At 36.3% G+C, this 57671-nt stretch carries 54 protein-coding genes and 2 other annotated features (2 of these 56 only partly in view); of the genes, 34 read left to right on the forward strand and 20 right to left on the reverse strand.

Going from position 1 to position 57671, the window contains the following annotated elements; translation table 11 throughout:
- The 11 genes from sat to NSS71_RS23235 all read left to right on the forward strand — a co-directional run.
- Positions 1-277, forward strand: partial view of a sulfate adenylyltransferase gene (gene sat, locus NSS71_RS23185; protein ID WP_328283647.1) — the 3' portion only. Its footprint begins 872 nt before the window's first position; only the last 277 of its 1149 coding nucleotides appear in the window; its start codon lies off the left edge, out of view; it ends in the stop codon at positions 275-277.
- Between the two features lie 14 nt (positions 278-291).
- Entirely contained in the window at positions 292-897 is a 606-nt protein-coding gene (gene cysC, locus NSS71_RS23190) for an adenylyl-sulfate kinase (RefSeq protein WP_328283648.1), read from the forward strand.
- A 108-nt stretch (positions 898-1005) separates the two neighbouring features.
- Positions 1006-1776, forward strand: coding sequence for a uroporphyrinogen-III C-methyltransferase (gene cobA / locus NSS71_RS23195; RefSeq protein WP_047944978.1), 771 nt, complete (start codon positions 1006-1008; stop codon positions 1774-1776).
- 2 nt (positions 1777-1778) lie between these two features.
- The gene (locus NSS71_RS23200) at positions 1779-2546 is read left to right on the forward strand and encodes a sirohydrochlorin chelatase (RefSeq protein ID WP_047944979.1); all 768 of its coding nucleotides are present in this window, start codon (positions 1779-1781) and stop codon (positions 2544-2546) included.
- Positions 2527-3132: a precorrin-2 dehydrogenase/sirohydrochlorin ferrochelatase family protein gene (locus NSS71_RS23205; protein ID WP_161798422.1), complete on the forward strand. Its 606-nt coding sequence runs from the start codon at positions 2527-2529 to the stop codon at positions 3130-3132. Before NSS71_RS23200 ends, NSS71_RS23205 begins: the two co-directional genes overlap by 20 nt.
- Before the next feature lie 310 nt (positions 3133-3442).
- Positions 3443-6145, forward strand: a complete 2703-nt coding sequence (locus tag NSS71_RS23210) for a response regulator (RefSeq protein WP_328283650.1) — start codon at positions 3443-3445, stop codon at positions 6143-6145.
- A gap of 69 nt (positions 6146-6214) precedes the next feature.
- Positions 6215-8272 (forward strand): response regulator, encoded by a 2058-nt coding sequence (locus tag NSS71_RS23215; protein ID WP_095257942.1) that lies wholly within the window; start codon positions 6215-6217, stop codon positions 8270-8272.
- A 122-nt stretch (positions 8273-8394) separates the two neighbouring features.
- Positions 8395-8826 carry a VOC family protein gene (locus NSS71_RS23220; protein ID WP_047944983.1) on the forward strand — a complete coding sequence of 144 codons (432 nt, stop codon included), beginning with the start codon at positions 8395-8397 and terminating at the stop codon, positions 8824-8826.
- A 339-nt stretch (positions 8827-9165) separates the two neighbouring features.
- Positions 9166-9462 carry a hypothetical protein gene (locus NSS71_RS23225; RefSeq protein WP_047944984.1) on the forward strand — a complete coding sequence of 99 codons (297 nt, stop codon included), beginning with the start codon at positions 9166-9168 and terminating at the stop codon, positions 9460-9462.
- A gap of 288 nt (positions 9463-9750) precedes the next feature.
- Positions 9751-10422 (forward strand): 5'-methylthioadenosine/S-adenosylhomocysteine nucleosidase family protein, encoded by a 672-nt coding sequence (locus NSS71_RS23230; protein WP_047944985.1) that lies wholly within the window; start codon positions 9751-9753, stop codon positions 10420-10422.
- 224 nt (positions 10423-10646) lie between these two features.
- Positions 10647-10952: a hypothetical protein gene (locus NSS71_RS23235; protein WP_144545946.1), complete on the forward strand. Its 306-nt coding sequence runs from the start codon at positions 10647-10649 to the stop codon at positions 10950-10952.
- 190 nt (positions 10953-11142) lie between these two features.
- Here NSS71_RS23235 and NSS71_RS23240 read toward each other — a convergent pair whose 3' ends face one another.
- From NSS71_RS23240 to ileS, 4 genes are all read right to left on the reverse strand, one after another.
- Positions 11143-12102, reverse strand: coding sequence for a DUF4179 domain-containing protein (locus NSS71_RS23240; protein ID WP_047944675.1), 960 nt, complete (start codon positions 12100-12102; stop codon positions 11143-11145).
- Positions 12083-12619, reverse strand: coding sequence for a sigma-70 family RNA polymerase sigma factor (locus tag NSS71_RS23245; protein WP_047944676.1), 537 nt, complete (start codon positions 12617-12619; stop codon positions 12083-12085). Before NSS71_RS23245 ends, NSS71_RS23240 begins: the two co-directional genes overlap by 20 nt.
- 646 nt (positions 12620-13265) lie before the next feature.
- The gene (locus tag NSS71_RS23250; protein ID WP_061801186.1) at positions 13266-14444 is read right to left on the reverse strand and encodes a DHH family phosphoesterase; all 1179 of its coding nucleotides are present in this window, start codon (positions 14442-14444) and stop codon (positions 13266-13268) included.
- A 148-nt stretch (positions 14445-14592) separates the two neighbouring features.
- On the reverse strand, positions 14593-17685 hold the full coding sequence (gene ileS, locus NSS71_RS23255) for an isoleucine--tRNA ligase (RefSeq protein ID WP_341133269.1): 3093 nt from the start codon (positions 17683-17685) through the stop codon (positions 14593-14595).
- 78 nt (positions 17686-17763) lie between these two features.
- Positions 17764-18018 (reverse strand) — a binding site (T-box leader).
- 191 nt (positions 18019-18209) lie between these two features.
- Here ileS and NSS71_RS23260 point away from each other — a divergent pair.
- Complete coding sequence (locus NSS71_RS23260; RefSeq protein WP_047944678.1) at positions 18210-18638, forward strand: DUF2871 domain-containing protein; 429 nt, start codon at positions 18210-18212, stop codon at positions 18636-18638.
- Positions 18639-18699: 61 nt separating this feature from the next.
- Here NSS71_RS23260 and shc read toward each other — a convergent pair whose 3' ends face one another.
- A complete protein-coding gene (shc, locus tag NSS71_RS23265; protein WP_144545949.1) occupies positions 18700-20598 on the reverse strand; it encodes a squalene--hopene cyclase in 1899 nt (632 codons plus the stop codon).
- Positions 20599-20739: 141 nt separating this feature from the next.
- Positions 20740-20961 (forward strand) — a binding site (T-box leader).
- A 199-nt stretch (positions 20962-21160) separates the two neighbouring features.
- Between shc and aspS the strand changes: the two genes are divergently transcribed.
- Both aspS and NSS71_RS23275 read left to right on the forward strand, forming a co-directional pair.
- Positions 21161-22456, forward strand: coding sequence for an aspartate--tRNA(Asn) ligase (aspS, locus tag NSS71_RS23270; protein ID WP_328283670.1), 1296 nt, complete (start codon positions 21161-21163; stop codon positions 22454-22456).
- 262 nt (positions 22457-22718) lie between these two features.
- Positions 22719-23600 carry an SMP-30/gluconolactonase/LRE family protein gene (locus tag NSS71_RS23275; RefSeq protein ID WP_047944681.1) on the forward strand — a complete coding sequence of 294 codons (882 nt, stop codon included), beginning with the start codon at positions 22719-22721 and terminating at the stop codon, positions 23598-23600.
- A 111-nt stretch (positions 23601-23711) separates the two neighbouring features.
- On the opposite strand, the gene NSS71_RS23280 is transcribed toward NSS71_RS23275, so the two are convergent.
- Both NSS71_RS23280 and NSS71_RS23285 read right to left on the reverse strand, forming a co-directional pair.
- Entirely contained in the window at positions 23712-23795 is an 84-nt protein-coding gene (locus NSS71_RS23280; RefSeq protein WP_321198323.1) for a universal stress protein, read from the reverse strand.
- Between the two features lie 18 nt (positions 23796-23813).
- Positions 23814-25277, reverse strand: coding sequence for a SulP family inorganic anion transporter (locus NSS71_RS23285; RefSeq protein ID WP_341152071.1), 1464 nt, complete (start codon positions 25275-25277; stop codon positions 23814-23816).
- Positions 25278-25422: 145 nt separating this feature from the next.
- Between NSS71_RS23285 and NSS71_RS23290 the strand changes: the two genes are divergently transcribed.
- On the forward strand, positions 25423-25962 hold the full coding sequence (locus tag NSS71_RS23290; RefSeq protein WP_061801191.1) for a recombinase family protein: 540 nt from the start codon (positions 25423-25425) through the stop codon (positions 25960-25962).
- A 136-nt stretch (positions 25963-26098) separates the two neighbouring features.
- Here the strand turns inward: NSS71_RS23290 and NSS71_RS23295 are convergent, their stop codons facing one another.
- The 4 genes from NSS71_RS23295 to NSS71_RS23310 form a co-directional block, all read right to left on the reverse strand.
- Positions 26099-27187 carry a helix-turn-helix domain-containing protein gene (locus tag NSS71_RS23295; protein ID WP_061801192.1) on the reverse strand — a complete coding sequence of 363 codons (1089 nt, stop codon included), beginning with the start codon at positions 27185-27187 and terminating at the stop codon, positions 26099-26101.
- A gap of 247 nt (positions 27188-27434) precedes the next feature.
- Positions 27435-28790: a 6-phospho-alpha-glucosidase gene (locus tag NSS71_RS23300; RefSeq protein WP_047944684.1), complete on the reverse strand. Its 1356-nt coding sequence runs from the start codon at positions 28788-28790 to the stop codon at positions 27435-27437.
- Position 28791: 1 nt separating this feature from the next.
- Positions 28792-30357: a PTS transporter subunit EIIC gene (locus NSS71_RS23305; RefSeq protein ID WP_061801193.1), complete on the reverse strand. Its 1566-nt coding sequence runs from the start codon at positions 30355-30357 to the stop codon at positions 28792-28794.
- Positions 30358-30570: 213 nt separating this feature from the next.
- Positions 30571-31371, reverse strand: coding sequence for a MurR/RpiR family transcriptional regulator (locus NSS71_RS23310; RefSeq protein ID WP_061801194.1), 801 nt, complete (start codon positions 31369-31371; stop codon positions 30571-30573).
- A 154-nt stretch (positions 31372-31525) separates the two neighbouring features.
- On the opposite strand from NSS71_RS23310, the gene NSS71_RS23315 reads away from it, so the two are divergent.
- Positions 31526-32536: a DUF3231 family protein gene (locus tag NSS71_RS23315; protein WP_047944688.1), complete on the forward strand. Its 1011-nt coding sequence runs from the start codon at positions 31526-31528 to the stop codon at positions 32534-32536.
- Between the two features lie 271 nt (positions 32537-32807).
- Here the strand turns inward: NSS71_RS23315 and NSS71_RS23320 are convergent, their stop codons facing one another.
- Entirely contained in the window at positions 32808-33554 is a 747-nt protein-coding gene (locus NSS71_RS23320; RefSeq protein ID WP_047944689.1) for a MurR/RpiR family transcriptional regulator, read from the reverse strand.
- A gap of 430 nt (positions 33555-33984) precedes the next feature.
- Here NSS71_RS23320 and NSS71_RS23325 point away from each other — a divergent pair, with 430 nt between their 5' ends.
- From NSS71_RS23325 to trhO, 4 genes are all read left to right on the forward strand, one after another.
- On the forward strand, positions 33985-34287 hold the full coding sequence (locus NSS71_RS23325) for a PTS sugar transporter subunit IIB (RefSeq protein WP_047944695.1): 303 nt from the start codon (positions 33985-33987) through the stop codon (positions 34285-34287).
- 84 nt (positions 34288-34371) lie between these two features.
- Positions 34372-35700: a PTS sugar transporter subunit IIC gene (locus tag NSS71_RS23330; RefSeq protein WP_047944690.1), complete on the forward strand. Its 1329-nt coding sequence runs from the start codon at positions 34372-34374 to the stop codon at positions 35698-35700.
- A 31-nt stretch (positions 35701-35731) separates the two neighbouring features.
- The gene (locus NSS71_RS23335) at positions 35732-35971 is read left to right on the forward strand and encodes a hypothetical protein (protein ID WP_047944691.1); all 240 of its coding nucleotides are present in this window, start codon (positions 35732-35734) and stop codon (positions 35969-35971) included.
- Between the two features lie 326 nt (positions 35972-36297).
- A complete protein-coding gene (gene trhO, locus NSS71_RS23340; protein ID WP_047944692.1) occupies positions 36298-37266 on the forward strand; it encodes an oxygen-dependent tRNA uridine(34) hydroxylase TrhO in 969 nt (322 codons plus the stop codon).
- 351 nt (positions 37267-37617) lie between these two features.
- Here the strand turns inward: trhO and NSS71_RS23345 are convergent, their stop codons facing one another.
- From NSS71_RS23345 to NSS71_RS23365, 5 genes are all read right to left on the reverse strand, one after another.
- Positions 37618-37863: a hypothetical protein gene (locus NSS71_RS23345; RefSeq protein WP_328283230.1), complete on the reverse strand. Its 246-nt coding sequence runs from the start codon at positions 37861-37863 to the stop codon at positions 37618-37620.
- Positions 37864-38023: 160 nt separating this feature from the next.
- On the reverse strand, positions 38024-38713 hold the full coding sequence (locus NSS71_RS23350) for a metal-dependent hydrolase (RefSeq protein ID WP_047944283.1): 690 nt from the start codon (positions 38711-38713) through the stop codon (positions 38024-38026).
- Between the two features lie 151 nt (positions 38714-38864).
- The gene (gene modB / locus NSS71_RS23355) at positions 38865-39545 is read right to left on the reverse strand and encodes a molybdate ABC transporter permease subunit (protein ID WP_061801195.1); all 681 of its coding nucleotides are present in this window, start codon (positions 39543-39545) and stop codon (positions 38865-38867) included.
- A complete protein-coding gene (modA, locus tag NSS71_RS23360; protein WP_061801196.1) occupies positions 39526-40317 on the reverse strand; it encodes a molybdate ABC transporter substrate-binding protein in 792 nt (263 codons plus the stop codon). Before modA ends, modB begins: the two co-directional genes overlap by 20 nt.
- Complete coding sequence (locus NSS71_RS23365) at positions 40317-41204, reverse strand: dihydrodipicolinate synthase family protein (protein WP_061801197.1); 888 nt, start codon at positions 41202-41204, stop codon at positions 40317-40319. The genes modA and NSS71_RS23365 overlap by 1 nt, the downstream gene beginning before the upstream one ends.
- A gap of 140 nt (positions 41205-41344) precedes the next feature.
- Between NSS71_RS23365 and NSS71_RS23370 the strand changes: the two genes are divergently transcribed.
- From NSS71_RS23370 to NSS71_RS23385, 4 genes are all read left to right on the forward strand, one after another.
- A complete protein-coding gene (locus NSS71_RS23370) occupies positions 41345-41782 on the forward strand; it encodes a hypothetical protein (protein ID WP_061801198.1) in 438 nt (145 codons plus the stop codon).
- Between the two features lie 158 nt (positions 41783-41940).
- On the forward strand, positions 41941-42555 hold the full coding sequence (locus NSS71_RS23375) for a sigma factor-like helix-turn-helix DNA-binding protein (RefSeq protein ID WP_061801199.1): 615 nt from the start codon (positions 41941-41943) through the stop codon (positions 42553-42555).
- Positions 42546-42710, forward strand: coding sequence for a YvrJ family protein (locus NSS71_RS23380; protein ID WP_095257964.1), 165 nt, complete (start codon positions 42546-42548; stop codon positions 42708-42710). The genes NSS71_RS23375 and NSS71_RS23380 overlap by 10 nt, the downstream gene beginning before the upstream one ends.
- Positions 42707-42940, forward strand: a complete 234-nt coding sequence (locus NSS71_RS23385; protein WP_047944277.1) for a hypothetical protein — start codon at positions 42707-42709, stop codon at positions 42938-42940. Before NSS71_RS23380 ends, NSS71_RS23385 begins: the two co-directional genes overlap by 4 nt.
- A gap of 73 nt (positions 42941-43013) precedes the next feature.
- Here NSS71_RS23385 and NSS71_RS23390 read toward each other — a convergent pair whose 3' ends face one another.
- From NSS71_RS23390 to NSS71_RS23400, 3 genes are all read right to left on the reverse strand, one after another.
- Positions 43014-43994, reverse strand: a complete 981-nt coding sequence (locus tag NSS71_RS23390) for a polyprenyl synthetase family protein (protein ID WP_061801200.1) — start codon at positions 43992-43994, stop codon at positions 43014-43016.
- Between the two features lie 15 nt (positions 43995-44009).
- Entirely contained in the window at positions 44010-44549 is a 540-nt protein-coding gene (locus NSS71_RS23395) for a Gx transporter family protein (protein WP_047944275.1), read from the reverse strand.
- Positions 44550-44869: 320 nt separating this feature from the next.
- Positions 44870-46741 (reverse strand): FAD-dependent oxidoreductase, encoded by a 1872-nt coding sequence (locus NSS71_RS23400; protein ID WP_047944274.1) that lies wholly within the window; start codon positions 46739-46741, stop codon positions 44870-44872.
- Between the two features lie 411 nt (positions 46742-47152).
- Here NSS71_RS23400 and NSS71_RS23405 point away from each other — a divergent pair, with 411 nt between their 5' ends.
- The 10 genes from NSS71_RS23405 to NSS71_RS23450 form a co-directional block, all read left to right on the forward strand.
- The gene (locus tag NSS71_RS23405; RefSeq protein WP_061801201.1) at positions 47153-48202 is read left to right on the forward strand and encodes an FAD:protein FMN transferase; all 1050 of its coding nucleotides are present in this window, start codon (positions 47153-47155) and stop codon (positions 48200-48202) included.
- Positions 48203-48225: 23 nt separating this feature from the next.
- Positions 48226-49170 (forward strand): 1,4-dihydroxy-2-naphthoate polyprenyltransferase, encoded by a 945-nt coding sequence (gene menA, locus NSS71_RS23410; RefSeq protein WP_061801202.1) that lies wholly within the window; start codon positions 48226-48228, stop codon positions 49168-49170.
- Between the two features lie 45 nt (positions 49171-49215).
- Positions 49216-50019 (forward strand): energy-coupling factor transporter ATPase, encoded by an 804-nt coding sequence (locus NSS71_RS23415; RefSeq protein ID WP_172885213.1) that lies wholly within the window; start codon positions 49216-49218, stop codon positions 50017-50019.
- Entirely contained in the window at positions 50004-50861 is an 858-nt protein-coding gene (locus NSS71_RS23420; protein ID WP_061801204.1) for an energy-coupling factor transporter ATPase, read from the forward strand. The genes NSS71_RS23415 and NSS71_RS23420 overlap by 16 nt, the downstream gene beginning before the upstream one ends.
- Positions 50858-51652: an energy-coupling factor transporter transmembrane component T family protein gene (locus NSS71_RS23425; RefSeq protein ID WP_095257965.1), complete on the forward strand. Its 795-nt coding sequence runs from the start codon at positions 50858-50860 to the stop codon at positions 51650-51652. The genes NSS71_RS23420 and NSS71_RS23425 overlap by 4 nt, the downstream gene beginning before the upstream one ends.
- A 788-nt stretch (positions 51653-52440) precedes the next feature.
- Complete coding sequence (locus NSS71_RS23430; protein ID WP_251689101.1) at positions 52441-53100, forward strand: sugar transferase; 660 nt, start codon at positions 52441-52443, stop codon at positions 53098-53100.
- On the forward strand, positions 53101-54543 hold the full coding sequence (gene tuaB, locus NSS71_RS23435; protein WP_047944268.1) for a teichuronic acid biosynthesis protein TuaB: 1443 nt from the start codon (positions 53101-53103) through the stop codon (positions 54541-54543).
- Positions 54544-54573: 30 nt separating this feature from the next.
- Positions 54574-55803 carry a teichuronic acid biosynthesis protein TuaC gene (tuaC, locus tag NSS71_RS23440; RefSeq protein WP_341152072.1) on the forward strand — a complete coding sequence of 410 codons (1230 nt, stop codon included), beginning with the start codon at positions 54574-54576 and terminating at the stop codon, positions 55801-55803.
- The gene (locus NSS71_RS23445; RefSeq protein WP_341152073.1) at positions 55800-56729 is read left to right on the forward strand and encodes an NAD-dependent epimerase/dehydratase family protein; all 930 of its coding nucleotides are present in this window, start codon (positions 55800-55802) and stop codon (positions 56727-56729) included. The genes tuaC and NSS71_RS23445 overlap by 4 nt, the downstream gene beginning before the upstream one ends.
- A 19-nt stretch (positions 56730-56748) precedes the next feature.
- Positions 56749-57671, forward strand: the 5' portion of a protein-coding gene (locus tag NSS71_RS23450; protein ID WP_341152074.1) for an O-antigen ligase family protein. The gene runs 517 nt beyond the window's last position; 923 of the gene's 1440 nt are visible here — the first part of the coding sequence; it begins with the start codon at positions 56749-56751; its stop codon lies beyond the right edge, outside the window.

Here is a 57671-nt window from a genome sequence, read left to right on the forward strand (position 1 = left end):
CGGTACCTATGATGCCCAAAGAATTTTTGACCAATTTACACTAGAAGAGTTAGGTATTAATCTATTATTCTTTGAACATAGTTTCTATTGTAAAAAATGTGAGAACATGGCTTCTACAAAAACTTGTCCACATGGCAAGGAACATCATGAAATTTTATCTGGGACGAAGGTTCGTGAGCTTTTAAGAAATGGAGAGATTCCACCAAGTACATTTAGTCGGAAAGAAGTAGTGGAAGTGTTAATAAAAGGATTACAAAAACAAGAAATCCATTCTTAAAGGAGAGAGAACTTTTGATCCAAAGTACAAATATTACATGGCATGACCATGCAGTAACAAAGAAGGATAGAAGAGAAAAAAATAAGCATCATAGCTATGTTCTATGGTTTACAGGGTTATCTGGTTCCGGAAAATCAACGGTTGCAAATGCTGTTGCAAAAAGATTATTTGAAGACCAGACAAATAGCTATGTCCTAGATGGAGATAATATTCGTTTTGGAATTAATAAAGATTTAGGATTTTCGGATGAGGACCGCAAAGAAAACATTAGAAGAATTGGTGAGGTCAGTAAGCTATTTGTTGATAGTGGGCAAGTCGTTCTAACTGCCTTCATTTCTCCGTTTCGAGAAGACCGTGATCGAGTAAGAGCTTTATTAGAAGAAAACGAGTTTGTGGAAATATATATAAAGTGTTCTATAGAGGCATGTGAAGCAAGGGATCCGAAAGGCTTATATGAGAAGGCAAGAAAAGGAGTTATAAAAGACTTTACAGGGATTAGTTCCCCATATGAGGAGCCGCTTCAGCCAGAATTAATCGTGGATACAGAAAAACATTCTATTGAAGAATGTGTAGAACAAATCGTACAATATTTAAAAGAAAAAGAATATTATATCTCTTAATATTGGGAAAGGGAAAAACGGAGCATGGTCCTTGCAAATACCATTCGTTCATCGTCAATTCCTTTCCCCGCTTTTTAATGGATCCGAACAACAAGAAGGGTGGATAAAATGGGGAGAGTATATCTAGTTGGTGCAGGGCCAGGAGATCCGGACTTAATAACGGTAAAAGGATTAAAATGCATCAAAAATGCCGATGTAATTTTATATGATCGTTTAGTGAATCGTGAGTTATTAGAATATGCGAAACCGAAGGCTGAACTGATTTATTGCGGCAAACTTCCGCATCATCATGCCATGAAACAGGAATTGATCAATCAAACCCTAGTAAAACATGCGAAAAAAGGGAAAATTGTCACAAGGCTAAAAGGTGGTGATCCCTTTGTATTTGGAAGGGGCGGGGAAGAAGCAGAGGAATTAGCTAAGAATCAAATCCCCTTTGAAATAGTACCAGGAATTACTGCAGGCATTGCTGCTCCCAGTTATGCCGGTATCCCAGTGACCCACCGCGATTATGGCTCTTCTTTTGCCTTTGTAACAGGCCATATAAAAAATGGCGAGGAAGACCATATTAAATGGGAAGCACTTTCTCAAATTGATACACTTGCCATCTATATGGGAGTGAAAAATCTACCCTATATTCAGTCGAAGCTTTTGTCCTTTGGAAAAAAAAGTACAATACCAGTTGCACTCATCAATTGGGGAACAACCTTTAAACAAAAGACAATTATTACTGATCTTAACCATGTAATAGAGGATGCTGAAAAAGGAGGAATTGAAAATCCTTGTATGATTGTGATTGGTGAAGTAGTAAAAATGAGAGAGAAAATTAAATGGTTTGAGGAAAACTTCGGTGAAACCATTCCGAAAGAGGTTGTTTGATAATGGAAGCAATATTATATATATGTCATGGAAGCAGGGTAAAGGAAGCAAGCGAGCAGGCTGTCTCCTTTATTGAAAAGTGTATGAAGATAAATGGTTTCAAAGGCATACAAGAATATTCTTTCTTAGAATTATCTGATCCCTCCATTGAAGAAGGTTTTCAAAAATGTGTAGAAAAGGGTGCTTCCACTATTTATATCATACCCGTTTTGCTTCTTACAGCAGCCCATGCCAAAAAAGATATTCCAGAAGTATTAGAAAAGCTCTCACTGAAATATCCGCATGTCCAGATGAAATATGGAAAACCGATTGGAGTTCATCCTCAAATGGTTAAAATTGCTGCAGACAAAATTCGTAGTGCTTCTCTTTATAAAGAAAGTGATGAAACAATGCTTGTTATACTTGTTGGAAGAGGAAGCAGTGATCCCGATGTAAAACGAGATTTAGGAAAAATGGCAGCTTTAATTGAACAACAAGTGGAGCAAATCGTTGTACAGGATTGTTATTTAACTGCTGCAGAACCAAGCTTTGAAGAAGCGCTGCAAATGGCAGAACATTCTTCCTATCGCCATGTGTTGGTAATTCCCTATCTTCTTTTTACGGGGATTTTGATGAAGTCAATGGAAAAAACTATTAATAAAATAAAAAGTGACCATAAAGAATACGAACTCGCCCCTTATTTGGGTTATAATCCATTGATAGCTGGAATATTAAAAGAAAGAATAGACGAAATGATGGTAGGGAATGAATATGCTTTCATTACTAGTTGATATAAAAGATAAACATTGTGTAGTAGTTGGTGGAGGCAAGATTGCCTATCGAAAGGTGTTGATGCTTCTAGAAGAAGAAGCAAGTGTAACAGTAATCAGTCCCGAAGTTTGTACTGAAATAGAAGATCTTTCAGAGGACAGGAAAATAAAGCTGCTGCGACGAAAAGGGAAAGAGGAAGATTTCACCCATGCCTTTCTAACTATTACAGCAACCAATGATTCACAAGAAAATCATCGTATCGCCAAACAAATTAAATCGTTTTGCTTAGTGAATGATGCTTCTTCTTTTGAAGAAGGAAACTGTCAGATTCCAGCTAGCTTTAAAAAAGGGCGACTTCACTTAAGTGTTTCCACTAATGGCGCAAGCCCGAAACTGGCAAAAAAGCTGAAAGAGGAATGGCAGCAAATGTATGATGATAATTATATTGCGTATATTGATTTTTTATATGAAGTTCGGACTCTTATCAAACAAAGATCGCTTTCTTCTGATGTGTCTAATGCTATATTAACGGAAATATTGGATGATGCATATAAAGACTCAGCTAGTTTACGCCATATTTATTATGAAAAGCTCCTAAACCTTTAAGCTTGTACCAGGTTTAGGAGTTTTCATTATGTCCTAATTAAGGGGAATCCACTTTATACCAATAATCTTTAAATAAAAGAGTTTTTTACGCTCCGGACATGTTAGTTCCCCTTCCCGGCTGCTCCTAGTTTCATCCAATTATCATATTGTATCATTTCCATATTTAACATATAATTTTTGTAGAATGGAATTATTTTCATAACGTAAAAAAGTCATCTTTGTTTATAAATATTCATGCTTGTTTATCAAAAATAATCTTCCGAGTTTCCTTATTTTATGCTTTTAAACTGGTAGATTGATAGGAGGATACATGAGATTTAGTACAAAGCTTTATGTTGGTTTAGGCATTATTTTTGTATTCATTACGATTTTAATTATTGTACTTATGAGTATGCTTCGACAGCAAAATGACAAAATGCATGTTCTTGCACATGATAAAACAGAAAGAATTAATGCAGCCTATACGTTAAAGAATGAAGTTACTAACTTAAGCAGACAAATATATGAATTATCCTCACAATCCTCTAAAACACTCAATGAAATAACAATGAGACAAATGGAAGAAACAAGAAAAGAAATAAACAAAGCGTATAATTTCTTAACAGAGAATGATAAAAGGGATGAAACGCAGGACTTATTAATAAAATTTTCGACATTATATAAACCCTTTGAAGAAAAGGGCCAACAAATAGTGGAAGCCGAAAATAAAAAAATGAACACCAATTTTTGGGCGAGAGAAAGTGATGAAAAAAATAGATTGTTACAAATCGCGAGCTCGCTTTATAGTGCCCAGATTAAAGAGATGCAAGAAGAACTAGAAGGTTCAAAAAAAACATATGATATTGTCGTATTAATGACCTATGTCTATATTATAGTCGGAGTAATATGCAGTATTGCATTGGCCATTTATTTAATAAGGGGATTAACAAAAAATCTACATAAAGTTACGAAAGTGATGTCCGGTGCTTCTTTTAGTAGAGGAATAAAGTTTCCAAGGCTGGAGATTAATTCGAAGGATGAAATAGGAGAAATTTCTCGTGCCTTTAATGAAATGGTAACAACTTTAGAAAAGTACTCTCGAGATGAAATTGAAAGCCGTGCAAAGGCAGAGGAGCAAAGTTGGCTTGACTCACGGTTGGCAGAAATAACAACTAGTTTTTCAATGGTAGAAACGATGGAATCTCTTGCAGATTACTTCATTAGTCAAATAACTCCTGCTGTAGGTGCGCAATATGGTGTTTTTTATCTGTTAAGCGAGAAGGGTAATGCCCGTTTCCTCAAGGAAATAGCAAATTATGCTTTTGATAACGAAGACAGACAATCTATCATTCAGCTTGGAGAAGGTTTAGTGGGACAAGCTGCAAAGGAGAATAAAAGCATCAGTCTTATTGATATTCCCAATGGATACATAAAGATTAAATCTGGATCAGGAGAGGCAGAACCAAAGCAGGTGCTTATTCAGCCCATTTCTTATGAAGGGGAAGTGTTAGCGATTGTAGAATTAGCCTCTTTGCAATATTTCCGACCGGTGCAGCAAAGCTTACTTAAAGAAGTGGGGGAATACTTAGGTATATCCATTCACGGTATTTTTAATCGACTCGAAGTAAAGAGATTGCTAGAGGATGAGCAGCGTTTGACGGAGGAGCTGCAAAGCCAGTCGGAGGAACTACAAGCTCAGCAGCAGGAATTAATGGCTATTAATGAAGAATTACAGGCACAATATAGAGTGTCAGAAGAAAAGAATGCAGAGCTAGAAAAGATAGGAAAGAAGTTAGAGGAACAAGCCCAGCAGTTAATCTATAGCTCCCAGTATAAATCGGAGTTTTTGGCGAATATGTCCCATGAGCTTAGAACACCTTTAAATAGTATGCTAATCCTATCACAAATGCTCGTTGAAAAGGAAAATGAGAATTTAACTACAAAACAAATCCAGTATTTGCAGACCATTTATTATTCTGGTAATGAATTACTAAGGTTAATAAATGAGATATTAGATTTGGAGAAGATTGAGACTGGGATGATGGAAATAATAGAGGAACCAGTAAAATTAGAAGGGATACAAAACTGCTTGAAAAGCCAGTTTTCTCCTATCGCTAATCAGAAGAAACTTGATTTTTGTGTGAAAATTAATAAAGAGGTGCCTGCTTTTATAGAGACAGACACACATCGTTTAAATCAAGTATTAAAAAATTTATTGTCCAATGCTTTTAAATTTACAGAAAAGGGAAGTGTGGAGCTGATTATTCGGATGGAGGAGACAGCCAAGTTCAAGTTTGCCATGGCGGAAGAATCTATCGTATCCTTCACTGTGAAGGATACAGGGATTGGGATTCCTAAAGATAAAATGAATATTATTTTTGAACCATTTAAGCAAGCGGATGGAACCATCAGCAGGAAATATGGGGGAACGGGTCTTGGGTTATCTATCTGTAAAGAGATTTCCCGCTTACTTGGGGGAGAATTGGAAGCAACAAGTATCGAAGGAATGGGCAGTTCATTTTCTCTCTATTTACCTGTGAAACGCCAAAAGCAACAGGGAGCTGTCGAACAGTCACCTATTGAAGAAAGTTATCGACAAATTGCAGTAACAAATAATGAGTTAATCGATACTACGGAACTATATAAGAGTGCTAATTTAATAGGGAAGAAAGTGCTGATTATAGATGATGATATACGGAATATTTTTTCCATCCATGCAGCATTGGAAGAGTACAATATTGAAATTCTTTATGCAGAGAATGCGAAGGATGGGATCAGCCTTCTAGAGGAAAACGCGGATATTGATCTTGTGTTGATGGATATTATGATGCCAGAAATGAGTGGTTTAGAGGCTATTTCCATCATACGGAAAAAGGATAAATTTAAAACGCTGCCAATTATCGCCCTAACAGCAAAGGCGATGAAACATAATCGAGAACAGTGCATGGAAGCGGGAGCATCTGATTATATTAGTAAACCAGTAAATTTAGAGCAATTATATTCGCTTATCAGAGTTTGGCTTTATAAAGAATAATAGAGCGCAACTAGCATCTAGGTAACATTGGTAAATGGCTTGTTAATAGATAGGAGGCTTTATAAATTTATGCAGTATTCGGCTCAATCTATAGAACAAAAGAAAAAGCTATCTCCTTCCGTATCAGAACCAATCTATATTTTAATGGTAGATGATTTACAAGAAAATCTGATGGCCTTAGAAGCAGTATTAAATTCTCCTCGTTATCATTTGATTTTTGCTAAATCCGGTGAAGAAGCTTTAAAATGCATTTTGAAATATGACTTTGCCGTAATTCTACTCGATGTTCAAATGCCAGGCTTAAATGGGTTTGAAACAGCAAAATTAATAAAAGAACGAAAAAAATCACGACATATTCCCATTATTTTTATTACTGCCATCAGTCAAGATATACATCATATTACACAAGGCTATCAAGCAGGGGCGATTGATTATATTGTTAAACCATTTAATCCAGATGCATTAAGAAGTAAGGTGGCTCAGTTTGTGCAAATTTTTGAAAGTCATACGACAAGCCTCCATGAAATGAATTGGCAAACAACGTCAGAATTAGAAAAAATGAATAAAGAATTAAGAATAACGAAAATGGATTTAACCAAAAATGCGGTATTCTCTTCGGTATTACAGAAGGCGTTACAAGACACCATTGTGACCTTTGATGAAGAAGGAATAATAATCAGTGTCAATCCAAGTGTGAAAAGAATGTTTGGCTATGTAGAAGAAGAACTTATAGGAGCTTCGATTGAAGTACTCTTACATTCTGTTGAATCAGAAACATCTGGAGAAACACCTATTACATTTGAGATGATGGTTCCTAAGTTAATCGGCAGAATGATAGAAGCGAAGGCGAAGCGGAAGAATCATATTATTTTTCCAGTAGATATATATATTGGAGATGCCATGGTAGAGGATTATCAATTATTCATTTGTACGATTCGTGATATCTCTGAACGAAAAGAAGTGGAATTATTAAGAAAGCAGCAACTTGATCGCTTAGAGCATGCTGTAGAAGAAAGAACGCTGGAGTTATTATCCATGAATCATCAGCTGCATAGGGAAAGAGAAGAAAAATCTAAAGTAACAGATGATTTAATGCTTTCGGAAGGACGCTTTCGACAAATATTTGAGGCGAGTCCATGTATGATGGCAATCCGCACCTTACAAAATCCTAGTTTTATTGCTGTAAATAATAACTGGGTAACAAGCACAGGTTATACAATCGAGGAATTGAAGGATGAGTGTTATCAGTGGGAAATATCGAAGGAAATTAATGGTATAGAAGAGAGCTTTCAGGAAGAAGAATGGCTGACTCCTTTTAAAAATCAAAGAGTCAACTTCATGCTGAAAAATGGAGAGCAGAAGCAAGGATTATTATCCACTGAAATTATAACGATCGAAAAGAAGAATTGTGTGTTAATTGTGTTAAATGACATAACAGAACGATTAGCATTTGAAAAAGAAATGGCAAGACTTGATCAATTAAATTTAGTTGGTGAAATGGCAGCTGGAATAGCCCATGAAATTCGTAATCCGATGACAACCGTTCATGGATTCCTGCAAATTGGAAAATCAAATCCTTCTAACCTTTCGCTAGAACATATGGAGCTCATGATTGATGAGTTAGATCGAGCAAATAAAATCATCAAGGAATTTCTAACATTAGCTAAAAATAAGACGAGCGATAAACGATTATATTCGTTAAATAGAATTATTGAAATTATTTTTCCTTTAATTAATGCAGAAGCTTTATTGACAGGAAAGAAGGTGAACCTTCAATTAGAGGAATGTCCAGAACTGTTTTTGGATGAGAAAGAGATAAGGCAGCTTTTATTAAACCTTGCTCTAAACGGTTTAGAGGCTATGGAGCCAGAAGGAATTCTTACGATAAAAACATTCTGTAAAGGAAAGTATCTTGTGTTGGAAATCATTGATAGCGGCAATGGAATCGATGAAGAAATATTAAAAAAGCTAGGAACCCCCTTCTTTACAACAAAGGATAATGGGACAGGACTAGGACTGGCGGTTTGTTATCGAATTGCTGAGCGTCATATGGCAAGAATAAAAGTGCATACAAGTGAGAGTGGTACAAAATTCTCCGTGTATTTTGAGATAGAGGAAGGAAAATAGAGATTTGCTCAGCTAGCAGTTCTTTATTTTTCTTTTTTATGACAAAAAATTGACTATAAGAGGGTTTTTCTAAAGGGAAACAGAATGTAGAGGAGAAAAATAATAAGAGAGGGTTTTTGCAAATGGTTCCACAAAGAGTTTCATTGCTTACCATAGGAGCATTACGGTTACCGGAATTGCGAAGGTTCTATCAGCGGCTTGGCTGGCTGGAAAAGGAATCAAGCTCTGATCAATATGCTATTTTTAAGACAGCAGGTGTTTTGCTAACATTGTTTCCATTAGAGGAATTAGCGAAGGATGCAGGAGTAGAACTGCAAAATCCTATGGAGGGTTATCGAGGGGCTACCTTTGCTATTAATGTAAATACCCTTGAGGATGTAGACGCAGTGATGGAAAAAGTCAAAGAAGCAGGCGGGAAGATTATTAGAGAGGCAAGCGATGCCTTTTGGGGCGGAAGAACAGCTTATTTTGCCGATCCAGAAAATAATCTCTGGGAAGTTGCTTGGAATCCTGATTCTGTATTTGATGAAAGAGGAGCAATGATTGATTTTTAAAAGGAAATGGCGTTTTAAAATAAAGACTGATTATTTAAAGGAAAGTTGGATTAAAAGACATTTAATATTTAAATTAAATTAGGATAGAGTTTTTTTCAGTAAATGTAGGTGATTAAGAGAATCTATAATTATTTGATTATGTTAACTTGTTTATTCTATAGTTATGGAAGAAACGGGGCAGTTTAGTGAAAGAAGGATTTACATATTTTTTGGTGAATATTTAAATGAACTTACTAAATTTATCAGAAGATGATGTAATCCATATGGCTAGTAAATCAGATTTATAATGAAAATTTCGCTTTTTAGAAATTATGTAGATATATGCGAAGGGGGATATACATGACTGAAATAAAAACACTTTCAATTCCAGACCCAATAACTGCCCTGCTAAATAACTATGAGATGACTATTGAAAGGTTATATATATTTAATAGGTTACTACCAGAAAGGGATACCAAAGAGAATGATTTATATCAACTAGCTGAAGAGTACTATAAAGTTTTAAAGCATGTTTCTAAAGAGCTATATAAGGATTTTTCAGTGGAGTTATTACCGGTTGGAGAGTTCTTAGAAGAAATGTCCGAGAGATTGGATGACGATGAAATTCAGAAATTAATTAAACCATTCTTAGAATAAATCTTGAGTAGCAAGCCCTAAATAGTGTTTCCCTAAGTTTATTATTTTTGCTCTAGTGGTGTTTTTAACATTTATCAATAAAACCTAATGAAAAATTCTTTAGAAAGATCGTGCTACATTCCTATAATAAATAAGATGCTTCTTTTGTCGCTATAGGGGCAGGTTAGCGGAAGAAGGATATTTACATATTAATAACGAATTAACGATGAACATAAACATAGTAAAGAAGATTCAGACCGTTTATATGAATTCAATAGTGACAATTTAAATTTGTAGGGTGATAAGTCAATGATAGGAATAAGCATTGCAACAAAGTGGGAATATGAAGCGACATTAGAATACTTTAGCATAGAAGATAACGAATGTTTCGGTTATCCTTATGGCGAGTATTTTACAACAACAATAAATGATACTGAACTTGTTTTTTATAGCACAGGTGTAAGAAAAGTAAATGGTGTCGGTGGAAATCAGTATATGATTTCTAAATTTAACTTAACTAAAGTAATCGTTGCTGGAACGTGTGCAGGAATAGATGATAAATTCAGTAATTTGGATATTTTTATACCTGATAAAGCCGTTCAATATGATTGTACAGTAAAAGAAATTGAACCTCTTATTAAACAATCCTTCATAGTCGATATTGATCTATCGAAATACGGAAATGATTTTTATACTGGAACAATTGCCACCGCTGATAAAGCAGTAGTTATGTGGAAGGACTATTTAGAACTAAAAGAAAACAAAATAACAATAGCAGATACAGAAGCGGGTGCTATTGCTTATATTTGTAAGAAGAATGATGTTGAATGCATTATCATTAAAGGAATATCTGATTTCCCAACAGATGAAAGAAACTGTAATAAATTCGAATCAAACATTGAACAAATTAATGTATATTTAGAAAACACACCAAAAGTTATGAACAAAATATTTGGGGAATATCTAAAGAGATTTATTTAAATTGATTTAAAGTCAATAGAAAGATGATGTTGATGGATTAATGCCCGCTTCTGTTGAAATCCTTATTGTAGAAACGGGGCAGGTTAGCGCAACAAGGAACATCGTAGATTTACAACGCTAAGTAAAAAACCTACCAAACGACGCTTTGGGAACCTAAAATACATAATTACATTTATGGTAATATTATTCTGTAAATCCATTACATAAAAAGGTGGGCATGGAACATGATTGTTAAAGTCGGACTTGATTATGATGATGATATAGAGTATATGATTTGTCCTGCAAAAGTCGGGAGAAATATTAAGCGATTACAAAGAGATTTTTGGATTTGGCTATTTGACCGAGAGAACCAGCATCCTTATTGGGAAATACATTATCAAGATGAAGAAGGAAATCCTGTTTATGGAGTTAGTTACCGTACAGATGCTTTTGTCTATTGGTTGAATAATGTCAGATTTATTAAAGGGAAAAAAGTCGCACGGTTAATAGAAGTTCCAAAGACATTACCTAAAAAAGCAATCCGATTTTAAGGATGTTGAAGTGTAGTAAAATTTATATAATATGCAGTTTCAATTATAATAACATTCCCAAATGACACTTTGGTAACTAACCTAGACATCCAATTAAGTGGTGGCATTATTAGCCACCTCTGAATGGAATGTTACTCAATAAGAATTTATAAAACCCGTTCAAAACATTCTGAACGGGTTTTACTATTCGTTAATTTAAATCAATTATAACAGGCTTCAATTGCTCTGTTTCAGCACTACTAATTTTTAATACAGGAACGACTTTTATAGAAGTTGTGTCTCTAGGTAGCTCTAATAAAAGAGTGCTATCACTAATATGATTAAAGCTTATTTTTTTTCCATCCATACTATATGCTTCAAAAGTATAAGTTTGCCCTTCAAAAGCTTGTGCAAAGTTAACTGAATAAGAAATTGTTGCATTCGTTTGGCCAATTCGAATATCCTCAAATGTAATGTTAAGTTCCTTATTTTGAGAAATAACCTGTTGATTAATGAGTTGTTGCTTGGACGGCAGCTTTTCGGCAGCTAAATCAAATGACCATTCTCCTCGAATGCCCGCCATATGCGTAAATGTAATAGGTAACGAGATGACATTTTCAGTAAAATCAGAAGGAACATCTAAAATAAGTGCACCTGTATAACCACCTTCAGTTTTTGTCAATGCCCCCAGTGAACCACCCCATGTAGACACGTCTTTGCCATCAAACATTTCGTAGGTAAAACCAGCTTCTGGTCCCTGATTGCCACCTATTGTATTCTTCACTGCACCAGTTGCTTTAAATGTGATGCCAACATATGCTGCATCATAAAAAACAGATGTGATTTCTACCTGAACATCTTGATCGTTTGCAATGAGTGACGTTTCAGTAAGTAGTTGCTCTTCGGCAAGTTGTTCACCAATCGACATTTGATATTTTTCATAAATGCCACCTATTAACGGGACTTGTGCCAATACATTCGAAACAGGTATAAAAATAAAGCCTGAAGCAAGGAGCATAGCTGCTGCTGCAGACGTAAAATACGTCATGCGCTTTGTCATCTTTTTACGTTTCGTTTTCTTCTCCACCAGTTGCGCTTGCTCAATGCCTAAACGAATTGCTTGGAAAACTTCTTCTTTTGGTACTTCAATGTTATGTAAATCTTTGTGCATAGTAGTCATCTCCTAACTTTTGTTTTAATACTAGTTTTGCTCTTCGCAAATACGTTTTTATTGTCGATGGAGGCTTGCCCATCGAATTGGCAATGGTGTGAATCGGTAAATCATAATAATAAAACAATAAAATGGCATTCTTATATTCTGACTTTAATGTAGAAAGAGGTTCTGATAAATCAAGGGTAGGCTCTTCCTTTTGGTTCGATTCTAGAATGTAGGTGATTGTTTCTTCTGGTAAGGCAATCGATTTCTTTTTACGTTCTAATTCTCTGTAAGCTGTACGAATTAAAATTTTTACAAGCCACGTGCTAAAGTAGGCTGGTTCCTTCAGTTGAGTGATTGATAAATAAGCTTTGCAGGTAGCTTCTTGAATTACGTCTAATGCATCTTCTTTATTTTGCATATGGAGAAAGGAGATTTTATATAATTTCTCACTTTCAATTTTTAATAACTCCTCAAACGCGAGCTGATCTCCATGAATAGCTTTAAAAGCTAGATGAGCTTTATTAGTCATGAGCTGACCTCCTTTCACTTATTAGAGCAAATAACTGTATGATAAAGTTTCAAAATCTAAAAAGATTTTAGAAACCTGTAATTTGGAATTGTTTTAATACTTTAGTTTACACTACTTTAAAATGCAATTAGAGGCGTTATTTAGTACAACAAGGATTTCAACACTAGTATAAAGTATACAAGTTAAGCTTAATAAACGTTCCCAAATAAAAGTTTGGGAGTATATTAAAAAGCCACAAGTAATCGTTAAATCAACATTTTGTGGCTTTTTCTATGAACATTATTTATACACGGTTTTATGCAAGTTCTTTGAACGTCAGTTACAACAACGTTTTGGAAGTATATTGAACAATGCTGTACAATCTCAGTTATTGCATAAGACTTTGCATATTACTAGTTGTAAATCCACAAAAATTTGGCGAGAACGCCAAAAAAGGTGGCGTAATTTTTGCATTGATAACGCATTTAAGGAATTAAGTTCATAAAGTCATAGAAAAGATTGTGAAGTATTGTACTTAAACTAACGTGGGCGTTAGTTGAATAAAAAAGTATAGAAATAATCAAACTTTATTATAAAAAATCTAACAAAGTTATTAATAGAAAAACCATTTTGAACAATCTTTATTCAAAATGGTTTTTTGGCAATATTATTTATGTTTAACAAAGTCCATTACGTAGCGAATGTATTTATCATCTCTTGCAAGCCATACGCCATAATTTCGGCGCAGGAAGATTTCTCCTTGTAGGAAGGTAGAGAAGGTTTGTGGAAGCTTTGTTTTTTTATGGTTTATTGCCCACTGGTTTTTGCTCACTTGATAAAGGAAGAATACCTCATCTTGTTTATTTTCAAATAAAGTCCCAAGAGGAGAGTCTTTTTTATTGTATTCATTCTTTTTCGGGTCTTCCCTTAAAGGCTCTAAGGCAAAGGTTTCTAAGCAGTAATTTTGGTATGCTTTATCGGTTAAGTTGCAGCCAGATGCCTTTACATGACCTCCCCCGCCGTATACGCCCGCCACTTTTGATACATCTACATGATCATGAATCGTGCGGAATCCAAGTTTTTTTCCACCGATATTAACAATTGCTATGTAATCTAAATGAGGATATTCCTTGCCAAGTTCATTCCCCAATTCAGAATGGTATTGCTCTGCATATACAATGCCTGCATACAAACCGTCTATTTCCTTTTGGACAAGTTCACGACGTTTCCGACGGATGTAACGGTCAATTTTCTTTTCTTCCATATCTAGAATCTGTGTTTCTAGCTCATCGAAGTAGAAATGATCACTTTCCTTTAATCGTGTAACCATTTTTTCCACAAATTCATCAAATGAAATAAGATAGAAAAGTGCATTTAAACGTTGTGCTTCTAAATTATTGTTTCTTTCCCAATCCCATGTATCATATTGTCTTACCAACTCCACGAATTCTGATATTGCTGGAGAGGGAGTCATGTATTCATGTTTTACAAGGTATTCATATAATAAAGACGTGGCACTAGTCAAAGTTCCATCCTCATCTTGAACAGACACAAATCCCCATTCAAAATCATTTAAATGAAGAGCTGTTTTATGATGGTCGATTAGTTGTACCTTGCCACCCTTTTTATAATAGTCATCTAATCGAATCGTATTTTCTTCATTGACAGAAAGATCGGTAATAAAGAGAAAAGTGTCTTCCGTTTTTTGATCTAAGAACTTTTCTACTTCTTGGTTGAGAAAAGATACGGAATTATAACGCACCTCTACGTCTTCTCCGAATGCGAGTTTTGCAATAATGCCGCAGCCAACTCCATCTAGGTCATTATGCGATAATAGTTTGTACATTTTTTTCACCCCTGCCCAATAGTATAATCTAATATGAAAAAAATAGAACCGATTACGGCTAATTTCTTTTTGAAAAACACATTCTTACAAAGAAAAAAGGTGTCTCAGATAGGTTGTGCACCATATGTGAGACAGCCTTTTTGAATGGTTATTTCAATCCAATGGATACTTTTTCGCCGTCTATTTGAAGCTCTTTCATTTCTGTTATTCTTTCGAATAGAAGCTCATGGAGAATAACTCCTTTATGAATAAGAGAATGATATTCCATAATCGTTTGTTGGAAAGTGACTGGACAGTCGATATATAAATCAATTTTCTTATCGACTGGCAAGTTCTTTTCTTTCCGCAAATCTTGGACAGAACGAATCAGTTCTCTGATGTTCCCTTCCTTTTTTAATGCCTCTGATATGGTAGTATCAAGCATTACGGTGAAATTTTTATTGGAAGCCTCATGATATCCAGGTAGATTTGTCTTTCTTTGGAGAAGTATTTCTTCCCCTGTTAAGGTAATACATTCTTTACTTTCTAGTTGGAAAGTTAAATATCCTTTATTTCTAAATAAATTTATCTCTTCTTCTGTTGCAGCTTGTAATTTATCCTTTATAAATTTAACACTTTTTCCTAGTTTTGGACCTGCCTTTTTAAAATCAAGTTTTAAAGAATATTGAACATAATCTTCTTGTGAATCTAGCCAGTTAATCCTTTTTACATTTAGTTCTTCTTTTATGATAGATTCAAACTGTAAAAAATCAGTATTCTGGTTACTGTTGTTCGAGAACATCAATAATGTAGCCAACGGTTGTTTTGTTTTTATTTGAAACCGATGACGAAGACTTCTTCCGAGCTCAACCACTTCTTTTACTTTTTCCATTTGTTCTTCTAATTGTTTATTTACCCTTTCAGAGTTTCTGGAAGGGAAATTAGTTAAATGAACGCTTTTCCCTGTTAAGGCAAGATGAATACTTTCAGATGTAAAGGGAATAAACGAAGCTAATAATTGTGATAAATGGATTAAAACACTATATAAGGTTTGAAAAGCAGAAAGTTTGTCTTCTGACATTCCCCTACTCCAAAATCGCTCGCGATTTCTGCGAATATACCAATTACTTATATCATCCATTAATGCAGCGATTTTTCTGGCGGCATTGGTCAATTGATATTGTTCCATCTCCGTTTGGACAACTATCGATGTCGTTTCTAAGCGAGAAAGAATCCAGCGATCCATAATTGGGAGGTTATTAGCTCTTGGTAAATTCGGATCAAAATGATCTATTTCAGCGTATAGGGAATAGAAATGAAATAAACTTAAGAATGTATCAATAATCTTTGATTTTGCCTCTTGGACATTTTTTTCTGAGAATCTCTTTTGATTCCATGGAGCACTGTCTGCCACAAGCGCCCACCGTAGTGCATCTGCGCCATATGTTTGGATAAGCTTTACAGGGTCTAATGCATTGCCTTTGCTTTTAGACATTTTTTGTCCTTGTTCATCTAGTACATGCCCTGTTGCTACCACATTTTTATATGGTGCTTTGCCAGAATAAAGGACGGAAACAGCTAACAGTGAATAAAACCATCCTCTTGTTTGATCGATTCCTTCCACAACTACATCTGCAGGGAACTGCTGTTGAAGTATGCCGCTATTCTCAAAAGGTGTATGATATTGGGCAAATGGCATGGAGCCACTATCAAACCATACGTCGATCACTTCTGGTGTTCGATGCATTTCCCCACTGCATGAGGGACAAGTTAAGATTAGTTCATCTACATACGGTTTGTGCAATTCTAAATGGTCAAAAGGATTCTTCGTATATTTTTTTAGCTGTGCTATGCTTTTAGGAGCTATTTCTGTTTGGCAGCAAGTACATTGCCATACGTTTAGTGGAGTTCCCCAATAACGGTTTCGGCTTATATTCCAATCGACTAATCCATTAAGGAAATTTCCAAAACGGCCATCTTTTATATGTTCAGGGTACCAGTTTACCTCTTGATTTTTCGCGATCAGCATTTCCTTTGCTGCGGTTGTTTTGATAAACCAGCTTTCGGTTGCATAATACAAAAGAGCTGTGTCACAGCGCCAGCAATGTGGGTAGGAATGTTCATATTTTTCTTTATGGAATAACAGTCCCTTTTGATGAAGCATTTTGATTATCTCGACATCCGCTTTTCCATCTTTTACAAAGGTGCCTGCTAAAGGGGTAATGGCTTCTTTATATCTTCCCCTTTCATCAACTACATGGACAAAAGAAAGGTCGTTCGCTTGCACAAGATGATAATCATCTTCGCCATAAGCTGGGGCAATATGGACAATTCCAGTTCCACTGTCACTTGTGACGAAATCACCATGATGAATAGTATGACCTTTCTCCACTTGCACGTAAGAAAATGGTGCTATATAGGAAAGTCCGAGTAAGTCTTCCCCTTTTAATTGTTCGATCACCTCTCCCTCTGTACCAAATACTGCCTGTAATCTATTTTTAGCGATGATAAATACATCGTCCTCCATTTTAATCTTTACATAGTCCAAGTCTTTATGAACTGCTAATGCAACATTTGCTGGTAATGTCCACGGGGTCGTTGTCCAGCCTAGTACATATTCATTCTCCTTTGAAGCAAGCTTGAATTTGACAGTAGCACTTAAATCTTTTACATCTTTATAACCTTGAGCCACCTCATGTGAGCTTAAGGAGGTCTGACAGCTAGGGCAATATGGAGAAACACGATGCCCTTTATACAGCCAGCCCTTCTCATGAATGCTACCAAGGATATTCCAAACAGATTCAATATAATCATTACTCATGGTCATATAAGGATCATCCATATCAACCCAATAGCCTAGTTCTTTTGTAAATGTGCGCCATTGTTGTTCATAGGAGAATACGCTAGCTTTACATTGTTCAATAAAAGGAATCACGCCATATTTTTCGATTTCTTGTTTTCCGGAAATACCGAGTGCCCTTTCTACGCCTAATTCCACCGGAAGCCCGTGCGTATCCCAGCCCGCTTTGCGAATGACTTGTTTGCCGTTCATTGTTTGAAACCTGGCAATGATATCCTTGATCGTTCTACCTAACGCATGCCCGACGTGCGGAAGCCCATTGGCTGTTGGCGGTCCTTCATAAAATACAAAGGGTTCTTTATTTTTGCGCTGTTCAATTGATTTTTGAAAAATTTGCTCTTCTTCCCAAAAAGCGAGAATTCTTTCTTCGCGGCCTCTGTCTGTTTCTTTTGGTGTTTCCATCCATATCCCTCCATAATAATCAATAAACATTCCAGTATAGAAAGATATTTTTCGGAAATAAAAAAACACCCGTCCCTATGTAGGGACGAGTGTATTATTTATAACCCGCGTTACCACCCAAATTCTGCTTGGCAAAAAGCAAACAGCGCTTAGTCAACGTACTATCATACGTGTTCCTTTTAACGGTGGAAATCCGTCAAGACTTACTAACTGCTCGGGTTCTGCCTTGCATCTCAGAGATGATTTTTCCGGTTTGCTTTCCTTACTGGCTTCCACCATACCCAGCTCGCTAAAAGGGACACAAAACGTACTTTTTCTCTTCATCGATTTCTATGAATTGGAATGTTTTGTATAGGATAGCACTTTTAAATGGTAAACTCAAGAGACATTAACCTAATTTAAGATAAAAAAATAAAACATGAGAAGTGGGAGGAAATACAGCCACAAAACTGTCATAGTATCGAGACTGGGATTTTGTTAGAATGATAGGTAGTGATTGAATAGGCTTGAAAGGGAGTAGAGACATGAAGAAAGTATTAAATATAGCCTTTTTTTATGCGATTTTAGGATTGGTTAGTGGTGTTTACTATAGAGAATTTACAAAAATGAGAGATTTTACAGGTGAGACCCAGCTCTCCGTGGTGCATACTCATTCGTTTGCTTTAGGAATGATGATTATGTTAATCGTCTATCTATTCTGTTATACAATGAAAATCCATACACTCAAAAACTTTGATGTATTCTTTTATTTTTACAATATTGGAGTGCTTTCTACTATTACGCTAATGATTATTAGAGGAACGCTGCAAGTGCTTGAGTTTGATTTATCAAGCGGGTTAGATTCTGCTATTTCGGGAATCGCGGGCCTAGGCCATATTGCCGTTACTATCGGATTAGTCCTGTTTTTTCTTTTATTGAAAAAAAATCATCATGAAAATATTCGGACGAAGTAGACAAGAGCTGTTTTTCCGAAGCTTATTGAGAGCAGCTGCTTCGGAAAAACGCTAGATTAATTTAAGAATTTGCCAGCTTGTTGAGGAGGTCAATTCTATAATGGGATAGCGCAAGTAATGGAAAAATATGATTATAGCTATGATAATAAATATAGAATTGAGTTGGTAAGCCGATGCCTGTTGGATAAGTAATGGTATGATTCTCCCTTTTTTCTTCTAATAAATATTGTATTCCCCTTTTTACTTCTCTGCTCGCTCCTTCTCCTGCTGCGATTAAAGCATCGACAGCCCAAGCTGTTTGTGATTCCGTGCTAAACGGCAGCGGCACATACGTTAGTTTTTCACAGCTTTGACAGGATTCTCCCCATCCGCCATTTGAATGTTGAATTCTCTTCAGCCAAGTTACTGCCTTTTTGATTGTTGGATGATTTAAAGACATACCAACAGCTGTTAAACCTGTAAGGGCAGCCCATGTACCGTAAATATAACAGACTCCCCACCTGCCATACCAAGAGCCATTTTTCTCTTGATTATCGCTTAGCCAATCTACAGCCAGTTTTATATGAGGATGTGTATAACGCAGATGTGCAAAATTACCTAAATATTCTAGAACTCTTCCTGTTAAGTCAGCGGTAGATGGATCTACTGCTGCATCTTTTGCATTTTCAATAGGAACGAGTTTAAGTATTTCCCAATCTGTATTTTTTTCAAAGGCGCCCCATCCGCCATCTCTGTTTTGCATGGAAAGCAAATAGTTTGTGCCCTTTTGCCAAGCTTGATGAACAGTTGGATTTTTTGCAGCTGCAGCGGTTAAGGCGCGTAGAACAGCTGAGGTATCATCATTGTCTGGATTATTAGTGTTAATGTCAGAAAATCCCCACCCGCCAGGTTCTGTACGGGGATTATGAACCTGCCAATCGCCTCTTTTTGTATGTTGCTTTGTTAGAAGATATTTTGTTGCTTTTTTTATCGTAATAGATTCTGAAGTCATGCCCGCTTGTTGTAATGTATAGCTAATTAATCCTGTATCCCACACGGTGCTGGTAGAATTTTCTAGGTGGCTGAGTTCCCCTCTTTTATCAATAAGAGAGGAGAGACCTGAAACTGCTTTTTTAATAACAGGTGAGTCTTTTTTATAGCCAAGAGCAAGCAAGGCATAAATCATAAAGAAAGTGGCACTGGCATAACTGTAGAGCGTTCCATCTTCTTCGAGTCGATCTAGCATATATTTTTCGCCATATTGAAATCCTAAATGATGAAGATAGGCTGGGAATTTTCCGATTCTTTTCATTTCGTTCCACAGGAAGGTAAGGGGTGACCGCTCGTTTTCTAGGTATTCGTAAGATGGATAAAGAGCTATACCTCTTACAAATAAATCATCTAGCTTTGCTTTTGGCTGAAGGGTAAACTTTTTATTGGATGCTATTAACATAGGAATGAAGTGAATCCGGGCATAGGCGCTAAATTGGTAGAAGTTAATAGGCTGAAACGTTGGCAGCAATAAAAATGTCATCGGAATGTATATCATATGGGACCATGGGTATAAACCATTGACGGAAAGCATCCATTTTATCATAAAATGAGCTTTCGCTAAACCGCCATTTTTTATAATAAATGATCTTGCCTTCTTCATCTGTTGGTCGTCCTTCGTATAATGGCCAGAGTATAGAAGGGCAGTATACGCAATAATGGTTGCTGATAAATGACCATTTGGCTCATCACGATATGCCTTCCAATACCCTTCTTTCTCCTGGGTTGTACGCAGTGTTTTAGTCAAAAGACGGATGTTTTCTTCTTCGGTTTCGATATTTAAAGCTCTAATCGTAATGATATAAAAAGCATCTGTCATTAAGCTACCTTGAAAACGGAATTGAAAAGATCCATCTGTCTGCTGATGTTCAACAAGTTTCTTTATCCGTCTACGTTGCTCTTTTTCAACTGTTTCGAGAATTGTATTCAATAAAGTCACCTCAACTTTAAGATCGTATTAGTAAACTTTATGCATCAAAAGGAAAATCATATTCAGAAATGTTTATATTTTCTTTTTTTAGTGGTTGAAATTGGAAAGGAAGAGGACTATAATAAAACATAATTTAATGGAGCGAACATGTTGATCAGAAGGAGTAGCCTAAGAAACTTTTTCAAAAGAGAGCAGTCGGCAGCTGAAAAGATTGTGTAAAAGTCTTTGGTGAAGACATCTGTGAGTGTTACTTTGAAGATTGTACAAACAATTAGTAGGAGTAACCGGCCATCACCGTTATGATACAAGTGGTTTTTTTGAAAAGAACAATTTGGGTGGTACCGCGGATAATCCGTCCCTTTTATAGGGGCGGTTTTTTGTTGTTTTTTTCTAAATTACAAGATAGGTTCACGACAGTTTTCTACCATCGTATTTTTGTTTCAAATGTGTACAGAGCAAAAAGATAGGGCTTTTCTTATAAGGAGGTGAGTACCGTGGATGATGATGATGATAACGATATGAATCAAAAAAAATTACTGATTATTTTAGGAGGAACAACGATATGGAATCTTCAAAAAGGGTACTCATCTCTGAGTGCGAACAGTATGTTGGAAAGGAAGTAGTATTAAAGGGCTGGGTGAAGAAAATCCGACAGCTCGGAAAGGTTGGTTTCTTGTTATTAAGAGATCGCACGGGAACGATTCAATGTGTCCTTGAGCAAGAGCAGAATCAACTGAAGATAGAGACAGAAAGTGTCGTTCAGGTGACTGGAGTTCTTGTTGATACGGAAAAAACAGCAAATGGAGTAGAGCTTCAAGTAAGGGAATTAACGATTCTAGCAGAAGCTGGCCCTTTGCCATTCGAAATTAATAAGAACCATGTTAAGGTAGGATTAGATCATTTATTAAACCACCGAGTTCTATCATTAAGACATGAGCAAATTAATGCTATTTTTACGATTCAATCTATGTTTGTAAAAGGTTTTACAGAGTTCCTAACTACTGAAGGCTTTACGCGCATTTTTACACCGAAAATTGTTTCACAGGGAGCAGAAGGCGGTGCTAATGTTTTTACCTTTAACTATTTTGATAAGCATGCTTATTTAGCGCAGTCCCCTCAATTTTATAAACAAATGATGGTTGGCGCTGGGTTTGAACGAGTGTTTGAAATTGCACCTGTATATAGAGCAGAAGAGCATAATTCATCTAGACACTTAAATGAATATATTTCCCTAGATGTTGAAATCGGCTTTATTGACAATGTGGAAGAAGTAATGGAGATGGAAAGGCGGGTTCTTCAATATACTTTTCAGTATGTAAAGGAGCATTGTTCAAACCAGTTAGATTTATTAAAAATCGAAATACCGGTATTGAATAATATACCAAAAATGACATTAGAAGAGGCACAGCAGCTATTAAAGGATAAGTATCAGAAGAGCTCTCCTGAAGGAGATTTAAATACGGAAGGGGAAAAATACATTGGAAGGTATATAAAAGATAAGTATGGAAGCGATTTTGTTTTTATAACAAACTATCCAAGAACTTCGAGACCAATGTATACAATGCCAAATAAAGAAAACCCAGCTTTAACTGATTCCTTTGACCTTTTATATAAAGGCAGCGAAATTACTTCAGGTGGACAGAGGATTCATTGTCAAACGGAACTGATAGAGTCTTTTAAGGAGAAAGGGTTAAATCCAAGTGAGTTTACAACCTATATCAATTCCTTTGCTTATGGAATGCCACCACATGGAGGATTTGGAATTGGATTAGAACGTATCATCATGAAGTTTCTAAATTTAGGAAACATCCGCGAAGCAAGTGCTTTTCCAAGAGACTGTGACAGACTTATTCCTTAGAAGGAGATTGTAGAACCAGTGCTGGACGTAAATAAAATTTGCTCTTTACTCGTACACTCGTAGATCAATTTGGAAGTTTTTGACGTCCAAAAATAGAACCACATTACGAATAGAGGCAAATTTTATTTACAAGGGTACACGATAAAAGAAGAAGCTATTCATAAAAAATTTAGACAATTTGGTAGGGAGGGGTTTCTTTTCCTTTTAGAAAAGGTATATAAAAAGGAGCTAGATTATATATACATAATGGAGGGGGAAGCGCATGCATGAAGAAGTAGAATTAGTGCTTGATGCTAAAGCAGAGCTAGGGGAAGGGCCATGCTGGGATTTCAGGAATAATCTCTTATATTGGGTAGATATTGAAGGGAAAAAAGTACATATGTATAACCATATCTCTGGTAAGCACAAACAAATTCAACTAGAACGTGAAGTGTCAGCCATTATCCCTTGTAGTAAAAAAGATACGGAATTTATTGTTACATTAGATAGCGGTTTTCATCTTTTAAATATAGAAACAGGACAGCTAGAATTCATGACGGATCCAGAGAAGGAATTAACACGAAATCGATTTAATGATGGCAAGTGCGATGCTAAAGGGCGATTGTGGGCAGGAACGATGAGCAGGGATGATAAGAAAGAGGCAGCCCTTTATTGTCTTGGAAAAGATGGCAGATGCACAGCGAAGATGAGCGATTTAACTATTTCAAATGGAATGGCATGGACAAGCGATAATAAATACTTTTACCATATTGATACACCTACCCAAATTATCACTCAATATGAATATGAGTTAGAAACAGGAGAGCTAGGGAGGGCAAAACAGATTATTAATTTCTCTGAGGAAGAGGGATTTCCAGATGGCATGACGATTGATAGCGAAGGAATGCTATGGGTGGCTCATTATGGTGGAGGAAAAGTATCGAGATGGAATCCCGATAATGGTGAAAAACTAGAGGAAATTCTTTTGCCGGTCCCAAATGTGACTTCTTGTACATTCGGGGGAAAAAGGCTGGATGAATTATATATAACTACAGCACGGTCTGGTTTAGATGATGAGAAGTTAAAAGAGCATCCACAATCAGGAGGACTATTCAAAGTGAAGTTAGGTATAAAAGGCGTCAAGACTTATTTATATCAGAACTGAAGCTTACTAGTTTATAAGCGCGATTACGTTTTAATAGAGAAAAGAGAGTGGGCAAAAGATAGCCACTCTCTTATTTGATTATTTAACAACTAATAGGGCATTTGGCTCTTTTTATGCTAGTTTGGCTGCTTCTTCCGTTGCTCTTAAGGAGTTTTTCGAACCATCAATTGCTAAAAGAATAGTAGAATACATCATTTACGCCCCTTTTCTGATTTAGTGCTCAGATACTTTTGCATTTGGGTTTTGAAAAACAGTAAGCTTATCCACTATCTTTTGACTAGCGGAATTTAACCCTGTCATTATTACTGTATTCTGGTTTTCCTTTAACTTTAAGGCGATTTTATCAATCGCACCAACTGCAGAATCATCCCAAACATGAGAATGGGTAAAATCGATGAAAATCTGGTTGTTGGTAATGGAAGTATCAAATGCTTTAATAAAACTGTCAACAGATGCGAAGAATAATTGACCTTCCACCGTATAGTGCTCTTCATTCGTTCTTTCTTGCTTATGCACCTTAACATGGGAAATCTTCGCTGCGAAAAAGACCGCACTTAACAGGACTCCAGCAATAACGCCAAGGGATAAATTATCGGTTGCAACCACAATAATGACTGTCACAAGCATGACTACGACATCTGCCTTTGGCGCATTCACGAGATATTTGAAGGAAGACCAGTTAAAGGTGCCGATACAAACCATAATCATAATGCCGACTAATACTGGCATTGGAATCTGTACAACGAGACTGCCTAATACCATAATCAAAAACATAAGAAAGACTCCGGCAACAAAGGTAGATAATCGGCCTCTTCCTCCCGATTTTACATTGATGACGGATTGACCAATCATTGCACAGCCAGCCATGCCACCGAAGAATCCTGTCACAATATTAGCGATTCCCTGCCCTCTTGCTTCTCTATTTTTATTGCTTTCTGTATCGGTTGCATCATCAACGATAGAAGATGTTAATAAGGATTCCAGTAGGCCGACAATAGATAAAGCCAATGCATAAGGAAAAATAATCGCTAATGTTTCAAAGGAATATGGCACATTTGGAAGGAAGAAAGTTGGTAAGGACTGTGTAATTTTCCCCAAATCTCCAACAGTAGCAACATTAACATTTCCAAAAATAGCAACAGCCGTTAAAATAATAATAGCAATCAGCGGCGCAGGAATAATCTTTATAAATCTTGGCAAGATATACACAATTAATAATGTAATAATAACGAATAAATAAGTTATATTTGTTACGTTAATAAGATGTGGAACTTGAGCCATAAAAATAAGGATGGCTAAGGCATTAACAAAGCCAATCATCACGGCTCTTGGAATAAACTTCATCAGCTTGGCTATTTTTAATACGCCAAAAATAATTTGAATAATACCAGTTAGAATCGTAGCAGCAAATAAATATTCCAACCCGTAATCTCTGACTAATGGTCCCATTAATAGTGCCATTGCCCCTGTAGCTGCCGAAATCATCCCAGGTCTTCCACCTGTAAACGAAATAACTACAGCCATTGTAAAGGAAGCATATAATCCAATCATCGGATCTACTCCAGCGATAATAGAAAAGGCAATTGCCTCTGGTATTAGCGCTAAGGCAACAACCATTCCTGATAAAATATCCCCGCGGATATTCGAAAACCATTCCCTTTTTATCTTTTCAATCAAATGATTCACCTCAATATAGTCTTCTGTTTCCTAAAAGTAGTCTATCACGTTTATTCCCAAAAAGGAATAATTTTTGGGAAAGTTTTTACAAGGTCTTCATTTCTGTCTATAATAGGAAAAAGAGATAACGTTGGAGGCAATGAAGATGATATATGGCTATATTCGCCCAACCATCGCAGATATTCACTGCGAGCAGCAGTTAAAAATACTAAAATCTATATGTGAGCAAGTGTATAAAGAAGAACACGATTCGGCAAAAAATAGAACAGAGCTATTGGAATTGTTGTCGTCCCTTTCCAAGGGAGACAAGATTGTGGTGGTGCAATTATTCGCGATTGCAGACTCGAGTAGACATCTGATGGAGATATTAGATATCCTTGAGAAGAAAGGTGCCTATTTACAGACAATTAAGGAAGATATTGATACAGAAAGAACAAAAAAATATTCATTGTCCGAAATGCTGTCCCATTTAATAGAATTCCAGAATGAAATTATTCGAGAAAGAACCAAAAAAGGGATGGAGTATGCGAAACAGCATGGGAAAACAAGCGGCAGACCTCGAAAAGCCGATGAGAATGTAAAAAAAGCAATCGAGATGTATCAATCAAAAAAATATACCTTGAAAGATATAAAAAAAGAAACAGGGATAAGTAAGTCTACTTTATATCGGTATTTGGAGAATTAGTCATGAAATTACTTTAGAAGGAAAGATGGAGAGCCACAGAGGATTTTATAATTATAATCTAAGAGAAAAAGCAGCAGATTCCAGATAAACAATAACCAGAACAACCATATGTTTGTTCTGGTTTATCATTTAAAACTTAATTTGTTTTTAGCAACTGTTTAACAATGGTACCTAAAGAGCTTTCTCCCATAAACGGAGCCAGTTTCGCCAGGAGTTCTGGAGACAGCCTGTCAGGATCAATGCGAGCTAGTAATCGTTCGATCGCTTCTTCCTCTAAAAAAGGTGACAGCTCAGTAAGCTCCTCTAATTCTATTTCATCATCTACTGCTTTATCCACCAGCATATTTAATGTTTCTTCTCCTATAAATGGGGCCATCTTTCGGATGAATGGCCAGCTGCCTCTTCCACCTGCAATCAAAGTCAATTGATCAATTGTTTCTTCTTCTAAAAAGGGGGCTAATGGCAGAATCTTTTCTTCATTTAAAGGATCCTTTATTTCTTGCAGAACAAGCTCATTTAGAGCTGTGTCACTTACGAATGGAGCTATTTCTGTAATGAACCTCCATGTTAACTTGCCTGTGCTTACTTTTAGGAGCATATCATTCATGTATTCTTCCTCTAAGAATGGCGCTAGATGCAATAACTCCATTGGTTCAGCGGATTCATTAATTAACTGATCAGCTATTTTGTTTAATGCATGTGCAGATACAAAAGGAGCAATACGCTGTATCATTTTCCAATTGATTGCTTTTTTCGCTGCTTCTATAACTATTTCATCTAATGCTTCTGTTTGTAAAAAAGGAGCTAGGTGGACGATGGAGTCTATATCCCAAACATTGGTATTCATCTTTTCTGATACTTTACTCAGCTGGCTAGATTTAATAATAGGAGCGATATCGACAAGCTCATTTACTTGTGCGGATCCTGAATTGATTAAATGAGCAACTTCTTCTGGTTTATCCTCCGATAAATGCTGCACGATTTTTCCTAATTGTTTAGAATGGTCCATCTTATCAACCCCCGCATTCATTAAGAGGTCAATAGATATATCAAATACATGTGCAATAACAGGAATGGTTGTAATATCTGGAAGGGACTCGCCTCTTTCCCATTTTGATATCGCTTGGTGACTAATATTTAATTTATCTGCTAACTCTACTTGGGTAAGATCTTTTTCCTTTCTTAATTTAGATATATAAGCACCAATTTTTCGTGAATCAATCATCCTATCATCTCCTTTATTTTTCCAGTGCGCACTGTCTACTTCGATACTAGCATACATACCGAAGTGTGCCTATCAACGGTTGGTTGAATCTGCGAAAAATAATGATTCTACTGGTGGTAGAATTAGCTGTTTGCAATTATAGATGATGGATCTTGTCTTTCCGAGGTACATAATAAAAACCAATGCCAATTTAGAAACTAAAAAAGTCCACAAAGAGTATCAAAACTCCTTGTGGACTATTAAAAACTTATACTAGTACGCCTTCTTTATATTCCTTTGTTAAGGTTGGCCAGTATTCTTTATTTGCTTCAATTAAATCATCAAGGACTGCTTTTGCTACTTTAGCTGATGGTAAAGTTTTATTTAAAGTGAAAGCCTGTAATGCTTTTTCGTAGGAACCTTCCACAATTGCTTCAACTAAGATCTTTTCAGATGCTAATTGTTGGTCAATCATTGCTTTATAGAAGTAAGGAATATCTCCCACAAATTCAGGCTTAGGACCGTCACTAGTAATAAGTGCAGGTACTTCAATCATTGCATCAGCTGGCAGGTTTGGAATCGTGCCATTGTTTTCTACCATAACTAAATATCTTTTTCCTAGATTTTGCGCAAGAGATACCGTTACATCTACAATAAATGTTCCATGTACACCAACCGCGAAGGAATCTTCTAAAATCCCTGTCTCTTCATATTTCTTCACTGTTTCAAATAGAGTTTTTTCACGCCCGTCCATTACTTCATTCGCACGGGTATATTCTTTATTAGAAGTTTCGACAATATGATCTGGGAACAAATAGTATTGTAAATAAGGGTTTGGCAGATATTCTGGAAAATGATCCATGATTAGTTTAATGTTCTTAAATGTTTTAATCCAAGAAGAATCGGCATGACGATAGTCAATTTTGGAAATATCTTCTGTCAGTAAACCGTATTTATAAACATGTTCGCGAATCTCTGGCAATCTTTCCACACCATCCACTTTAATGCTTGTAAACCAGCCAAAGTGGTTTAAACCGAAATAGTCTACTTCTAATTCTTCCCTTTCGACTCCAAGGATTGCTGCAATATTACGCATGGTTGCTACCGGCATATCACAAATATTTAGGACTCTTGAATTTGGTCGTAATTTGCGTACTCCTTCTGCCACAATGGATGCTGGGTTAGAGTAGTTTACAATCCATGCAGTTTCTTTTGCATATTTTTCTACATAATCGATTAATTCGATCATTGGTGCAATCGTTCTAAGTCCATAAGCTAATCCACCAGGACCACAGGTTTCTTGTCCGACTACATTATGGGAAAGAGGGATTTTCTCATCTAGCTCACGCATCGCATATTTTCCAACTCTCATTTGGGCAAATACAAAGTCTACATCCTCAAATGCGGTTTGTGGATCTGTTGTATCAATGACTTTAATTTTATCTGTATATTCCTCAATAACAGCTTTAGCGGCCACAACTACTTTGGCTTGTCTTTCTCCGTCAATATCATAGAAACGAATTTCAGATAGAGGCAGATCCTCTAGACGATCCATCAGACTACGAATAATTCCTGGTGTATAAGTGCTTCCTCCACCTGCAACTGCTAATTTAAATGTCTTCATCTTAAATACCTCCTAATTGTTGGTCTACTTGGTCTCGAACTGATTTCACATTTAAGCCATAAACAACTTGAACATTATTACCAGACTTGATAATACCTTTTGAGCCTGTTTGTTTTAATGTTTGTTCATCTACTATATTTGGATCTTTCAAAATTAAGCGCAATCTTGTATAGCAATTATCGACATTTTCAATATTCGCTTTTCCACCTAATGCATTAACAATAGTTGCACCTAAAGCAGAGGGGGAGTCATTTCTTGCAGTAGCAGATGCTGCTGCTTCTGCATTTGCTGTCTCACTTGTTTCTGTATCCTCTTCGCGACCCGGTGTTTTTAAATTTAATTTAAGAATTAAGAAGCGGAAAAGTAGGAAATAGATAGCTGCCATTAATAGTCCTACTAAGATAAACATTGGCCAGTTTGATTTCGTCGTACCAAGCGGCAAGTTATATAGCAGGAAGTCAATAAATCCATTAGCGCCAATCGCATGAACATTAAAGATACTTAAGAGCATCATTCCTACACCTGAAAGTACAGCATGTAACACAAACAAGATTGGTGCAGTGAACAGGAAGGCAAATTCTAATGGCTCTGTTACTCCTAGTAAAAAAGAAGTAAAGGCTGCCGGAAGAAGAATGGCTTTTGCGATTGTTTTCTTCTTTTTATCTGCTGTCACATACATGGCTAAAGCTGCACCCATCAGGCCAAACATTTTACTTAGGCCACGAGCATCCCAGTTAACGGTACTGCTTAGTACTTTAATGCTTGAGTCTGCCATTTCAGCAAAGTAGATATTTCTCGCTCCGTAGATAATTTCGTTTCCGATATGGGCTACTCCACCTAGTTCTGTATACAGAAATGGAGTATAAACTAAGTGATGAAGACCGGTTGGGATTAAGATTCTTTCTAAGAATCCATAAATAAGTAAGCCAAATACTCCTAAATTCTTAATGCCGCTTGCAACAGCTGTAATGCCATCTTGTACAAATGGCCAAAATTCTGCAGCAATCGCTCCTAAAATCATGGCACTAGGGATGGCTAAAATAGCAACAAAGCGATGTCCTGAGTAAATGGCCATAACCCCTTTAAATTCTGTGTCACAGTACTTATTGTGTAAGATACCAACTAGAGCACCGAGAAGAATTCCGGAGAAAACACCCATTTCTAACACTTGAACATTTAATACCATTGCTTGACCAGCTAGCTGCATTTCCTCTGGTGCCACTAAGCTGCCAGACAGACTTAACACTTGATGCATGGCATTTATGAAAATAACGAAGGTAACTAGTCCAGTTAAAGCAGCATATCCTTTATCCTTTTTAGCTAAGCCAATTGGAATGCCGACAGCAAAGATTAAAGCAAGGTTTTGTAAAATTGATACAGCAGAAGAAGAAATAAATTTCCCTGTATTTTGGATAGATGGATGTTCTAGAAACGGGATATATTGTGCTAAGTTTCCGTTTCCGAAAACATTTCCAAATGCGATAAATAATCCGATAATCGGTAGAATGAGAATTGGTGCGAATAAGGATTTCCCGAATAGCTGAAGACCATTTACGACCTTTTTCATCTATAAAACCTCCCTTTTTGGTAAGCGTTATCATATCTTTTAATATCCAAAGTATATAATTGAACATATAATTTTGAAAGGGGTTGCAATCATTGTGTACTATGTCTTTCAATCCTGTAACATGTTACACGTTATGGAAGGAAAGGCAAATGGACGAAATAGAGAGGATGTTCTCCCGAGCATCCTCTATTTTGGCGTTATTAAGGAAAGTTGTTAATATTCTTTAATAATCCCCCTTTTAATCGCGATAATTAAGAGTAAATCAATAAGCATAAACATATTGGATTCATAGGAGGTTACCTCAAATTCTTGTTGAGATTCAATAGTAGGGTCAAGGACCGTAAAGACAATATCAGAAATTTTGGCTGTTGAGCTTTTATTATTTCCGGTGAAAAGTATCGTTTTTACGCCTTTATCCTTGGCGATTTTTACTTTCTCTAGTACTTTAGCTGTTTCGCCAGAACGGGAAAAAGCGATGAGTAATTTGTATTTTTGAATATTATTGAGAAAAATGGCACGACTGTCGCTGGTAGTTGTATTGGAAACGTAATAACCAAATAACTCTAATTTCTTAGCGAAATAGCTAGAAAAAAGAGTGGAAAAGCCAGCGCCATAAAAATATATCATTTTATTTTCATTGATTTGAGATAAGAACTGTTCAATGGTTGTCTCATCTAGTGAGTCGATTGTTTGTTTATAATTACGCTTAAAGGAGGATACCGCCTCTATTAATGGTTGATGAATACTATCTACATATTCCACTTCTTGATCAAGCATCTTTGTTACTTTTAAATTTAGGTTGTAAATGAATTCACTATACCCACTAAAACCAAGTTTTTTACAAAGGCGGATAATGGTTGCAGTAGATACGAAGAGATCATTAGCCGCTGCTCGGATACTTAACGTTTCTCCGGCTAACTTTTTCTCTATCAGAAACTGGATAATATCGTTCTCTGCTTCGGTTAAATTTTTGTCATTAGTATAATCAAGAAAAAGCATATCTGAATTTTTCAAATCTATCATCATTCCTTGTTCATATTTTCGTCTAGTATGGATTCTTTTATTATAAATGATGTTTTTTCTATATGGATTGATTGGATAGCATAGCATAATATCTATAGGGATGCCAATACTATTAAAACTATGTAAGTGTTGGAGGTTTTACTTTATGTCCCAATCAAATATAAAACTAACATCTTCAGAAATTGCTTCTCTGTGGACATCTTATTTAAATAACTGTATGTCTAAACAGGTTCTCACTCATATGGTACAACATGTGAAGGATCGGGAAATTGTCGATGCTATTCGCTTTGCTTACCGATTTGCTCAAAAACAGGAAAAGCGCTTTGCGAAAATTTTCCTGGAAGATAAATTTGCCATACCACATGGCTTCACAGAAGACGATGTAAATAAAAAGGCCCCAGCCTTGTTTACCGATCCCTTCTGTTTAGCCTATATTAATCAAATGGCAAAAGCAGGATTAGTGGCATACGGGGGATTCTTATCAATGTGCACACGGAAAGATATAATCCGTTTTTTTCAAGAGGGACTACTGGATACTTCAAAGCTATATCAGTTAAGTACCTCTATTCTTGATAAAAAAGGATTGTTAGTCCGAGCCCCCTTTACTTCCGTACCAAAGGAAGTCGATTATATTGAAAATAGAAAATACTTGAGTGGTTTCTCTTTATTTCACAAAAAGAGACCATTAAATGCAGTGGAAGTTTCCCATCTTTTTATGAATACACAGACGAATAATATGGGACTTAAGATTACCTTGGCTTTCGCCCAGACAACGACGAATAAAGAAGTACAGGCTTATATGTTAAGAGGAAAAGATATTTCACAAAAACACTTAAAAATATTTACAGATACTCTATTAAAAGAAGGGATACAAAGTCCGAACACTTCCGATATTGGTATTACAGATTCTACTGTACGCACTTTTTCTGATAAATTAATGATGTTTCATATAAGTTTATTGAGTGCCTCAGGAATTGGAAATTATGCATTAGCGGGAGGAGCTAGTCAAAGAAGTGACCTGCTACTTAATTATGATAGGCTTTCGATCGAAATTGGCCAGTATGCCAAAGATGGGGCAGATTTAATGATTGACTATAATTGGGTGGAGCAGCCGCCGTCAATTATAAAGATTAAAAATGATGTAACAGGGAAATAGAGAGAAATTATATTCACAGTGTATACAAACTCCTGTATTTTGGAAAGAAATTGGAGTTAAGTATATTTATTAACCTCTTTCAATCAGGGGGTTGCTTTCCGTGGCGCTCGCGCTGAGCCGCGGTCTGCTTACAGCCTGCAGGGTCTTAGGCTGTCTCGCTAACCACAGGAGTCTCACCCCCTCCACTCCAAGCAACGCATGAAAATGCAATTCTACTTCTCCAATATCTTTTTGTCGACAAACTCAAATTATTTTTCCCTGTTACTCTTTTCTAAGCTTCCCGCTCCTCATTAAGCTTGCTGTTCTTTTTAACCTTATGAGCGCTTTCCTCTAAGATGTACATGACCGGTAATTGAGAAGTGATATTTGATCGTCCTGTATATACTTCTGTAACATAATACGCAATATTTATATCAGATATTTTTGCAAGGTGACAGTCTTTACTATTAGTAATGCTAATAATATTGCAGCCTTCCATTTTTAATCGATTTGCAAGATGAATGGTATAATCTGTTTCACCAGAAACCGATAAGATGATAGCGGTACATTTTTTCAGCTCCTTGCTGTTAATTGGGTAAAAGGGGTCTTTTATAAAAGTGGAAAACTTCCCTAAACTTGAAAAATATCTAGCACCATACTCCGCTAAAATGCCTGAACTTCCTGTTCCTACAAAAATTACTTTATCAGATTGACTAACCATATCCGCAGTTTCTTGTATATATGTTTCGAAATTACCTTTCATTGTGCGTTCTAAGAACTCAGAAAGATAGTATTTCGTTGACTTTAAGTTTTCTTGCTTACTTCTATCTAAATATAATTTTAATTTAACCTTAAACTCGGAAAAACCATCACAGTTTAACTTTCGGCAGAATCTAAGAATACTAGATGTGGATACATGCGTTTCATCGGATAATTCTCTAATACGCATATATATAACTTTATCGATATTTTTTGTAACATAGTTATAGAGTAGCATTTCTAAATCATTAAAGGATTGGATCATTTCATTTGTGAACAAATTATTCCCTCCTACTCTAAATAGAATTTTCCTTACATTCACCATTTTTCCAACTATTAATGGACTGAAAGTATATGTGAATCGCAAATAGATGAAAAATTCGCTGTCCATAAAAATATAAATGGTTCAACTAATCATCAGTGGGGATGACTTCCTTAATCATGGTAATCTTTCCTCTATTATAAAACAGGTTGTGACTAAAATGTAACAAATTCCTTCCGAAGAAAAAAGATAGTAAGTGGTTATTTTTACTTCTAATTAGTTTGCAAACGCATACATTTTAAGTGGAAGGGGGTATGTAATTGCCTGAGAAAATTAGAAATTCCTTGTGGGGTCAGCTTTTGCGCCGATTGAGTAAGGGGAGCATATGATGAAAAAGGACCATTCGAATGAGAATATTATACAAAAATCAATTATTGGAGGGAAGAAAATGAAGAAATTACTTTTAGTTTGTGCAGCGGGAATGTCTACTAGTTTATTAGTAAATAAAATGAAAGATGCAGCAAAAGAAAAAGGAATAGAGCTCGAAATCTTTGCATTGCCAGTATCAGAATGTCAAAAAGTCGCACATGAAGTGGATGTCGTTTTATTAGGTCCTCAGGTGCGTTACCAAAAACCACAGGTGGAGGAGATTATTGCGGGGAGAGTTCCGGTAGAAGTAATTGATATGAGAGCATATGGAATGATGAATGGCAAAGCAGTATTAGAAAGAGCATTAGAATTAATGGCATAAATCAATCAGCAACTTGCACCTAAAGAAGCCTGCAAAAATAGTTTTCCAATGTAAAAATAACATATTTATTTAGGGGGAATTATAATGGGTTTTATGGCGGCCTTTGAAAAGTTTGCGGAGAAAACGTTAGTGCCAGTTGCAGCAAAATTAAACTCGCAAAGGCATATCGTTGCTATCCGCGATGCATTTATTCTATCTTTTCCTATTACGCTTGCAGGTTCATTAATTGTATTACTAAATTTTGCTGTCTTAGCACCAGACGGATTCATTGCCAAAATCCTATTCTTGCATAAATTATTTCCAAATTTAGCTGATTTACAAGCGGTTTTTTCTCCTGTATTAAATGGCTCTGTTAATATATTATCTATGTTCATCGTCTTTCTCGTTGCCAGAAATATGGCAATTTCACTCAAAGCCGATGAATTATTAAGTGGGCTGACAGGTCTTTCTGTATTTTTTATTATTTATCCACCATATACCAATGTAGAAGGAACCAACTTTTTAACAACTCAATGGGTAGGAGCACAGGGACTATTTGTTGCTTTAATTGTGGGATTACTAGTTGGTGAGCTTTTCAGCAGATTATCTAGATCCAAAAAATTACAAATAAACATGCCTGATTCTGTACCTCCGGCTGTTTCTCGTTCTTTTAAAGTATTATTTCCTATTATAATTATTACTGTGGTGTTCGCTATTGCAAACGCTTTAATAAATGCAGTTTATCCAGAAGGCTTACATGGATTTATTTACGCAGTGATTCAAACTCCATTGAAGAGTTTAGGCACCAATATTGTTTCCTTAGTTATCTTAGCGATAGTTTCCAACCTATTATGGGTTTTTGGAATCCATGGTCCGAATACCATTGCTGCTATACGGGAAGCTATGTTTGCAGAAGCGGGCTTAGAAAACCTTAACTTCGTCGCAGAGCACGGTACAGCTTGGGGAGCACCATATCCCGTAACTTGGGCAATTAATGATGCTTTTGCAAACTATGGTGGTTCCGGAATGACGCTGGGATTGCTTATTGCTATCTTTATTGTGGCAAAAAGGCAGGATTACAGGGATATTGGAAAACTTTCACTTGCACCAGGGATATTTAATATAAATGAGCCAATTATTTTTGGTTTGCCAGTTGTATTAAATCCAATTTTAATTGTGCCATTTATTCTTGTTCCAGCCATAAATATTATTATTGGATATGTTGCGATTGTATCAGGATTGATTCCACCAATTGCGTATTCCGTTCCATGGACTACACCAGGACCGCTGATTGCTTTCCTTGGAACAGGTGGAAATTATATTGCGCTATTGCTTGGTTTTGTTTGCTTGGCTGTTTCTACACTGGTGTATATACCATTCGTTATGGCAGCAAATAAAGCAAACGCCGTAAGTTATGGAGGGGAGAAAAAGTGATTCGGCTGCTTCTGCTTAAAGTGATAGAAAAATGAATCAATATACTATTCAATTTTTCTGTGGACAAATAAATTATGTCCGAGATGTTTTTGAAAATTACCAGGATGATTACATCACAACTAGCATAAAGGTTATTAACAAGATTAAAGCGGAGCTAGTAGTTGTTACATCTTTATCAGCGGAGCTTGCCATACGCCATGTAGAGAAAATATTTCAGCAGTCTAAATATGGTTGTGCGCTCCACTTTCATACGACCATAACAGAAGGATAATCAATAGAAAATGTCAAACAAGGGGTACTTCTTTAAGGAGTATCCCTTGCTATAATTTCGAGTTAGTTAATAGTATTTTTTATGATAGTATGTAAAGGCTACTAAAGAATGGAATTTTAATACTAGGTAAAATCTGCATCTTTCTTTTTAGCTCGTATTACCTTATAATTATTTTAACTTTATTTTTAAGCAGGGGGAGATTTCGATGAGTGAAGTCTCTTTCTGTTTGTTTGCGATTTTACAAATAAGCAATGGATTTTTACTATTGACACAATTGGTGTATAGTTATTAATAGATAATTTTTAGAAGGAATAGGGTGTTGAACAATGAGTGAATATCGAGTATTACTTTATTATAAATATGTACCGATTGAAAATCCGGAGGAATTAACCAAAGAGCATTTAGCTTTTTGTAAAGAACTAGGATTATTAGGTCGAATTCTAATTTCCCACGAGGGGATTAATGGAACAGTTTCTGGTACGGTAGAGCAAACAGACAAGTATATCGAAGCAATGAGACAGGATCCGCGTTTCAGCGATACTATTTTCAAAATTGATGAAGCAGATGGACATGCTTTTAAGAAAATGCATGTTCGTCATAAAAAAGAATTAGTTAACTTAAGCTTAGAGGACGATGTAGATCCACTTAAATTAACTGGTAAGCACTTAAAGCCAGCAGAATTTTATGAGAAAATGCAAGATCCTGATACAATTGTGATCGATGCTCGTAATGATTATGAATATGATCTTGGTCATTTCCGAGGTGCGATTAAGCCAGAAATTGAAACATTTAGAGAACTGCCACAATGGATAAAAGAAAATAAAGATATACTAGAAGGTAAAAAGATTCTTACTTACTGTACGGGTGGAGTAAGATGTGAGAAATTCTCTGGCTGGCTAATGAAAGAGGGTTTTGAAGATGTAAGCCAATTAGATGGGGGAATTGTGACTTACGGAAAAGACCCAGAAGTACAAGGCGAGCTTTGGGATGGTCAATGCTACGTATTCGACCAAAGAATCAGTGTGCCAGTCAATCAAAAAGAACATGTGATTGTAGGACGTGACTTCTTTACTGGGGAGCCATGTGAAAGATATGTAAACTGTGCAAACCCAGAGTGTAACCGCAAAATGCTTTGCAGTGAAGAAAATGAAGAGAAGTATATGAGAAGCTGCAGCCATGAGTGCCGCACACATCCAAGAAACTTCTATGTAAAACAACATGGACTCACACAAGAGCAAGTGGAAGCAAGAGTAAAAGAAATTGCTCAATGGGAAGAAGAAAGCAAAGTAATGTAATAGGAAAGGCTGTCCGTTGCGGGCGGCCTTTTTTAGTTTGAGAGAGGTTTGGCTGATAAAATGTGGTTTTGGCTGATAGATGCATCACTTTGGCTGAAAAAACCAAAGTTTGGCTGATAAGTGCTCCAATTTGGCTGAAAAAACCAAAGTTTGGCTGATAAGTGCTCCAGTTTGGCTGAAAAAATCAAAGTTTGGCTGATAAGTGCACCAGCTTGGCTGAAAAAATCAAAGTTTGGCTGATAAGTGCACCAGTTTGGCTGAAAAAACCAAAGTTTGGCTGATAAGTGCTCCAGTTTGGCTGATAAGTGCTCCGGTTTGGCTGAAAAAACCAAAGTTTGGCTGATAGATGCATCACTTTGGCTGAAAAAACCAAAGTTTGGCTGATAGATGCATCACTTTGGCTGAAAAAACCAAAGTTTGGCTGATAGATGCATCACTTTGGCTGAAAAAACCAAAGTTTGGCTGATAAGTGCTCCAATTTGGCTGAAAAAACCAAAGTTTGGCTGATAAGTGCACCAGTTTGGCTGAAAAAATCAAAGTTTGGCTGATATCTACTCCAATTTGGCTGATAAAAGCAAAACTTGATTGAAAAGGCAATAGCTTTCTGCAAATAAAAAACGAAAAAGAGGCTAATATCCCACGTATTTATGCGATATCAACCTCATTTCCCCACTTCATATTCATTGCAGACAAACCAAGTTTGTCTGCAACGTTTCAAAACTACTAGTTTGATGTGTACTCTAGCCCAATGCTTTTCTTACAATTCGAATGTTTCCCCTAGTTCTAATACTTTCCCTTTCAAACCAAGTTCCTCAAGCTTATTTACAAACGCCTTAGCGTCTTGCTCAATTACAGGGAATGTATTGTAGTGGATGGGAATAATTAATTTTGCTTGATACCATTCGGCTGCTTGCAGCGCATCCTCGGGTCCCATTGTAAAATGGTCTCCAATGGGTAGAAAGACAACGTCTAAATGGTGTCGGTCTCCAATCATCTTCATATCACTGAAAAGTCCAGTGTCTCCGGCATGATGGATGGTTTTCCCTTCTGCTTCAATAATATATCCACCTGGCATTCCGCCATATAAGATATTTTTATTTTCTTCATCAATAATCCCGGAACTGTGGAATGCATGCGTCATTTTTGCTTTAGCAAAGCCTAAATCGACTGTTCCGCCGATATTCATACCAATTGTTTCTACACCTTGCCAAGACATATAAGCAGCTAATTCAGGGTTAGCAACAACTGGAGCATTATTTGCTTTGGCGATTGGTGCCGCATCGAGAATATGATCCATATGTGCATGTGTCAGTAAAACAGCATCCACTTTCACTTCTTCCACTTTTGTAACAGCAGAAGGGTTGCCACTAATAAACGGGTCAATAATTAAAGACTTTCCTTCTGTACTAATTTCAATAGTGGATTGACCATGATAAGTAATTTTCATGCAAAATCATCTCCTTAAAATTCCACATAGGTGGATTATTGTCCATTTTAGATTAAAGCAGAGAAAGGAAAAATACCAAATGATATGCTTGTCTATTTCTCAAATCAGTATTGACACTAACTTGTAAGGAAATACGCAGAGACAAGAAAGGCTATTGTTGTTTCGGCTGACATAAAGCTAGCATAATAAAAGAAATAATGGTGATGGTTATTACCCAAATCCAAGCCATTTTCATATTGCCAGTTTCAATGGCGACATAAATAGCAGTAGGCAGTGTCTGTGTTTTCCCTGGGATATTACCGGCAAACATTAAAGTTGCACCAAATTCTCCTAAACCTCTGGCAAAGCTAAGGATGCTTCCAGACATAAGCGAGTGGGAGGCTAGTGGAATAGAAATAGATGTTAAAACTTTCCACTCGTTTGCCCCATCAACACGTGCCGCCTCTTCAATCGAGCGGTCAATCTGGATAAACCCAGCCTTTGCCGATTGATACATTAAAGGAAAAGACACCATAAACGCAGCAATTACTGCAGCCCACCATGTAAAAATAATTGGTTGATGAAAAAGCCATTCGATTCCTTTTCCAATGATACTATTGCGCCCAAAGACAACGAGCAATAAAAAGCCAGTAACTGTTGGGGGAAGAACGATTGGCAGTAACAAACAGGTTTCCAGCAATACCTTGCCTTTAAATTTTCGTCTCGCTAATAAAGCGGCTAGAATTATTCCCGAAACAATGACGCAGACAGTGGCAATGAGTGACACTTGCAAGGAAAGAGAAATGGGAGACCAAAAGTTACTCCAATCCTCTTTAGTTAACAATAAATCCATTTTCTTTAAAAACCTCTAGGCTAATGGGTGTCTGCAAATAGTCATAAAATAGTTTGGCTGCCTGATAATGCTTACTGTCTTTGATGATACCTAGAGGATAAACAATGGGAGAATGACTCGCTTCATCCGCAATTGCTGCTACCTGAACAGTATCAGAAGTCTTTGCATCGGTTCCATAAACAATGCCTGCTGCTACATTATTTGTTTCTACATAAGAAAGAACTTGGCGCACATCCTTTGCAGGAACGATATTTTCTTGGATCTTTTCCCATATATGCAGGGATTGCAGTGTTTCTTTTGCATAATTTCCTGCTGGAACGGATTCGGGTATACCGATAGCGATTTTTTCTGTATCCAATGTTTCTAAATCTGCAAAGTTATCGATAGTAGTGTCAGCCTGTTTATTGGTGATTAATACTAAATTATTCTTAACTAAGTTCATATGATCGGAATCCCTAATGAAGCCATCCTTTATTAAAAGCGCCATCTTATCCTCTGCTGCAGAGAGAAATAAATCGACGGGAGCTCCCTGGGAAATTTGCTGCTGCAATGCTCCAGATGAACCAAAATTAAAAGTTAGGGTAATATCTGGATGCTCCTTTTCGAATTTCTCTTTGATTGACTCTAATGCATCTTGCATACTGGCAGCAGCAGAGATGGTTAAGGAAATAGGTTCTTGTTTAGATGCTGCTGATTGCCCTTGCTTATTGCTGCAAGAAGCTAAAATCAATATCGTAATTAAGAGTATAATAGGTTGGAATTGTTTTTTCATCATGCCTCTCCTTTTTGCCAAACCTCCATTAGGGTTTTCTGTTCTTGTTTATTCAAAGTGGATAATGGCTCTCTACAAATACCTGCTTCTATGTTGCTTTCAGATAATAGATATTTAATAGCCCGCAGTGCACCTATTTCTAGAATAGTATGTATCGTTGGCAGCAATTTGGAGAACTGTTTTTCCGCCAATTCCCATTTTTGTGATTTTATCAATTGAACAATTTGTTGTATTTCTTGGGGGAAAATATTTCCTATTATACTAGTAATTCCATTATATCCGTTACGCAAATGGTCTAAAAGGTATAAATCTGTACCGGTTAAGACAGAGAAGGATGAACCAAGCTCTTTTTGAAGGATAAGAGCATTGTCGGGATTTCCAGCTTCCTTTAACCCTTTTATTTGGGGACGTTTCTCTACTATACGATAGAGAGTATTTAATTCCAGGTTAAATCCAGTACGGGATGGATTATTGTAAAGCAAGATGGGTAAATCGGTAACTGTGCAAACTTGTTCGACATATGCTACAGCTTCTTTCTGACTTATTCGTAAATAAGGAGGAAACCCTAGCATTATTCCATCTAACCCTTCTTTTTGAGCAGCTTCTGCTAGTCGAATCGCCTCTGTCGTTCTTACAGCAGCAACTCCACCAATGAGAAGGAAATCATCTTTCCCTGCGGACTTTACCTCCCGATAGAGAATCTGTCTTTCTTCGATTGTCATGGAATGCTGTTCCCCTGTTGATCCACTAATAAGCAGTGCTGGGACATGATTCTGTTTATAGTAATCTATTAATGAATAGATGCCGGTTTGCGAAAGCTTTTCCCTTTGGTCAAAGGGGGTTACCATTGCAACACTATATGAAACAAATGGATTTTGTGTAATCATTTTCCTAACTCCTTTCAAAATAGATTATACTTAAACTATTCAGATAATGGTACAGAAAGCTGTCTAATGAAGTCTTTCTATCAATTTATCTTTTTCTTGGGATGAAATCAATATGAAGTGGAGAAGGGAGTAGAAGTTTTATGATGAGAGTGGCACTTAATTATGCAATTATGCTGGAGCAAGTGAAAGCAAAGGGATTTAAGGAAGAGGCGGTTAGCAAAGCTCTCGAAACAGAAGATTTTGCGTTCTTTCAGAACTGTGGAAATGGCTTGCCAGATTGGCAGACGCTTTTCTCCTATTATAAAGACAATAAAGCTAGAGTCAAAGCGATTATGCAAGATGATTATGAAATAACCTTTTTGACTAAGGGAACGTTAAAAAGGCTTATACTATTGAAATATCAATTAGTAGAGGGAAGAGACTATGAGGACCGCGGTGAATCAATTGGAACTATTACATTGCCGAAGGAATCCTTTCAGCAATTTACAAAGATATTAGCTAAAAACTGGACTATTGTCGTATTGGAAGAAAATCCAGACAATGTTATCTTTGATGTAAAGTTATTTGTAATCGATTAAATGAAAATGGGACAAGTGGTTGTTATTTTTACATGAAATCTTTCTTTATATATATAGAAGGAGGTAAAGATAACATATAGGCAAAAGAGGCTAATGAAGATTAGTCCCTTTTTTTACAACAAAAACAGAACATATGTTCCTTTTGGGAGGTCGAAAGGATGAAAGAATGCCGTTCTTCTCAATCAGAAGCTTTTACCGCATTTTTAGAGGAAAATAAATCATTATTAAGCAATCCAATTGTAAAGAGTTTTTTGCAGAAAAAGGTCAATGTTCATCTGTTAAAAAAAGCGCTAGAATGTCCGACAAAGGAAAATAAAGAAAAGGTGGATGAATCTTTTAAAAAGCATTTCTTTACCATTCGGTTTACTTCGTATATCACTTCTTCGATGGAGTACAGTACCATAAATTTTAATAAAAACATATCCATGTATCAAAAACGATTTCCGTTAATACTGACCGAGAAGGAAGAGGGAGGAGAAAAGGATATTAATCTAAATGATAAAGAGGCTGAAATAGAAGCAATAGTCGAGAAGGAGGCACGATGGTCTGAGATGGAGGAATATATTTCAAATAAAACAATCTATTCAGCCGTTCTGAGCTTGACTCCTTCCCAACGAAAAATCCTTACCTATGCCTATCTTTATAAATTTACGGATACAGAAATTGCCCGGAGAATTCGAACGTCTCAACAATATGTTTCAAAAACAAGAAAAACGGCTTTAAAACGTATTCTTTCAATTATCAATAACAAGGAGGAAGGCAGATGGAATTAGTAGATATGACGCAATGGATGACAATGATTAGCAATTTTGGTTTTCCACTAACCTTATCTTTATTTGTTCTCCTAAGATTAGATAAAAAAATGGATCAACTACTGAAGGAATGGAAGGAAACCCAGGAAGACGAGCGAAAGGAAAAGGACAAATGACCGATATGTATACGATGGTAAAAAGGGCAAAGGCAGATCCGGAAATGCTCCATGAGCTAATAAAGTTGTTCGAACCAAAGGTAAATAAATTAACAAAAAGAACAAGTCCAAATGATATGGCAGATCTTTCACAAGAGCTGAAGTTAATGCTTATACAATCTACCTATCAATATGACCTAGACAGTATTCCGGGCTTTTGGGAATTTAAAGATCAGCTTAATAGAGAATGACAGCTATTAAAAAGTCCGAGTCCAACTAGTGACAAGCAGCATGCAGAGTTGGATCGGATTTTTACCATACTCATTACACATTCCTATTTAGTAAGCTAAGCGTAATTTCAAAAAGATGGTTTTTGTAATCCCCATCAGGTAATTTACTTAGTTGTTTAATTGCTTTCTCTGTATATTTTTTAGCAAGGAGCTCTGCTTTTTCGACTCCTTTATATTTAGCAATAAGTTTAGAAAGCTGCGTCATATCTTCGTCAGTCAAGGATTCTTTTTTATCTAATATAGGAATCAGCTCATGCGGATTTGCTTGGATTGCATAGATAAGTGGTAAATTATAGTGACCTTGTTTAATATCTGCCATCACAGGCTTTCCTAATGTTTGGGAATCTCCTTTATAATCGAGAATATCGTCCATTATTTGAAAAGCCATGCCAATATAATGCCCCATATTCCAAGCATTCATGGCGAGTGGTCTGCTTGCTTCACTTTCAACCGCACCAGAATAGCAGCTTACGGCAAAAAGCTGGGCTGTTTTTCCAGAGACTCTTGCTAAATATTTTTTCACCGTAACAGTAGATTGGTATCGAGCGTTTAATTGATCTAATTCTCCGCTTAAGATTTTTTCCATGCTGCGGGCATTAAATTCTAAATGGGAAAGAGATGTTGCGTACTTAGATAAAATGGTAAAACAAACACAGAATAAATAATCACCCGCATAGATGGCAAACTTATTTCCATTATGAGTATGAATGGTTGGAATGTTATGTCGTGTTGGCGATTCATCAATAACATCGTCATGAATCAGCGTCGCCATATGCAAGGTTTCCAACGCTGCTGCCACTGCTATTGCACGATTTTTATCTTTAGACGGACCTATTTGTGAACAAAGGAGGGAATAGGCAGGTCTGAGTAGCTTGCCACCGGAATAAATTAAATCCTTAATCGTTTTTTCAACTACTTTGTCACGAACACGAATATTGCTTTCAATTAATTGAAGTACTTTTGACAAGTCATTTTTTAATTCTGGATACGTATCCCACATTTGATGTACACGCATAGTTTAACCTCTTTCCTATCTAGATTCGTTTATTTCCGATAAATCTCTATAATACTGTAGTTTTTCTACATGTGTGATTAAATAGTTGGCTAGTATTCCTATTGCTATTCCTGATAGGATACCGATAAAAGATAGAATAGGTAAATATAAGAATACTGTCCAGGTTTGTGCAACAAAACTTGCAACTGCTAATTGACCAATATTATGAAGAATGGCTCCAGTTGTACTAACGCCAATTAAGCTAATTCGTTTTGTTCCAAGCTGCTTTACACCCCACATGCCGATAAAGCTTAAGAGGGCTCCGCTGGCACTATACATAAAAGTAGAAAGTGTTCCTCCTAATAAGGTGGCTAGACAGAGCCGGATTGCGACCACTTGAAAGGCATCTTTAGTAGGAAGTGTATATAAGGCTAAGCAGGTAATAATATTTGCTAATCCAAGCTTTGCTCCGGGAGCAAATGCAAAGGGAAATGGGATAGCCCGTTCTAATAAGCTTATAATTACCGCTTGAGAAGCAAGCAGTGCTATATATACAAGGCGTTGATTTTTTGTCATCTTCTCAACTTCCATTCTTGCGATATAATTATTACTATAAATAAGTTGATTGTAGGTTAAATAAATACTGACTCCTATTAATCAGTACAGGGCAAAAAAGAATACGGTATGATAGATTCTTTATTCTATAACTAATCTTATTGTTAAACAGATTGATGCAAGCATCCTAAAGTGGAAGACAATCTACTGTCTTAAAAGCTTAAGGGTTAAGAAAAGATCAAAGAATATAAAACCACTAGCTTCTTTTTTCTCCTTTACTGATTCAAAGGGTGCTAGAAACATGGGAACTTTAATTCCCTATGTTTCTAGCAAATTTTTTATTATTTATAGTCTTTATAGATTGCTCGTTCTTTACCATACCACCAGTCGCCCAATTTTCTTTGAAGGAAAGGAACAACCCAATAATCTAATCCAAATGTACGACCAGACCCATTCATTAAAGCAATAGAAGCTGGCAAGGCCCAAACTTTATCCCAGCCAAGCATTGCAGTAAGTGTAAACATTACTAGGAATGCAGCACTTGCAGCATTTGCTAACCATGTGAATAAACCAGCAAGAATGGCTAATCCGATTGCTAACTCAATGAAAATCATCATTTTTTGCATAAATAGTGCAACTTCCGGAGTTGGAAGCATAATTTTCATAATCCACTCAAACCAGAATGGCATTTTATTTAATATGGGGGTTGCAAAGTCAGTAGAAGCAGCAGCTTCACTTGCACCACTTGTAGCAGTTTGCAGCCATTCAAAAGGCATTTTGACACTTGTTGCAGTTAACCATGAATCGTCTCCAAGACCATTAAATAAGTTTGGAACCTTTGACCAGCTGGAAATAGAATCTTTCCATGTGGATTCTCCCCAAAGCTTCGCACATGCTTCTACAATCCAGAAACCTGCGACAAATACACGTAAAGGTAAGCTCCAAAGAACATTGCCATAGCGGGTTAAGAAATCACGGAAAATATTACGTTTATCTTTTGTGTGGAAAAATTCATGCATCACATATTGGTACATATAATAGCCGCTTCTAATACCAAAGAAATAATATAGATTAACCATATGCTTCATGAAATTTGCAAACCAGCCGCTTAAATGCATGCCGCTTAAATTTGCAACACCGTATCTTGCTCCGATAGAAACCATAACCCCATGGTATTTACCTTCATATTTTTCTTTTTCACCGCCGCTGATTTCTGCAATAATATTCTTTGCTGCAGTCATAGCAGTCTGTTCGGCCGCTTCCACAATTTGTGGAGTTGGTTTTCCAGGCTCTTCTTCAAAATAGGCTAAGTCGCCGACTACATAGACATCTTTATAGTCTTCAGATTCCATATGAGCATTTACTTTTAAGCGGCCTGCTCTTCCAGCTGACATGCCGTAATCTTTTGTATCTGAATTTGCGCGGACCCCAGCTGTCCATATAAGAGTGTAAGTTGGAAGCTCTTCGCCTGATTTTAATACGATAGCGTCTTCTTTTACTTCGACGATTGGAGAGCTTTTTAAGATTTTTACTCCTTTTTTTACCATATAGCTTTCTGCTTTATCGGCATCTCTGCGTTCTAGCATATTTAATATAGTAGGAGCAGCTTCTACCACATATAAAGTAATATCCTCTGCATCTAGCTTATTGTCTTTGGCTAATCTTTCTTTCCATTCAATCAGTTCTCCAACCATTTCGATTCCTGTGAAGCCTGAACCACATACAGTAAAGGTAAGCATTGCCTTTCTTGTAGCTTCATCATGAACACGAGCAGCTTTACGAACAATCTTTTCAATATGTTCTCTTAATTTAACAGCATCTTCCCAAGACCAAAGGGTAAAGCCATTTTCTTGTACTCCGGGTGTACCAAAGTCATTTGGTTCGCCGCCCATCCCTAGGATGAGATAATCGAAGGAGAATTGGCCGTTTTCAGTTGTAACTAATTTACTTTGATAATCAACATGTTTCACGTTGTCTGTAACCAATTTAACCTTTGTACGATTAAATAAACGACGTAAATCAAATTGAATAGCATCTGGTTCTACTCTATGCGCAGCAACCTCATGTAATTCAGTCATCATTGTATGATAGGAATGTCTATCTATAAGTGTAATGGAAACCGAATCATCTTTTTTATACTTTTTAGCAAGCTTTTTTGCGGCATGAACTCCCGCATAGCCTGCTCCGATTATGACAATATTTTTCTTGTCCATTTCTTCCTATTCACTCCCTTAATTGTTAATTGTATATTTGTGAAGTTTTGAACAATTTTAATATAACAATGTGGTTTTTATCTGTCTATGGACTTCATAGAATGTCTACAATTTAAAATTTTGATTGTTCACATTTTCGAAACATTTGTAAATAGTGGATTTTTGTCATAAATTCTCCATATTTTAAAGAGATGCTGATAAACACTATTAAGACAATGATTATTCCGTAAATCAGCTATTTTATAGGGTTTTGTCCACCAAAAAGTCGATAGACAGTGGCAGAAAGCAATGATAAAATGACGGTGTTATAAATGTGAATAAATTCACATGACCAATAATTTAAAGACTTGTTTATATTTAGAGACAAGATAAAACAATCGAAATGTGATATTCATAGAAGGGATGATTTTAATGAATAAATTCAAATTCGCTGCGATTCTTTTTCTTGCCCTCCTTTTATTAATTGGATGTGGAAAACAAAAGGAATCGAACGCAATGGTAAATAGTAATCCGTATAAAAGAACGGAATTTTTAATGGGGACAGTTGTCACGATTAAAATCTATGATAAAGACAAGGAAGCTGTACTGGATAAAGTATTTGATCGAATAGAGTTATTGGCAAGCCAAATCACAGTAAATGAAGATGGGTCGATTGTTGATGAAATAAATGAAAATGCTGGTCGGAATCCAGTTCAGGTCCCAGAAGATATTTACCGTTTAGTGAAAGCTGGTAAAGAATATAGTGGGTACTCAGGAGGGGACTTTGATATAACGATTGGACCATTAACTAATTTATGGCATATTGGATTCCCGGACGAGAAAAAGCCAACACAATCAGAAATTAATGCCGTTCTACCATTGATCAACTATACAAAGATAGAATTAAATGAAGACAAGCAAACGGTATTTTTGCCGGAACAAGGAATGATGCTGGATTTAGGGGGAATTGCCAAAGGGTTTATTACAGACGAAGTTATAAAAGTATTAAATGATAATAAGGTAGAATCTGCGATTGTTGATTTAGGAGGAAACATTTATGTAAAAGGAACAAATCCTACTGGAAAGCCGTGGGAAGTAGGAGTTCAAGATCCATTTTCCGATAGAGGTGAAATGGTGGGGAAAATGGAGGAAACGAATACTTCGATCGTTACTTCTGGGATATATGAGCGGTATTTAGAGGTGGATGGAGTAAAATACCATCATATTCTCAGCCCTAAAAATGGCTATTCTGTCAATAATGAAGTTGCGGGTATTACGATTGTTTCTGATAAATCATTTGATGGAGACGGATATTCAACAACCATATTTATAAAAGGGATAGAAGAAGGGTTAAAGGCGGTAGAAAAAATGGAGGGAATAGAGGCCATCTTTGTAACCAAGGATAAAGAGGTTTATTTAACTTCAGGTCTAAAAGGTAAATTTACTTTAACAAATGAGAAATTTAAATTAGCAAATGAATAAAAAGAAGAGGGAGGTCATTTGGAATGTCGATTCGTTCATTTTTAAAGTTAGTTGAAATACAAACAAAAATAGCTAGTATCTTTCCATTTTTTATTGGCATATTATTTGTATTATATCGTTATGAGGCACTTCATTGGAAAAATACACTAATATTCTTTGCCTCTATGTTAATCTTTGATTTAACAACAACGGCGATTAATAATTATATGGATTATCGAAAGGCAAATAGTGATGAATATAGGAAGGAAAAAAACGTAATAGGACAAGAGGGGATAAAGGAAAGCACCGTTATCGCAACCATATTCACCCTTTTTTTTACAGCAACGGGGCTAGGTATTTGGCTTACTGCTGAAACAGGATTATTGGTGCTTTTGATTGGATTTATCTGCTTTTGCATTGGCATCCTCTATACCTTTGGACCAATTCCCTTATCAAGAATGCCTTTAGGAGAAGTTTTTTCCGGTGTAACAATGGGATTTGGGATCGTTTTTCTTACGGTCTATGTCAATGCGTTTGATTATGGGATTGCGTCCTTAGTATGGGAACAAGACATGATTTTGCTACAAGTAAACATAATAAAAATAATAGAAATTATCATTGTATCTTTACCTTGTATGTTTACGATCGCGAATCTTATGCTGGCAAACAATATTTGTGATGTAGAAGACGATATAAAAAATCATCGTTTCACTTTACCATTTTATTTAGGAAAGAAATACTCCTTATGGCTGTATAATGGCCTTTATGCGGGATCCTTTATGGCTATATTAATCTCTGTGTTTTTTCACTTACTACCAGTTATTGCGTTAATTAGCTTAATTGCTATTTTACCAGTTTATAAGCATATTCGGATTTTTAACCAAATCCAAGTTAAATCTAAAACATTTAGTTTAGCAGTGAAAAATTTAATTATTGTGAATGGATGTCTAGTATTATCTTTAGCTATGTCTTTTATTATAGTTAAATAAATAATTGCTAGCATTTTAAGCTTTTCTATGGAGGGGGTATTGATTTTGCGCACCGTTTTGGAAGTGGAGGAATTAAGCTTTCGGTATGATAAAAAGCATGATAAGAGTCATGTGGAAAATGTCTCCTTTCTATTAAGAGAGGGAGAATGGACAGCGCTAATTGGTCATAATGGAAGTGGAAAATCCACCTTAGCACATTTACTCGTCGGCTTGCTTCAACCCGATGAAGGGAAAATTAAGATAAATGGAGTTATTCAAAAGAAATGGCAAGGTGCTCAGGGGATTGGTATTGTTTTTCAAAATCCAGAAAATCAATTCATTGGAACAACTGTAGAAGATGATGTGGCTTTCGGGCTGGAAAATATAAATATGTCTTATGAAGAAATGCATGAAAGAGTGGATCAAGCACTAACAGATGTAGATATGCTCGGTTTTCGCATGGTGGATCCTTCTCAATTATCAGGTGGACAAAAACAAAGGGTCGCAATTGCAGGAATGCTGGCATTAGAGCCCAAGGTACTTATATTGGATGAGGCCTTTGTTATGTTAGATCCAAGAAGTCGCAAGGAATTAATAGCAATTATACGCAAATTAACAAATAAGGGAATGACAATCCTATCCATTACGCATGACATGGAAGAAGCTGCACAGGCTGATAGAGTAATGGTCATGGAACAAGGGAGAATAACAAAAATTGAAAGTCCCTCTCAGTTGTTTTATACAGATTCTACTTTAGAAAAACCATTTGCAGAGAAACTCAGAGAATCTTTGAAAAATAGAGGGAGTAAGGTTCCAGATAAATATATGACAGAAGAAGAAATGGTGCGATGGATATGCGAATCGAATTAAAAGATGTATCCGCCAATTATCAAATTGGGCCAATCCGTAAACCCAATATATTAAACTCCTTAAATCTTACTATTGAATCAGGTACTTTTACAGCGCTTATCGGTAGGACTGGTGCAGGAAAATCAAGTCTATTAAAGATATTGAACGGCTTGCTTCTTCCAACAAAAGGAAGCATTCGTATAGGAGAGACAATGATAGAATCACCTATCCAAAAAGAGAATATTCGTAAAATCCGAAAGCAAGTGGGAATGGTGTTCCAATTTCCAGAGTCCCAATTATTTGCGGAAACAGTGGAAAAGGACATTTGCTTCGGTCCGCTTAACTTTGGCGTATCGTTAGAAGAAGCGAAAAAAAAAGCTGCACAGGTGATTGAGCTAGTGGGCTTAGAGCAGTCTGTTTTATCAAAATCCCCCTTTTCTTTATCGGGAGGACAAAAAAGGCGAGTGGCGATTGCAGGAATATTAGCAATGGAGCCATCTGTCCTTGTTTTAGATGAACCTGGTGCCGGGTTGGATCCGCAGGGGAAAAAGGAAATAATGTCTCTTCTAGCTACTTGGCATAAACAAGCGTCTTTAACGACTATTCTCGTTACACACGATATGGAGGATGTGGCTTTATTCGCAGACCAAGTTATTTTAATGGATCAAGGAAAAATTATCAAATCGGACAAAACAAAAATGATTTTTTCAGATCCAGCTTTATTGGAAAGTTGGGGGCTGGAAATGCCACAGGCTCGGTATTATCAAATGAAAATTGAACAAGAAACAGGAATAAAATTACCAAGGGTTTGCTTAACGCTGGATGAATTAGCAGATGCTTTAGTTTCGGTGGGATTAGTATGAATAAATTAATATTAGGAAGATACTTTCCGGGAGAATCATGGCTTCATCAGTTGGATGCTCGGGCAAAAATGATTTCTGTCCTTTTACTTATAGCTATGCTATTTATAGCAGATAATTGGATGGCCTACTTATTTTTATGGATGATTACCCTTTTCATTATGCACTTATCACAAGTTCCTTTCCGTACCTATGTACGAGGAGTCAAACCAATGATATGGCTCATTCTATTTACTGTAATACTGCAGGTACTATTTACTTCTGGCAGTAATGTATATATATCATGGGGGCCAATTACTATTTCAGAGTATGGATTAATAAATGGAATCTTTATCTTTAGTCGTTTTGTTCTTATTGTATTTTTATCTACTGTCTTAACATTAACTACAAAACCAATCGATTTGACAGATGGAATAAATAAACTGCTATCTCCATTGCGTTTTATTAAGATGCCTGTAGATGATATTAGCATCATGTTATCTATTTCCTTGCGATTCATTCCAAACTTATTAGATGAAACACAAAAAGTAATGGATGCTCAAAAGGCAAGAGGGACGGAGTTTGGCCAAGGCTCATTATTTCAGCAGATGAAAACATTGGTCCCTATTTTCCTTCCTTTATTTGTAAGTTCGTTGAATAGGGCTGAGGACATGGCTAATATGATGGATGTTAAAGGATACCGTTCGGGAATAAAACGATCGGCATTTCGAAGAATATATTGGCAGAAACAAGATACATGGTGTTTATGTAGTGTATGTTTTATTGGAGTGATTACGGTTTTATTAAGCGGATAATAAATCACCTAATGTATAAAAATTTATTTTATTCACGGACCGTAATAAACTTACATGGAGCCTCTGCGGGCGTTATTAATGAGCCAGGAAGCCAGCATTATCAATAGCTGCTCATCTTCCCAAGGATATCATGCCCGCCTCTCTATATAAAGGTGGTTCTAAGCGTTTGGAAAAATTTATACAAATTCACCGCTTTTGTACATAGTTAAACTAGCACTTCCAGATTCCTATAGGAGCTTCAATAAATTTATATTTTAAATACAGCATGTGGGGAATTCTGTTACTTTTTTCCTCTGCTCCACTTCCTTCCCCAGAGAACTCTTGTTTGTTAATTTCCCCCTTTTTTAATGTATAATCCGTACTTGTTCCAACTTTTTATATGAACCTACTTTTTCCTTATTCATAACGCAGTGACTAGGAAGCTCAGGCGTAGCCCCATGAAAAGCGAAGTGTATTCAGGCTGCGAGTGATTACCACAAACTTTCTTTCTTAAAATAAATAAAAAACCCAAACAATTATACGAATATTTTTTTAGTGTGTACGTATAATTGCTCGGGGTTAAATTTGATTGAAATACTTATTTCTCCCCCTCTTTTTATGTATACTTCCCCTCTTCGCTTAGTAAAGGAGTAATTCAAATCAGTTTAGCATGCACCATTTTATGACAAAATCAATCGGAAATTTACAATCCTTTACTATTCCTTAAAATAGATTCAATGATTTATTAACATTGGAACCCTATACTAAATCTGATAGCTCAGATAGATAAAACTTTGAGGTGAAAAAACATGCAGGCTAACAGGAGTATCCATATTTTAAAAGAGATATCAATTGTACAAGCAAATAACCTTAAATCTTCTAAAAAAGTTTCCTTTTATCAAGTTTTTAAAAGAATGATGGATCTCTTTATAGCAAGTATAGGTATTGTTATAACTCTCCCGTTGATTCTTCTATTTGCTATTCTCATTCGCATAGATTCACCAGGTTCTCCCTTTTATGTGCAACAAAGGGTTGGGAAGAATGGCAAATGCTTTCGTTTAATTAAATTGCGATCGATGAGAATGGATGCAGAAAAAGACGGAGAAAAATGGGCAGAGGTAAATGATCCAAGAATTACAAAAATTGGTGCGTTTATAAGAAAAACAAGGATTGATGAGCTACCACAATTATTTTCTGTTTTAAAAGGTGATATGTCTATTATTGGACCAAGACCGGAGAGACCTTCTTTTACGGAACAATTTAGCAAGGAGATTGATGGTTTTTCGAATAGGCTGCTAGTAAAGCCAGGATTAACTGGCCTTGCCCAGGTAAACGGTGGGTATGACATCACACCAAGAGAAAAGCTAACTTACGATCTTCAATATATTAATAATGTAACATTTTCTTTAGAAATGAAAATTTTAGTAAAGACGATAAAAGTGGTGCTCACAGGAGAGGGTGCAAGATAATTGGACTCCATAAAAAGCAAGATTAACAGTGGAGCAAAATGGACCAGTATAGCAACGTTCGTTATTACTCTCTTACAGATTGGACAGTTTATCGTACTAGGCAATATCATGAGTGCAAAGGAATTTGGCATGATTGGCATGCTGACGACAATCAGCATCTTTGCACAAATTTTTGTTGAATTAGGCTTAGGGGCTGCAGTCATCCAAAAACATCATGCAACAGAAAGGCAGTTATCTACCCTTTTTTGGATAAATGTTCTTTTAGGAATATTTATTTGTTTCCTTATGCAGGCAGCAAGCCCCATTATTGCAGATTATTTTCAAACAAAAGAGTTAGAGGGAAAAGTCAGATTACTATCAATCGTATTTTTGATCGCGCCTATAGGACAGCAGTCACAGTACTTAATGCAGCGAGACTTATCGTTTAAGACATTAGGAAAGATCGAAACGATATCTAATGTTTTAAGCTTTAGTCTCTTAATTGGACTGCTCCTTTTTTTAAAGCAAAATCCAGTTAATGCTTATGTATGGTCACAGGTTTGCCTTTATTCCTTGAAAGGGATTCTTTTTTATATTTGTTACTTCCCAAAGTGGAGACCAAGCTTTGTGCTAGATATCAAAGCATGTAAAGAATTTTTCTCTTTTGGCGTGTATCAGCTTTTATCTAGGCTCGTAAATCGTTTAGGAAGCAATATGGATATGTTGTTGATTGGAAGATTTATGGGCATGGAAGCATTGGGGATTTATAACCTAGTCTATCAAATTATAACTATTCCCGTTCTTAAGTTAAATCCTATTATAACGAGAGTTGCCTTTCCGGTGTTTGCGAAAGATAAAAATAATAATCGGGCATTAGAGAGTGGTTATTTATATATGACCAAATTATTAGCAATTGTGTCGTTTCCATTGTTATTAGGGCTCTATGCTGTTGCAGATTTAGTTATCCCACTCTTCTTTGGAGAGCAATGGATGGCGGCTGTTCCTGTTTTGGAAATTATGATTATAGTAGGAATTCTAAGGGTTCTTATGAATCCCAATGGGAGCATTATATTAGCAAAGGGAAAAGCAGACATTGCTTTTTATTGGGACTTAGGAGTATTAGTTTGTTATGGTTTAGCATTATTAGCTGCAGTTCGGAGTAATCAGCTGGAAATAGTAGCATGGACATATGTGGGTGTAAGTATTCTTAATTTTATCGGTGGGAGAATCCTATTAACTAGAATGATCGGGCTTCAGCTAAAAAGTTATGTAAAAGTGTTGCTGCTGCCATTTATTCTTGCAGTGGTCAGCAGTGGGATTGCATTCCTGTCAAAAACGCAAATGATTTCTATTCATAATAATTTGGTTTGGGCACTTGTATGGTCTGTGTTGATAAGCGGGATTAGTTATTTGCTGCTACTGCATGCATTAAAGCATGTAGCATTTCGAGAAGAATATCAATAAAGGAATAAGCTGAACGATAGGATGTGTATCATGAAAGTATTGTGGATAACGAGTGTTTACCCTAGTGCAGATAACCCTGGAAGCGGGGTGTTTCATGAAACACAGGTAAGAGCATTATCCTCTTTAGGAGTGGATATAACAGTTATTAATCCAGTTCCATTAAATCCTTTTTTCTTTCGACTATGGAAGAAAAAATATCATAAAAAGAACTATCCATATTTAGAGAAAAGGCATGGCATAAACATATATAGGCCTGTGTATAGGGCGACACCTGGTCAACTTCGCTGGTTCCAGCCAGATAAGCGCATTGCAGAATGTATTCTTAAAACTTGGAAGAAAGAGAACATAGAGGTCGATTTGATCCATGCACACTTCGCTATGCCTTCGGGAGGGGCAGCAAGAATTGTTGCCGCTAAATGTAAAAAGCCTTGGCTGCTCACATTACATGGAAGTGATGTCCATATTTATCCATCATTTAGTCGAAGTGCGGAACGGATTTTTCAAAAAACGGTAAAGTCCGCAGATGAAGTTATTGCCGTAGGAGAACATCTTGCTGCTGCAGCTGAGACAAAAACTGGGAGAAAATGTATGCCGTTACCGATAGGAATTGATTTATCGAAATTTAAATTACCGCAGGCAGCCAATTTAAAAGCGAGCTATAGAGAGGAATTAGCATTACCTGTTAATAAAAAAATCATTTTGTTTGTAGGGCGTCTTGTGAAAGAAAAAGGGATTTTTGAATTAGCAGAGGCATTATCTTATCTTCCGGAAGATTATGTAGTGGTTTATGTGGGGGCTGGCCCAGAAAAAGAAAAGCTGCAAAAAAATAATTTGTATAATAAACGATTATTCTTAGCAGGACAAATTCCTAATGAGATAGTAAGCGATTATTTGTCAGCATGCGATACTTTTATCTTACCGTCCTATTCGGAAGGATTACCGACCGTTGTTATAGAGGCGATGGCTTTGAAGATACCGACAATTTGCACAAGTGTCGGCGGGATACCTGATTTATTTGGAGAGTACACCAATTTGCTGATTCAGCCTCGGTCGGTACAAGCGATTGTAACAAGAGTGAAAGAGCAAGCAGCTGATGCAGCCTTGTTTGACAAGGCTGCAGAACAATTATATCAGCGTGTTCTTGATAACTATTCTGCAGTTGATAATGCTAAAAAACTACTGGGAACTTACCAAGAATTGGCGAGCAAGTCGATAGAATCTACTAATCAATTAAATCACTTTTGGGAGGAAGCGAAATGACCAAGGTTCTTGTTACTGGTGGAGCGGGCTTTATTGGTTCACATATTGTAGAGAGTTTGTTAGAAGAAGGATATGAAGTAATAGTTATCGATAATTTTTCTACGGGTAAATTTGAGAATATACAGGATTTAGCTGTTAAAATATGCCCGTTTGATATAACAGATTCTCGTGTGATTGATTATATTGTCGACTTAAATCCTGATTTTATTATTCATCAAGCTGCCCAAGTAAGTGTGGCAGAATCAGTGCATGACATATTACATGATGAAAATGTAAATGTAAAAGGATCATTACATGTCATTAAAGCAGCTATTCGCGGTTCCGTCCGGAAAATACTATTTGCCTCTTCGGCAGCTGTATACGGGAATCCAGTGAAGATCCCTGTTACGACAGAACATCCAACTTTGCCGGAATCACCCTATGGATTAACAAAATTAACGGTCGAAAAATATTTGAAGTTAGCTTCTAAATTATATGGACTGTCGTATGGAATTTTAAGATATAGCAATGTCTATGGACCGCGGCAGGATGGTAAAGGAGAAGGTGGGGTTATCTCTATTTTTGCTGATCGTGTTTTTGAAGAAAAACCACCAATTATTTACGGTTCTGGAGAACAAACAAGAGATTTCATTTATGTAAAAGACGTTGCGAATGCAAATTTACATGCGTTAAAGCAGGACGAAAATCTTTGCCTGAATATTTCATCCAATAACCGAATCTCGATAAATCAACTTTGGGAGAAGATAGCTGATATAAGCGAGGTACCATTAAAACCAATTTATAAAGCAGACAGAGAAGGCGATATTCTCCATAGTATTTTATGCAATGAACAGACCATGCAACAACTGAATTGGCAGCCACAAACCAATTTAGAATATGGATTAAGAGAAACGCTATTCTCATCTAAACAAGTTTTACAAAAGTAGGGAGGAAGGATTGTAGAAGTTGGGAACTAACCGTACAGTAAGCAAAACAATAGGATTCACCGTATTAGGGATCGGTTGTCTTACCGTTTTATATTGGACAACGATGTATCAATTAACTTGGATGCTTCCCATCGTATGTATATGGATTGCGATTCAATTAGGAATATATTTGAAGTCAGTCATAACACTTGATCAGTTATTTCAAAATGTCATGTATGTCTTATTGCTTTCCACTTTTCTTAACCAATCCATTCTTAGTGTGAAAGTTGGTGCTTTTTCTGTTTTCTTATACAGAATATTGCTATTATTAGCAATTGTTTTATATATGGGCACTGCTTTTTACAGAAAAAGGATGGTACAGGATTTTAATCGCAGTGGGCTACCGTTTATTTGGTTGTTCTTTGGTGGATGGATTCTTTATGGAACCATTTCGATTCTTTGGTCTATTTCTATTATTGCTTCCCTTAAATACATGTCCTTATTGATAATGGGAATAGCATTTGTCTATTTAGCGAATGTGACATTTAAAACACGGCAACAGCTAAAGTACTTTTTGGCAGGATGGCTTGGAATGACCATTTTATTAGTGGGAATAGGATTCGTGAATTATTTCTTTTCTATTCAATTACCAAGTTCCGGTCTGTATGGTGCTTCCAGTTATAAACTATCGTATCCAACAGCCGTCTTTTACAATCAAAATGATTTTGCTGTCTATTTAGGCATTTCTTTTTTCTTCTTTTTAGCTGTTGTAAAAAATACCAAGAGAACAATGCTGAAGGGATCTACGTTTGTTTTTAGCGTCCTAGTCTTCCTGCTTATTTATTTAACGGAATCACGTGCTGGAATACTTGCCCTTGCAGGAGGCGGATTAGTGTATATATTCCTGATCATTCCAAAGTGGTGGAAGAAACTAATATTACGAATTAGTCTTGGAGTAGGAAT

The sequence above is a fragment of the Niallia sp. FSL W8-0951 genome, from assembly GCF_038006525.1.
In the GTDB taxonomy this organism is placed as follows: domain Bacteria; phylum Bacillota; class Bacilli; order Bacillales; family Cytobacillaceae; genus Niallia; species Niallia circulans.

Coding starts and splice junctions, on each gene's coding strand:
- cobA (WP_047944978.1), top strand. CDS start 1,006: ATGGGGAGAGTATATCTAGTTGGTGCAGGGCCAGGAGATCCGGACTTA.
- NSS71_RS23200 (WP_047944979.1), top strand. CDS start 1,779: ATGGAAGCAATATTATATATATGTCATGGAAGCAGGGTAAAGGAAGCA.
- NSS71_RS23205 (WP_161798422.1), top strand. CDS start 2,527: ATGCTTTCATTACTAGTTGATATAAAAGATAAACATTGTGTAGTAGTT.
- NSS71_RS23210 (WP_328283650.1), top strand. CDS start 3,443: ATGAGATTTAGTACAAAGCTTTATGTTGGTTTAGGCATTATTTTTGTA.
- NSS71_RS23215 (WP_095257942.1), top strand. CDS start 6,215: ATGCAGTATTCGGCTCAATCTATAGAACAAAAGAAAAAGCTATCTCCT.
- NSS71_RS23220 (WP_047944983.1), top strand. CDS start 8,395: ATGGTTCCACAAAGAGTTTCATTGCTTACCATAGGAGCATTACGGTTA.
- NSS71_RS23225 (WP_047944984.1), top strand. CDS start 9,166: ATGACTGAAATAAAAACACTTTCAATTCCAGACCCAATAACTGCCCTG.
- NSS71_RS23230 (WP_047944985.1), top strand. CDS start 9,751: ATGATAGGAATAAGCATTGCAACAAAGTGGGAATATGAAGCGACATTA.
- NSS71_RS23235 (WP_144545946.1), top strand. CDS start 10,647: ATGATTGTTAAAGTCGGACTTGATTATGATGATGATATAGAGTATATG.
- NSS71_RS23240 (WP_047944675.1), bottom strand. CDS start 12,102: ATGCACAAAGATTTACATAACATTGAAGTACCAAAAGAAGAAGTTTTC.
- NSS71_RS23245 (WP_047944676.1), bottom strand. CDS start 12,619: ATGACTAATAAAGCTCATCTAGCTTTTAAAGCTATTCATGGAGATCAG.
- NSS71_RS23250 (WP_061801186.1), bottom strand. CDS start 14,444: ATGTACAAACTATTATCGCATAATGACCTAGATGGAGTTGGCTGCGGC.
- ileS (WP_341133269.1), bottom strand. CDS start 17,685: ATGGAAACACCAAAAGAAACAGACAGAGGCCGCGAAGAAAGAATTCTC.
- NSS71_RS23260 (WP_047944678.1), top strand. CDS start 18,210: ATGAAGAAAGTATTAAATATAGCCTTTTTTTATGCGATTTTAGGATTG.
- aspS (WP_328283670.1), top strand. CDS start 21,161: ATGGAATCTTCAAAAAGGGTACTCATCTCTGAGTGCGAACAGTATGTT.
- NSS71_RS23275 (WP_047944681.1), top strand. CDS start 22,719: ATGCATGAAGAAGTAGAATTAGTGCTTGATGCTAAAGCAGAGCTAGGG.
- NSS71_RS23280 (WP_321198323.1), bottom strand. CDS start 23,795: ATGATGTATTCTACTATTCTTTTAGCAATTGATGGTTCGAAAAACTCC.
- NSS71_RS23290 (WP_061801191.1), top strand. CDS start 25,423: ATGATATATGGCTATATTCGCCCAACCATCGCAGATATTCACTGCGAG.
- NSS71_RS23295 (WP_061801192.1), bottom strand. CDS start 27,187: ATGATTGATTCACGAAAAATTGGTGCTTATATATCTAAATTAAGAAAG.
- NSS71_RS23300 (WP_047944684.1), bottom strand. CDS start 28,790: ATGAAGACATTTAAATTAGCAGTTGCAGGTGGAGGAAGCACTTATACA.
- NSS71_RS23305 (WP_061801193.1), bottom strand. CDS start 30,357: ATGAAAAAGGTCGTAAATGGTCTTCAGCTATTCGGGAAATCCTTATTC.
- NSS71_RS23315 (WP_047944688.1), top strand. CDS start 31,526: ATGTCCCAATCAAATATAAAACTAACATCTTCAGAAATTGCTTCTCTG.
- NSS71_RS23325 (WP_047944695.1), top strand. CDS start 33,985: ATGAAGAAATTACTTTTAGTTTGTGCAGCGGGAATGTCTACTAGTTTA.
- NSS71_RS23330 (WP_047944690.1), top strand. CDS start 34,372: ATGGGTTTTATGGCGGCCTTTGAAAAGTTTGCGGAGAAAACGTTAGTG.
- NSS71_RS23335 (WP_047944691.1), top strand. CDS start 35,732: ATGAATCAATATACTATTCAATTTTTCTGTGGACAAATAAATTATGTC.
- trhO (WP_047944692.1), top strand. CDS start 36,298: ATGAGTGAATATCGAGTATTACTTTATTATAAATATGTACCGATTGAA.
- NSS71_RS23350 (WP_047944283.1), bottom strand. CDS start 38,713: ATGAAAATTACTTATCATGGTCAATCCACTATTGAAATTAGTACAGAA.
- modB (WP_061801195.1), bottom strand. CDS start 39,545: ATGGATTTATTGTTAACTAAAGAGGATTGGAGTAACTTTTGGTCTCCC.
- modA (WP_061801196.1), bottom strand. CDS start 40,317: ATGAAAAAACAATTCCAACCTATTATACTCTTAATTACGATATTGATT.
- NSS71_RS23365 (WP_061801197.1), bottom strand. CDS start 41,204: ATGATTACACAAAATCCATTTGTTTCATATAGTGTTGCAATGGTAACC.
- NSS71_RS23370 (WP_061801198.1), top strand. CDS start 41,345: ATGATGAGAGTGGCACTTAATTATGCAATTATGCTGGAGCAAGTGAAA.
- NSS71_RS23375 (WP_061801199.1), top strand. CDS start 41,941: ATGAAAGAATGCCGTTCTTCTCAATCAGAAGCTTTTACCGCATTTTTA.
- NSS71_RS23380 (WP_095257964.1), top strand. CDS start 42,546: ATGGAATTAGTAGATATGACGCAATGGATGACAATGATTAGCAATTTT.
- NSS71_RS23385 (WP_047944277.1), top strand. CDS start 42,707: ATGACCGATATGTATACGATGGTAAAAAGGGCAAAGGCAGATCCGGAA.
- NSS71_RS23390 (WP_061801200.1), bottom strand. CDS start 43,994: ATGCGTGTACATCAAATGTGGGATACGTATCCAGAATTAAAAAATGAC.
- NSS71_RS23395 (WP_047944275.1), bottom strand. CDS start 44,549: ATGACAAAAAATCAACGCCTTGTATATATAGCACTGCTTGCTTCTCAA.
- NSS71_RS23400 (WP_047944274.1), bottom strand. CDS start 46,741: ATGGACAAGAAAAATATTGTCATAATCGGAGCAGGCTATGCGGGAGTT.
- NSS71_RS23405 (WP_061801201.1), top strand. CDS start 47,153: ATGAATAAATTCAAATTCGCTGCGATTCTTTTTCTTGCCCTCCTTTTA.
- menA (WP_061801202.1), top strand. CDS start 48,226: ATGTCGATTCGTTCATTTTTAAAGTTAGTTGAAATACAAACAAAAATA.
- NSS71_RS23420 (WP_061801204.1), top strand. CDS start 50,004: ATGCGAATCGAATTAAAAGATGTATCCGCCAATTATCAAATTGGGCCA.
- NSS71_RS23425 (WP_095257965.1), top strand. CDS start 50,858: ATGAATAAATTAATATTAGGAAGATACTTTCCGGGAGAATCATGGCTT.
- NSS71_RS23430 (WP_251689101.1), top strand. CDS start 52,441: ATGCAGGCTAACAGGAGTATCCATATTTTAAAAGAGATATCAATTGTA.
- tuaC (WP_341152072.1), top strand. CDS start 54,574: ATGAAAGTATTGTGGATAACGAGTGTTTACCCTAGTGCAGATAACCCT.
- NSS71_RS23445 (WP_341152073.1), top strand. CDS start 55,800: ATGACCAAGGTTCTTGTTACTGGTGGAGCGGGCTTTATTGGTTCACAT.